Annotated in this window: 50 protein-coding genes (2 of these 50 running past the window's edge); 28 read left to right on the top strand and 22 right to left on the bottom strand. The window is 36.5% G+C overall.

Annotation, left to right across the window (positions count from 1 at the left end):
- Nucleotides 1–528, top strand: the 3' end of a protein-coding gene (locus tag AN34_RS11550) for a M1 family metallopeptidase (protein ID WP_029285509.1). 1332 nt of this gene lie to the left of the window's left edge; 528 of the gene's 1860 nt are visible here — the last part of the coding sequence; the start codon falls outside the window, past its left edge; it ends in the stop codon at nucleotides 526–528.
- 62 nt (nucleotides 529–590) lie between these two features.
- Here AN34_RS11550 and queG read toward each other — a convergent pair whose 3' ends face one another.
- Nucleotides 591–1526, bottom strand: a complete 936-nt coding sequence (queG, locus tag AN34_RS11545; protein ID WP_029285507.1) for a tRNA epoxyqueuosine(34) reductase QueG — start codon at nucleotides 1524–1526, stop codon at nucleotides 591–593.
- Between the two features lie 134 nt (nucleotides 1527–1660).
- Here queG and AN34_RS11540 point away from each other — a divergent pair, with 134 nt between their 5' ends.
- Nucleotides 1661–1867, top strand: a complete 207-nt coding sequence (locus AN34_RS11540; RefSeq protein ID WP_029285505.1) for a hypothetical protein — start codon at nucleotides 1661–1663, stop codon at nucleotides 1865–1867.
- A 56-nt stretch (nucleotides 1868–1923) separates the two neighbouring features.
- Here AN34_RS11540 and AN34_RS11535 read toward each other — a convergent pair whose 3' ends face one another.
- The 3 genes from AN34_RS11535 to AN34_RS11525 all read right to left on the bottom strand — a co-directional run bounded on the left by AN34_RS11535 (nucleotide 1924) and on the right by AN34_RS11525 (nucleotide 6028).
- Nucleotides 1924–3432 carry a carbon-nitrogen hydrolase family protein gene (locus AN34_RS11535; RefSeq protein ID WP_029285503.1) on the bottom strand — a complete coding sequence of 503 codons (1509 nt, stop codon included), beginning with the start codon at nucleotides 3430–3432 and terminating at the stop codon, nucleotides 1924–1926.
- A 645-nt stretch (nucleotides 3433–4077) separates the two neighbouring features.
- On the bottom strand, nucleotides 4078–5100 hold the full coding sequence (gene ruvB / locus AN34_RS11530) for a Holliday junction branch migration DNA helicase RuvB (RefSeq protein WP_029285501.1): 1023 nt from the start codon (nucleotides 5098–5100) through the stop codon (nucleotides 4078–4080).
- A 31-nt stretch (nucleotides 5101–5131) separates the two neighbouring features.
- Entirely contained in the window at nucleotides 5132–6028 is an 897-nt protein-coding gene (locus tag AN34_RS11525) for a 3-hydroxyacyl-CoA dehydrogenase family protein (protein ID WP_029285499.1), read from the bottom strand.
- Between the two features lie 420 nt (nucleotides 6029–6448).
- Between AN34_RS11525 and AN34_RS11520 the strand changes: the two genes are divergently transcribed.
- Both AN34_RS11520 and AN34_RS11515 read left to right on the top strand, forming a co-directional pair.
- Nucleotides 6449–9577, top strand: coding sequence for a TonB-dependent receptor (locus tag AN34_RS11520; RefSeq protein WP_029285497.1), 3129 nt, complete (start codon nucleotides 6449–6451; stop codon nucleotides 9575–9577).
- A gap of 12 nt (nucleotides 9578–9589) precedes the next feature.
- Entirely contained in the window at nucleotides 9590–11197 is a 1608-nt protein-coding gene (locus AN34_RS11515) for a RagB/SusD family nutrient uptake outer membrane protein (protein WP_029285495.1), read from the top strand.
- A 407-nt stretch (nucleotides 11198–11604) separates the two neighbouring features.
- Here AN34_RS11515 and pdxH read toward each other — a convergent pair whose 3' ends face one another.
- Nucleotides 11605–12255 (bottom strand): pyridoxamine 5'-phosphate oxidase, encoded by a 651-nt coding sequence (gene pdxH / locus AN34_RS11510; protein WP_029285493.1) that lies wholly within the window; start codon nucleotides 12253–12255, stop codon nucleotides 11605–11607.
- 46 nt (nucleotides 12256–12301) lie between these two features.
- On the opposite strand from pdxH, the gene AN34_RS11505 reads away from it, so the two are divergent.
- Nucleotides 12302–12865 carry a YqgE/AlgH family protein gene (locus AN34_RS11505; protein ID WP_029285491.1) on the top strand — a complete coding sequence of 188 codons (564 nt, stop codon included), beginning with the start codon at nucleotides 12302–12304 and terminating at the stop codon, nucleotides 12863–12865.
- Here the strand turns inward: AN34_RS11505 and AN34_RS11500 are convergent.
- From AN34_RS11500 to AN34_RS11490, 3 genes are all read right to left on the bottom strand, one after another.
- Nucleotides 12862–13995, bottom strand: coding sequence for an acyltransferase (locus tag AN34_RS11500; RefSeq protein ID WP_029285489.1), 1134 nt, complete (start codon nucleotides 13993–13995; stop codon nucleotides 12862–12864). The genes AN34_RS11505 and AN34_RS11500 overlap by 4 nt on opposite strands.
- Before the next feature lie 18 nt (nucleotides 13996–14013).
- A complete protein-coding gene (gene purE, locus AN34_RS11495) occupies nucleotides 14014–14532 on the bottom strand; it encodes a 5-(carboxyamino)imidazole ribonucleotide mutase (protein WP_051666464.1) in 519 nt (172 codons plus the stop codon).
- Nucleotides 14533–14622: 90 nt separating this feature from the next.
- Nucleotides 14623–15762 (bottom strand): 5-(carboxyamino)imidazole ribonucleotide synthase, encoded by a 1140-nt coding sequence (locus tag AN34_RS11490; RefSeq protein ID WP_029285485.1) that lies wholly within the window; start codon nucleotides 15760–15762, stop codon nucleotides 14623–14625.
- Nucleotides 15763–15818: 56 nt separating this feature from the next.
- On the opposite strand from AN34_RS11490, the gene AN34_RS11485 reads away from it, so the two are divergent.
- Nucleotides 15819–17009 (top strand): aminoacetone oxidase family FAD-binding enzyme, encoded by a 1191-nt coding sequence (locus AN34_RS11485; protein WP_029285483.1) that lies wholly within the window; start codon nucleotides 15819–15821, stop codon nucleotides 17007–17009.
- Nucleotides 17010–17032: 23 nt separating this feature from the next.
- Here the strand turns inward: AN34_RS11485 and AN34_RS11480 are convergent, their stop codons facing one another.
- Nucleotides 17033–17722, bottom strand: a complete 690-nt coding sequence (locus AN34_RS11480) for a hypothetical protein (protein WP_051666463.1) — start codon at nucleotides 17720–17722, stop codon at nucleotides 17033–17035.
- Nucleotides 17723–17885: 163 nt separating this feature from the next.
- Between AN34_RS11480 and AN34_RS11475 the strand changes: the two genes are divergently transcribed.
- Nucleotides 17886–20081, top strand: coding sequence for a radical SAM protein (locus AN34_RS11475; RefSeq protein ID WP_029285480.1), 2196 nt, complete (start codon nucleotides 17886–17888; stop codon nucleotides 20079–20081).
- A gap of 334 nt (nucleotides 20082–20415) precedes the next feature.
- Here the strand turns inward: AN34_RS11475 and AN34_RS11470 are convergent, their stop codons facing one another.
- Both AN34_RS11470 and AN34_RS11465 read right to left on the bottom strand, forming a co-directional pair.
- Nucleotides 20416–23643: an amidohydrolase family protein gene (locus AN34_RS11470; RefSeq protein WP_029285478.1), complete on the bottom strand. Its 3228-nt coding sequence runs from the start codon at nucleotides 23641–23643 to the stop codon at nucleotides 20416–20418.
- A gap of 1 nt (nucleotide 23644) precedes the next feature.
- On the bottom strand, nucleotides 23645–23893 hold the full coding sequence (locus AN34_RS11465) for a hypothetical protein (protein ID WP_029285476.1): 249 nt from the start codon (nucleotides 23891–23893) through the stop codon (nucleotides 23645–23647).
- Between the two features lie 110 nt (nucleotides 23894–24003).
- Here AN34_RS11465 and AN34_RS11460 point away from each other — a divergent pair, with 110 nt between their 5' ends.
- The 8 genes from AN34_RS11460 to rplT all read left to right on the top strand — a co-directional run bounded on the left by AN34_RS11460 (nucleotide 24004) and on the right by rplT (nucleotide 32890).
- On the top strand, nucleotides 24004–25902 hold the full coding sequence (locus tag AN34_RS11460) for an ATP-dependent DNA helicase RecQ (RefSeq protein WP_029285474.1): 1899 nt from the start codon (nucleotides 24004–24006) through the stop codon (nucleotides 25900–25902).
- A 108-nt stretch (nucleotides 25903–26010) separates the two neighbouring features.
- The gene (locus AN34_RS11455; protein ID WP_029285472.1) at nucleotides 26011–27318 is read left to right on the top strand and encodes an MFS transporter; all 1308 of its coding nucleotides are present in this window, start codon (nucleotides 26011–26013) and stop codon (nucleotides 27316–27318) included.
- A gap of 19 nt (nucleotides 27319–27337) precedes the next feature.
- Nucleotides 27338–28075 carry a (Fe-S)-binding protein gene (locus AN34_RS11450; protein WP_029285471.1) on the top strand — a complete coding sequence of 246 codons (738 nt, stop codon included), beginning with the start codon at nucleotides 27338–27340 and terminating at the stop codon, nucleotides 28073–28075.
- 91 nt (nucleotides 28076–28166) lie between these two features.
- Nucleotides 28167–29060, top strand: a complete 894-nt coding sequence (locus tag AN34_RS11445; RefSeq protein ID WP_157263294.1) for a hypothetical protein — start codon at nucleotides 28167–28169, stop codon at nucleotides 29058–29060.
- 666 nt (nucleotides 29061–29726) lie between these two features.
- Nucleotides 29727–31652 (top strand): threonine--tRNA ligase, encoded by a 1926-nt coding sequence (thrS, locus tag AN34_RS11435; RefSeq protein ID WP_029285465.1) that lies wholly within the window; start codon nucleotides 29727–29729, stop codon nucleotides 31650–31652.
- A gap of 18 nt (nucleotides 31653–31670) precedes the next feature.
- Nucleotides 31671–32240, top strand: coding sequence for a translation initiation factor IF-3 (gene infC, locus AN34_RS11430; RefSeq protein ID WP_051666461.1), 570 nt, complete (start codon nucleotides 31671–31673; stop codon nucleotides 32238–32240).
- A gap of 29 nt (nucleotides 32241–32269) precedes the next feature.
- Complete coding sequence (gene rpmI / locus AN34_RS11425; RefSeq protein ID WP_010600880.1) at nucleotides 32270–32470, top strand: 50S ribosomal protein L35; 201 nt, start codon at nucleotides 32270–32272, stop codon at nucleotides 32468–32470.
- 75 nt (nucleotides 32471–32545) lie between these two features.
- On the top strand, nucleotides 32546–32890 hold the full coding sequence (gene rplT / locus AN34_RS11420; protein ID WP_029285460.1) for a 50S ribosomal protein L20: 345 nt from the start codon (nucleotides 32546–32548) through the stop codon (nucleotides 32888–32890).
- Nucleotides 32891–33539: 649 nt separating this feature from the next.
- Here the strand turns inward: rplT and AN34_RS11415 are convergent.
- The 5 genes from AN34_RS11415 to AN34_RS11395 form a co-directional block, all read right to left on the bottom strand.
- On the bottom strand, nucleotides 33540–34991 hold the full coding sequence (locus tag AN34_RS11415) for a DUF294 nucleotidyltransferase-like domain-containing protein (protein WP_051666459.1): 1452 nt from the start codon (nucleotides 34989–34991) through the stop codon (nucleotides 33540–33542).
- A complete protein-coding gene (locus tag AN34_RS11410; protein ID WP_051666457.1) occupies nucleotides 34976–35656 on the bottom strand; it encodes a 3'-5' exonuclease in 681 nt (226 codons plus the stop codon). The genes AN34_RS11415 and AN34_RS11410 overlap by 16 nt, the downstream gene beginning before the upstream one ends.
- Before the next feature lie 138 nt (nucleotides 35657–35794).
- On the bottom strand, nucleotides 35795–36526 hold the full coding sequence (locus tag AN34_RS11405) for an MIP/aquaporin family protein (protein WP_029285455.1): 732 nt from the start codon (nucleotides 36524–36526) through the stop codon (nucleotides 35795–35797).
- 29 nt (nucleotides 36527–36555) lie between these two features.
- Nucleotides 36556–38046: a glycerol kinase GlpK gene (gene glpK / locus AN34_RS11400; RefSeq protein WP_029285454.1), complete on the bottom strand. Its 1491-nt coding sequence runs from the start codon at nucleotides 38044–38046 to the stop codon at nucleotides 36556–36558.
- A 48-nt stretch (nucleotides 38047–38094) separates the two neighbouring features.
- A complete protein-coding gene (locus AN34_RS11395; protein ID WP_082468376.1) occupies nucleotides 38095–39732 on the bottom strand; it encodes a glycerol-3-phosphate dehydrogenase/oxidase in 1638 nt (545 codons plus the stop codon).
- 85 nt (nucleotides 39733–39817) lie between these two features.
- Between AN34_RS11395 and AN34_RS11390 the strand changes: the two genes are divergently transcribed.
- A complete protein-coding gene (locus AN34_RS11390; protein WP_029285452.1) occupies nucleotides 39818–40582 on the top strand; it encodes a DeoR/GlpR family DNA-binding transcription regulator in 765 nt (254 codons plus the stop codon).
- 43 nt (nucleotides 40583–40625) lie between these two features.
- The gene (locus tag AN34_RS11385; RefSeq protein WP_036677030.1) at nucleotides 40626–41018 is read left to right on the top strand and encodes a response regulator transcription factor; all 393 of its coding nucleotides are present in this window, start codon (nucleotides 40626–40628) and stop codon (nucleotides 41016–41018) included.
- A gap of 178 nt (nucleotides 41019–41196) precedes the next feature.
- Here AN34_RS11385 and AN34_RS11380 read toward each other — a convergent pair whose 3' ends face one another.
- The gene (locus AN34_RS11380) at nucleotides 41197–41700 is read right to left on the bottom strand and encodes a hypothetical protein (RefSeq protein ID WP_051666455.1); all 504 of its coding nucleotides are present in this window, start codon (nucleotides 41698–41700) and stop codon (nucleotides 41197–41199) included.
- A 253-nt stretch (nucleotides 41701–41953) separates the two neighbouring features.
- Here AN34_RS11380 and AN34_RS11375 point away from each other — a divergent pair, with 253 nt between their 5' ends.
- The 3 genes from AN34_RS11375 to AN34_RS11365 all read left to right on the top strand — a co-directional run bounded on the left by AN34_RS11375 (nucleotide 41954) and on the right by AN34_RS11365 (nucleotide 44657).
- On the top strand, nucleotides 41954–42439 hold the full coding sequence (locus AN34_RS11375; RefSeq protein WP_029285449.1) for a hypothetical protein: 486 nt from the start codon (nucleotides 41954–41956) through the stop codon (nucleotides 42437–42439).
- 74 nt (nucleotides 42440–42513) lie between these two features.
- The gene (locus AN34_RS11370) at nucleotides 42514–43215 is read left to right on the top strand and encodes a DUF421 domain-containing protein (RefSeq protein ID WP_051666453.1); all 702 of its coding nucleotides are present in this window, start codon (nucleotides 42514–42516) and stop codon (nucleotides 43213–43215) included.
- A 365-nt stretch (nucleotides 43216–43580) separates the two neighbouring features.
- Nucleotides 43581–44657, top strand: coding sequence for a calcium:proton antiporter (locus AN34_RS11365; protein WP_029285445.1), 1077 nt, complete (start codon nucleotides 43581–43583; stop codon nucleotides 44655–44657).
- Between the two features lie 54 nt (nucleotides 44658–44711).
- On the opposite strand, the gene AN34_RS11360 is transcribed toward AN34_RS11365, so the two are convergent.
- The gene (locus AN34_RS11360; protein WP_157263293.1) at nucleotides 44712–45398 is read right to left on the bottom strand and encodes a hypothetical protein; all 687 of its coding nucleotides are present in this window, start codon (nucleotides 45396–45398) and stop codon (nucleotides 44712–44714) included.
- A 345-nt stretch (nucleotides 45399–45743) separates the two neighbouring features.
- Between AN34_RS11360 and AN34_RS11355 the strand changes: the two genes are divergently transcribed.
- Nucleotides 45744–46262 (top strand): DinB family protein, encoded by a 519-nt coding sequence (locus AN34_RS11355; protein ID WP_029285441.1) that lies wholly within the window; start codon nucleotides 45744–45746, stop codon nucleotides 46260–46262.
- Nucleotides 46263–46283: 21 nt separating this feature from the next.
- Here AN34_RS11355 and AN34_RS21650 read toward each other — a convergent pair whose 3' ends face one another.
- Both AN34_RS21650 and AN34_RS11350 read right to left on the bottom strand, forming a co-directional pair.
- Nucleotides 46284–46454 carry a hypothetical protein gene (locus AN34_RS21650; RefSeq protein ID WP_157263292.1) on the bottom strand — a complete coding sequence of 57 codons (171 nt, stop codon included), beginning with the start codon at nucleotides 46452–46454 and terminating at the stop codon, nucleotides 46284–46286.
- A gap of 543 nt (nucleotides 46455–46997) precedes the next feature.
- The gene (locus tag AN34_RS11350) at nucleotides 46998–47291 is read right to left on the bottom strand and encodes a hypothetical protein (RefSeq protein ID WP_157263291.1); all 294 of its coding nucleotides are present in this window, start codon (nucleotides 47289–47291) and stop codon (nucleotides 46998–47000) included.
- Nucleotides 47292–47681: 390 nt separating this feature from the next.
- Between AN34_RS11350 and AN34_RS11345 the strand changes: the two genes are divergently transcribed.
- The 6 genes from AN34_RS11345 (at nucleotide 47682) to AN34_RS11320 (ending at nucleotide 52232) form a co-directional block, all read left to right on the top strand.
- The gene (locus AN34_RS11345; protein WP_029285437.1) at nucleotides 47682–48050 is read left to right on the top strand and encodes a PleD family two-component system response regulator; all 369 of its coding nucleotides are present in this window, start codon (nucleotides 47682–47684) and stop codon (nucleotides 48048–48050) included.
- A 76-nt stretch (nucleotides 48051–48126) separates the two neighbouring features.
- Nucleotides 48127–49224 carry a PAS domain-containing sensor histidine kinase gene (locus AN34_RS11340; RefSeq protein ID WP_036677027.1) on the top strand — a complete coding sequence of 366 codons (1098 nt, stop codon included), beginning with the start codon at nucleotides 48127–48129 and terminating at the stop codon, nucleotides 49222–49224.
- Nucleotides 49225–49280: 56 nt separating this feature from the next.
- Nucleotides 49281–49931: a response regulator transcription factor gene (locus tag AN34_RS11335; RefSeq protein ID WP_029285433.1), complete on the top strand. Its 651-nt coding sequence runs from the start codon at nucleotides 49281–49283 to the stop codon at nucleotides 49929–49931.
- Nucleotides 49932–50070: 139 nt separating this feature from the next.
- Nucleotides 50071–50286 carry a hypothetical protein gene (locus tag AN34_RS11330; RefSeq protein WP_029285431.1) on the top strand — a complete coding sequence of 72 codons (216 nt, stop codon included), beginning with the start codon at nucleotides 50071–50073 and terminating at the stop codon, nucleotides 50284–50286.
- 60 nt (nucleotides 50287–50346) lie between these two features.
- Complete coding sequence (locus AN34_RS11325; protein WP_029285430.1) at nucleotides 50347–51432, top strand: AI-2E family transporter; 1086 nt, start codon at nucleotides 50347–50349, stop codon at nucleotides 51430–51432.
- Between the two features lie 29 nt (nucleotides 51433–51461).
- Nucleotides 51462–52232 (top strand): SDR family NAD(P)-dependent oxidoreductase, encoded by a 771-nt coding sequence (locus AN34_RS11320; RefSeq protein ID WP_029285428.1) that lies wholly within the window; start codon nucleotides 51462–51464, stop codon nucleotides 52230–52232.
- Between the two features lie 11 nt (nucleotides 52233–52243).
- On the opposite strand, the gene AN34_RS11315 is transcribed toward AN34_RS11320, so the two are convergent.
- Both AN34_RS11315 and mnmA read right to left on the bottom strand, forming a co-directional pair.
- A complete protein-coding gene (locus AN34_RS11315) occupies nucleotides 52244–54061 on the bottom strand; it encodes a glycoside hydrolase family 15 protein (RefSeq protein ID WP_029285426.1) in 1818 nt (605 codons plus the stop codon).
- A gap of 144 nt (nucleotides 54062–54205) precedes the next feature.
- Nucleotides 54206–55297: a tRNA 2-thiouridine(34) synthase MnmA gene (mnmA, locus tag AN34_RS11310; protein ID WP_029285424.1), complete on the bottom strand. Its 1092-nt coding sequence runs from the start codon at nucleotides 55295–55297 to the stop codon at nucleotides 54206–54208.
- 312 nt (nucleotides 55298–55609) lie between these two features.
- On the opposite strand from mnmA, the gene AN34_RS11305 reads away from it, so the two are divergent.
- Nucleotides 55610–57671, top strand: partial view of a GH92 family glycosyl hydrolase gene (locus AN34_RS11305; RefSeq protein ID WP_029285422.1) — the 5' portion only. Its footprint extends 224 nt past the window's final position; 2062 of the gene's 2286 nt are visible here — the first part of the coding sequence; the start codon lies at nucleotides 55610–55612; the stop codon falls past the right edge of the window.

Genomic DNA, 57671 nt, shown 5'->3' with positions numbered 1-57671 from the left:
ACGCCGATTATGACATTAACTCCTGATTTAAAAGGCTCAGGCTCATTTACAAATTCGTACCCTAAGCCGGGCTTAGCTTATTTGTTTATTAAAGATTATTTAGGTGATGAAGTGTTTACGAAAGCCCTGCACACCTATATTAAAAACTGGAATGGAAAACATCCTATGCCATACGATTTTTTCAATAGTATCAATGAAGGAAGTGGTAAAAACTTAGACTGGTTTTGGAAACCATGGTTTTTTGAAGGTGGGGTTTTAGATTTAGGTATCAAGGCTGTGGATAAGACCAATAGCGGATATGCTGTTTCCATTGAAAATAAAGGGATAAAGCCTTTACCAATTGACCTGACTTTAACCTATGATGATGGTTCTACAGAGCAAAATCACAGTTCTATAGGGGTTTGGGAAAACGGAGATAAAGTAGTATTGGTAAATATAAAAACAACCAAAAAATTAAATAAAGTGGTGATGGGAAGTAGCCATGTTCCCGATAAATCAAAAGGTGATAATACCTTTAATGTGAAATAAGCAATTAAATGATTTGATTAATAAAGGGCCTTTAATGATCAATGGCCCTTTGTTTTTTAAAGCTATTGTGGCTTAAGAAAATCTATATTTCGCTTTAATCCATTGTATTTAGTGCGTTTAACGGCAGAACCCTTAAATACCTTTTTGAACACATCATCTGTAATTTCAGTTATGTCTTTAGCGCTGAGATCTAAAAGTCCATTTTCTGGTTTAAAAGCTTCCTCATTGTGGGCTTTTGAAAATCTGTTCCATGGGCAAACATCCTGACAAATATCACAGCCAAACATCCAGTTGCTCATTTTATCTTTGAATTCTGTTGGTATTTCATTTTTCAATTCGATGGTGAGGTAAGAAATACATTTTGTTCCGTCTACCACCTGTGGAGCAATAATCGCATCTGTAGGGCAGGCATCTAAACACCTGGTACAGGTTCCGCAATGGTCGGTTTGAAATGGATGATCATAATCTAAGGCTAAATCAACAATCAGTTCAGCCAGAAAGAAGAAGGAACCTTCTGTTTTACTGATTAAATTTGAATTTTTACCAATCCAGCCAATACCTGATTTTTTGGCCCATGCACGGTCAAGAACTGGTGCTGAGTCTACAAATGCTCTTCCCGATACTTCACCAATATTTTCTTCAATGAAATGCGTTAGGGCTTTAAGCTTATCTTTAATTACGGTATGATAATCCTGGCCATATGCATATTTGGAAATTTTTGGAGCATTAGAATCCAGTTGTTTTTCTTCAGTGTAATAATTTAAGGATAAGGAGATAACAGATTTTGCACCATCTACCAGTAGCCTGGGGTCAAGGCGTTTATCAAAATAATTCTCCATGTACTTCATCTCGCCGTGATGATTTTGTTGAAGCCAGTTTTCTAGCCTGGGCGCTTCACTTTCCAAAAACTCTGCTTTTGAAATACCCACATCTAAAAATCCAAGACGTTTGGCTTCATCTTTAATTAGCTGGCTATATTTTGTTGCATTGTTGTACACAGAACTGCAAAGATAAGGCTTAGGATTTAAAACATTTTGATTAATCAAGTGTTCTTCCTTCAGAAACTAAATTATTTATAATGCCTCTTAATCATTAAGAAATGATGATTAAGGAATTTACCAATAACTAAAATATGGAAAATATAGATCCACAACATACGGAATCAGGAGCAGCTCCTCAACCGATTGAAAAAGATTATGAAAGTCATAAAGATGCACCAGGGCCAGCAAAACCAGCCGTAACCGAAAAAGATGAAAATGGTGCAGGATCTGTTTTAAAATGGATTTTACCTGTAGCAGTCCTCATTGGACTAATCGTATGGTTTGTATTAAGAAAATAATTAGCTTTAGATTAGATTGAATGCCGGTTGTTGATGCAACCGGCATTTTTTTTAACTTATTTTAGCAATTTCGTTTGATATAAATCTGTTCTTCTGTCTTTTAGAACTTTAACTGTTCCATAATGGTGCAACTCGTCTAAAAGATGTAAATCAACATCAACCACCAATACCATTTCTGTATTTGGTGTAGCTTCTGCCTTAACGGCATTCGTTGGAAAAGCAAAATCTGAAGGAGTAAACACTGCTGATTGCGCAAATTGTATATCCATATTATTAACCTTCGGTAGATTGCCTACACAACCTGCAATGGCAACATAACATTCGTTTTCTATCGCCCTGGCCTGTGCACAATGTCTCACACGTGTGTAACCGTTTTGTGTATCTGTTAAGAATGGAACAAACAGAATTTGCATCCCCTGGTCAGCATAAATTCTGCTCAATTCAGGAAACTCGACATCATAGCAAATCAAAATTCCAATTTTCCCACAATCCGTATCAAAAACCTGAACTTTATCACCGCCAATCATTCCATAGTATTTCTGCTCATTTGGGGTGATGTGGATTTTTCTATATTCATCTATCTTACCAGTTCTGTGGCATAAATAAGTGGCATTATAGAGTTTACCATTTTCCAATAACGGCATACTGCCAGTTATGATATTTACATTGTAGCTCAATGCATATTCGTGCATTCTGTCTACAATTTCCTGGGTTTTCTCTGCCAGTTTACGCATGGCTTCAATTTCAGGAAGATGGTTGTATGGCTGAAGGAGTGGTGTGTTGAATAACTCTGGAAACATGATGAAATCAGATTTGTAACCACTCAATGCATCAACAAAAAATTCAACCTGTTCATAAAACACGTCCATATCTGGAAACAAGCGCATTTCCCATTGAACTAAGCCTAGCCTAATGGTCATGGCAGAACGTGCTGAAGCATCAACACCTTGGTAATAGATATTATTCCATTCTATTAAGGTGGCAAATTCTTTTGATTCTTTATCGCCTGGTAAGTAGTTTTTCAGAACTTTTCTTACGTGGAAATCATTGGAGATTTGAAAGGTTAATGTAGGGTCATAAATTTCTTTGGCTTTAACCTTATCTATATATTGTCTTGGTGTTAAGGTTTGTGAATAGGTATGGTAACCTGGGATTCTTCCACCGGCAATGATACTTTTCAGGTTTAAACTTTCACAAAGTTCCTTTCTGGCTTCGTAAAGTCTCCTTCCAAGTCTTAATCCGCGAAAATCAGGATGTACAAAGATTTCGATGCCATATAGTGTGTCGCCATTTGCATCATGTGTAGAGAAAGAATAATCTCCGGTTATTAATTTATATGTATGTCGATCTCCATATTCATCATATTCAACAATGATGGCAAGCGAACAGGCCACTACTTTATTATCAACAGCAATACAAAGTTGTCCTTCAGGAAATATATTTAAGAGTTTAGCAATGCTGGCTTTTGGCCAAATGGATCCACCCATGCTATCATAGGCTTGTAACATAGACTCTTTTAAATCAGCATAATCTTCGAGCGTCAGCTTACGTAATTCAATATTCATAAATTTGTTGGTTTTACCCTTAGTGAACGGATGTGGGCATTAAATGTTTGATTAAATAATAATAATCATTTAATAGATTCTAAAAGTACAGTTTATATTCTTTTTAGGAATATTTTATTATTTTAGATTATGACAGAAAATGAAGTTTCATACATTGTTAGAGGTTCCATATTTGGGGTTTATAATACTTTAGGACCAGGTTTATGGATTAGACGAATAGTAATGAATTATAAATAAAATATATTCCAACATATCGTCAATATAGTATCTAAATCTATTATAATATTTAAGCTTTGTTTTGATCTTCATTAATTTTTCCCGCAGATTGCTGAGGATAATAAACACAGATTTAAGGAAGTTATAAAATATAGGCTATTTAAAAATCTATTGTAATCAGCGTTTATAATCTATTTAGATCTGCGGGCCTAATTATTTTTAGCATCTATGATTACCGCTATTTTCAAGTTGCATTAATTTTCCCCGCAGATTGCTGAAGATAAGAAACGCAGATTTAAGGAAATTATGAAATATAGGATGTTTAAAAATCTATTGTAATCAGCGTTTATAATCTTTTTAAATTGGCGGGCCTAATTACCTTTAGCATCTATAATTACTGTAAATCTTAATTTTGTTGCAAACATAATGCTAAAATAATTTCCCGGTTTGTGCCGGATAATTTTTCTTCAAGTGCTTGTATGCAGCTTCCGTAACTTCACGGCCACGGGAGGTTCGCATAATGAAGCCTTCCTGAATTAAAAAGGGTTCATAAACTTCTTCGATAGTACCTTCGTCTTCTCCAACAGCAGTAGCAATGGTTTTTAAGCCCACTGGTCCACCTTTAAATTTATCAATAATGGTTGTCAGGATTTTATTGTCCATTTCATCTAAACCATGTTCATCTACATTAAGTGCATTTAAAGCATAGTTAGCAATATCAGGATCAATGCTTCCGGTACCTTTTATCTGAGCAAAATCTCTGGTACGTCGCAAAAGTGCGTTGGCAATACGTGGCGTACCTCTACTACGGCGGGCAATTTCAAATGCGCCTTCATCACTGATTGGTGTATTTAAAATGTCTGATGATCGCAGTACAATAGTCGTTAATAATTTAGCATCATAATAAGCTAAACGACAGTTGATTCCAAATCTGGCTCTTAGTGGAGCAGTAAGTAAGCCAGATCGGGTAGTAGCACCAACCAGCGTAAAAGGGTTAAGTGAGATTTGAACTGACCGTGCATTCGGACCACTCTCCAGCATGATATCGATTTTGAAATCTTCCATTGCAGAATAAAGATATTCTTCAACTAATGGCGATAAACGATGAATTTCATCAATGAAAAGAATATCACCTTCATCCAAACCTGTTAGAAGACCGGCCAAATCACCTGGTTTATCTAATACGGGGCCTGAAGTTACTTTTATTCCGGCGCCCATTTCATTGGCTATAATGTAAGATAGTGTCGTTTTACCTAAACCCGGAGGGCCATGCAATAAAACATGATCTAATGCTTCACCACGAAGTTTCGCTGCCTGAACGAAAATCCGTAGATTTTCCATCACCTTCTCCTGTCCGGTAAAATCTTCAAAGGCTTGTGGTCTGAGTACCCTTTCAATATCACGGTCAGTTGGCGAGAGGTGGTTAGCATCCGGATCAAGATTTTCGTTCATAATGCAAATATAAAATAAAATGCTAAAAAAATTAGGATTTCTTAAATTTATCTGAAACCACCAACTCTTTGGATCCAGGGGTATATTTGTAGAATCCTTCTCCTGATTTTGTTCCTTTTTTTCCTGCAGCTACCATGTTAATTAATAGCGGGCAAGGTGCATATTTAGGGTTTCCAAATCCCTCTTGCAATACTTTCAGAATAGCCAGGCAAACATCAAGCCCGATAAAATCAGCAAGTTGAAGTGGGCCCATTGGATGTGCCATGCCAAGTTTCATTACGGTATCAATTTCATACACCCCGGCAATACCTTCATATAAAGTATAAATGGCTTCATTAATCATGGGCATCAAAATCCGGTTAGCTACAAATCCAGGATAATCGTTCACCTCAACAGGTACTTTTCCAAGATTTTCGGAAAGAGACATGATCGCTTTGGTCGTTTCATCGCTCGTTTGGTATCCCCGAATCACTTCAACCAGTTTCATCACGGGTACAGGATTCATGAAGTGCATGCCAATGACCTTATCTCCACGATTGGTAACTGCCGCAATTTGCGTAATCGAAATAGATGATGTATTAGAAGCCAGAATGGCATCAGCAGGGGCATAAACATCTAAATCCTTAAATATTTTTAACTTCAATTCTACATTTTCTGTTGCAGCTTCAACAATTAAATCTGCTTTGGCCACTCCTTCACTAATCGATGTAAGGGTGGTGATATTTTTAAGTGTAGCAGTCCTCTGCTCTTCGGTGAGTAATCCCTTACTTACTTGTCTGTCCAGGTTTTTGGCAATCGTTGTCATAGCCTGATCAAGTACGGTTTGTTGAATATCAATAAGATTTACTTTGTAATCATATTGTGCAAACAGATGTGCAATGCCATTTCCCATTGTTCCTGAGCCAATGACAGATATATTTTTTATCATTTTGGTTATTTCTTTTATTTATAGTGATTATTATTTTGGTAATTCTTTGTGAATTTTTATTAATGCTTGAAATTATTAATCTTTTGTTCTGGTAAATTCCATTAATAGCAAAATTTGTTCAAAATTCTATCAAAATTGTATTATTTAACATTCAAATATGCTTCATCGATACAAATAATGCATTCGTCGTCACTTAACATTTTATATTTTTTAAATATACTTTATTAGCTACCGAATTATTAATCATCGCAATTGTTCGTAAGAACTGGAAAACCTCTCAAGTTTTCCTAAAGATGAAAAATGTCAAACTGATCATTTTTAATGGTGCACTTAGCAGAACTCAAACCAGTTCTAAAAGGGCTATGCTTTGATTAATTCTTCAAATATATTATTAACTATTTAAACTAAAATTAAATGTAAATGAAAAGAAACCTACTCAAGTTTTTGTTGTTCTTTATGGTTTTGTTGGTTACAAAAGTTTCCGCACAAGAAAGAACTGTTACCGGTGTAGTCACATCAAAAGATGATGGTTTACCAATCCCGGGGGTAAGTGTGAAGGTTGTTAACAGTAAACTCGGCGTTTCTACTGGCGCAGATGGAACTTATTCAATCCGAGTTAGTGCTGCATCAGCAGTGCTGCAGTTCTCCTCTATAGGCTATTCAACACAAAACATTCCTGCCGGAAGATCTATGAAAATTAACGTATCATTAGTTTCTGACGCGAATGCCCTAACAGATGTGGTAGTAATTGGATATGGTACCGCTAAAAGAAAGGATGTTACGGGTTCTGTTGCCAGCATTAAAGGCGAAGATTTAGCTGGTAAGCCAGTTGCCAGTTTTGATCAGGCCCTTGCAGGTAAAATCACAGGCGTTCAGGTAACCAATTCAAGTGGTATTTTGGGCGCTGCTCCACGTATTCGCATTCGTGGTACAAATAGTATCTCATCTGGTGCAGATCCATTGTATGTGGTTGATGGAATGGTGATTATGTCTGGTGGTTCAAGCAGCGTTGCATCAATCAATCCGTTGGGAGACATTAATCCAAATGACATTCAAAGTGTTGATGTGTTAAAGGATGGTGCGGCTACAGCCATTTATGGATCAAGAGGTGCCAATGGTGTAATCATTATCACCACCAAAAAGGGCGTTAAAGGAAAAACACAGGTGAATTACAATTCTTGGTTTGCCTCGGCAAATGTTGCCAAACGTTTTGATTTGCTAAATGCTCAAGAATTTGTAACCATTGCCAATGAGAAACTTTTCAACGCCGGTACCACTACACCGCAAGCAGTTTTAGCTAATGATGCATCGGGTAATGTAATTGATACCGACTGGCAGGATTTAGTTTTTAACAAGAATGCATTCCAGCAAAATCACAATATATCTTTTAGTGGAGCAACTGATGTATCAAACTATTATTTTTCTTTGGGTTATGCTAATTTAAAAGGCACAACTGTTGGAAATAATCAAACGAAATATCAGTTTTCAGGGAAATTTGAGCAAAAAGCGTTAAACAATTATTTAACCTTTGGTGCAAGTTTAACCGGATCGTATGTTAAAAATACCGGCCTAAATTCTGGAACCAGTTCTCTATCAGGTAATATTGGAAATGCAATCAGGGCCTTACCTAATGTTGGAGCATTTAATGCAAATGGTTCTTACAATTTAAGTTCAGATAATGCTCGCTTGGGCAAAGGTGCTAACTTAAAGGAAATTGATGATAACTATACCAATATCAAGTATGTGTTAGATCATAATATATTCAGCAATCAAACCTTTACATTATTGGGGAATGCCTTTGCCGATATTAAAATTATTGAAGGATTAAACCTGCGTTCACAAATTTCTACACAAAATGTTTTTGGCGAAGATTATCAATATCTAGATCCATTACATGGTGATGGTGGCAGTGCAACAAAAGGCTATGAATTTCAACAATACATTCCGAGATTTAGATACAGCTGGACAAACACAGCAACCTACAATAAGGTAATTGGCGATCATTCATTTGGGGCTACCGTTGGTATTGAGTACCAAAAATCAAAAGAAAGATCGTTTTATGCGAGTGGATCTCAATTATCAAGTACTTTTTTTAGTGGAGAGAATATTATCAGCAATTCCTTAACACAATCTACATATGGTATAGGTGGTGGTGTAACTGAAAATGCTTATAAATCATATTTCGCAAGGGCTAATTATGCTTTCAAAGATCGCTATTTAGTATCTGGAACTTACCGTATTGATGCCATCTCCTCACTTCCATTAGGCAATCAAAGCGCAAAACTTCCTGGCGTATCGCTAGGGTGGAGAATTTCTCAGGAAGATTTCTTTAAGGATAATGTAAAGTTTATTAACGATTTGAAAATTCGTGGTGGTTATGCAAAAACAGGAAATACCGACATTGGTAATTATCCTTTTGCAGGGACCTTTGGTGCAGCAACTTATGGCGTTCAGAGTGGCTTGGCTTATACCCAGGTTGGCAATAGCTCACTAAAATTTGAAACCAGTGGAAAATATGATGTTGGTATAGATGCGACCCTGTTTGACAGCCGCATTACTTTAACAGCAGATTATTTTAAAAATAATGTAGATAATCTGATTCTTGCCGCACCAACTGCGCCATCTTTAGGTGTTCCAGGGAATTCCATTAATCAGAACGTTGGTAAAATGTATAATAAAGGTTATGAATTTGCAATAAGCGCTGATATTTTGAGAGATAGTCCATTCAAATGGAATGCCGCTTTTAATATCACTTTTGTGAAGAATAAAATTACACAGCTTTCAAACAATAATTCGGATATCACCTACACATATAATGTTAACCGGGTTGGTGAATCCATTGGTTCTTTATACGGTTATGAATATGCTGGTGTAAATGCTGCAAATGGTAATCCTTTATATGTTAAGGCAAACGGACAAGTTATTCAGGGTAATATTGCTAATCAAACATATTATAACTATGATCCTGCAAATCCAACAGCATTAACTACTGCAACAACTTTGGCTGCTACAGACAAGAAAATACTAGGGCAGTCTAACCCAACTTACTATGGTGGTTTGGTAAATAACTTTAGCTATAAAGGTTTTGATTTAAACATTAATATGGTATTCTCTGGCGGAAACAAAGTGATGAATATCACGCGTCAGGAAAGTCTTTTAAATCAAAAATTCTTAAACAATGGTACCGAAATTTTAGAGCGGTGGACTACTCCAGGCCAAGAGACAAGTGTGCCTAAGCTTTATTATGGCAGAGATGCTTTTACCAATTTAACCTCAAGTGCTTCATCTCGTTTTGTTGAGGATGGTAAATTTATCAGGGCCCAGGATATTATATTAGGCTATTCATTTCCTAAATTATTCACTGATAAAATAAAACTTAATCGATTAAGAATTTACGCACAAGTACAAAATGCTTTTGTAATAACCCCGTATTCTGGTTTAGATCCTGAATTAAATTATAGTACAACCACTAACAGTCAGGCAGGTTTGGATTACAATACCAACCCGAAAGCTAGAACATTTTTAGTGGGTTTAAATGTTGGATTTTAAGAATATACAGATATGAAGAATTTTAAAATAAAAAATAAATATACTTACGTAGCCTTACTTTCAATCATATTATCAGTAAGTTCTTGCGAGAAATACACAGAATTAAATCCTATTAATTCGCTATCAGAAGCTACAGCTTTTGATACACCTGCAAATATAGAATTAGTTGCCGCAGGTGTGTATAGTACCGCAGCAGTAGGTACTTATAATGGGAGTACAGGCCGTGGTTATCCATTTGGAGCCGCAGCAATTGAGCAAGGCGAAATGAGAGGAGAGGACATGGTCAATCTGGCTACGTTTTATCAAATCACCTATGAATCAACCTATACTGCTACAACGGCTAATAACATTAACCTTTGGAGCAATTTATACGCACTAATTAATCAATGTAATATCTTAATTGCTGGTGTAGAATCTGCTGCAGCAAAAGGAACCATAACTACAGCTGTATCTACACAGTATGCTGCAGAAGCTCGCTTTTTAAGGGCTTTGGCACATCATGAACTGGTAATTAATTTTGCACGTCCATATGTGGATGCAAATGGAAGCAATGTTGGAGTACCTTACCGTACCATTGCAGTAAATTCAACCGATGCGGTAACTTCACAAGTTCTTGTACCAAGGGGAACAGTTGCTGAAGATTATACTAAAATTTTAGCAGATCTGGATTATGCGGAAACAAATTTACCAGCAACAAGATCTACTTATGCCATCACAAGAGCTACAAAAGGTGCGGCAATCGCTTTAAAAACACGTGTTAAATTGCACATGAATGATTTTGCTGGTGTAATAACAGAAGGAGCGAAGTTGGGTACTTCAGCAGCCACCGGTCCATATACCAGTGCTATTGGCAATTATGCCTTAACGGCATCAGCCGATGGCCCCTTTACCGGCTTTGCTAACAATACCGAATCTATTTTTTCTATTGAAAATAGTGCAGCAGCAAATGGTGGTACAAATGGAGCATTGCCTAATATGTTTGGCCCGGCCAGTTTAGGAGGAAGGGGATTGGTGGCAACAAGCCCTAATTTGTATAATGCCTCATTTTGGGTAACAGGCGATACCAGAAGAACGCTTTTACAAGTTCAGCAAACGACTACAGGAGCAAAATATTTCTTCAATTATAAGTATAGAGATTACACCAACAAAACAGATTATGCGCCAATTATTAGATATGCAGAGGTTTTATTAAATGTGGCTGAGGCTTATTCCAGAACCACAGCTTTAGATACCAGGGCCTTAAATCTTTTAAATGCAGTAAGAAATAGGGCTGTTCCGGTGGCCAGTCAATACGTTATGGCGAATTTTGCTTCTCAAACGGCACTTACTCAAGCCATATTAAATGAGCGAAGAATTGAGTTTGCTGGTGAGGGAAGAAGATGGCCAGATATTACCAGGCTTTCTAAAGATGCTAATTTTCAGGTAGCCGGTGGTGGAATTCCAGCGAAGATTCTGGTTACCGCATTAAGTGGAACAGGTTCTAACTGGGATGTAACCTCGAGGCCAACTACCGCTGCGGCCAAGGCTGCAATTGCTTATAGCGACTATAGATATGTTTGGCCGATTCCAACGGATGAATTGAATGCCAATCCAAATATATCTCAAAACCCAGGTTACTAAAATTTAAATAGTTATTAAACACAAATGCCATCCTAATTCAGGATGGCATTTGTGTTTAAAGATAATGTTAGTTAAATATATTGATCTTCATTACGGTATAATGTGTTGAATAACAAAACTATAAAGTTAAAATTTGTTAAGAAAAAGTTAAATATCTGAGTTGATTTTCTTTAATCGACAAATATCAATTGTTCACCGATACATGTTTTATATAAACTTAATTTCTGATGATATTTGATCTATCAAGTAAACGAAATGAATGACTTGTTAAATGAAATAGAGATTAATCGGCGAAAAATTAAGTTCGACGTTTTTATAAAAGTACTTCCTTGAAAATTAGGTTAGTTAATGATTAGTTAGAAATAGAGATCTTGCTGGATAGCAGATCTCTATTTGTTTTAAATATCTTATGGTGCTAATCTACTTTTAACCCATTCATTTTTAATCCATTCAAAGTTTACACGATCATGTAAGCGGCTTCTTCTTCCTTGCCAGAATTCGATTCGTGTAGGCTTTACAATGTAACCACCCCAATGTGCAGGCTTTACAATATTTTTATCCTCACTTTTAGATTTTAATGCTTCAAATTTTTCTTCTAAAAAAGACCGGTTTGGGATGACCTGGCTTTGTGGAGATGCAATGGCACCGATCTGACTTGCCACCGGACGGGTATTAAAATAGGCTTCTGAAGTTTCTTTATCCAACTTTTCTACTGTCCCTTCGATTCTTACTTGTCGTTCCAGCTCCGGCCAGAAGAAAACCAGTGCAGCATAAGGGTTTCTTTTTAATTCTTTACCCTTTGCACTTAAATAATTGGTGAAAAACCTGAACCCGTCATCATCCACACCTTTTAAAAGCACAATTCGGGCATCTGGTCGGCCAGATTTATCAGCGGTTGCCAATGTCATTACATTAGGTTCATAAATCTGAGCTTCAACAGCATGATCAAACCATTTTTTAAATTGGGTAATAGGATTGTTATCTACGTCAGACTCATCTAACGTGGCGCTTTTATATTCTTGGCGCAGGTTTTGTAGATATTCATTAGTAACTTGCATAAAACAAAAATAGGCATCTTTTATGGTGCTACAAATGATTATCATCATGCTTAACAATATAAAACCAAAAACAGGCCGTTTATTAATCTCCGAACCCTTTATGTCTGATCCTAATTTCAAAAGATCTGTTGTAATATTATCCGATCATGGAAATGATGGTTCTGTGGGTTATATCTTAAATCAGGTAGCTAATGTGGTTTTAAAAGATGTAATTCAGGATTTATGGGAGGCACAAAACCACATTTATTTTGGCGGACCTGTGGCTGCTGATACCTTGCATTTTATTCATCGTGCTTATGATAAACTACAAAGTGGTGAACCTATTGGCAATGGCTTATACTGGGGCGGTAATTTTGAAACCCTTAAAATTTTAATCAATACTAACGCTATCGACGAGAGTGAAGTTAAGTTTTTTATGGGATATTCCGGCTGGGACAATGGGCAGTTAGATAGAGAATTGGAACAAAATGCCTGGATGGTAAGTGAGGTTTCTGATCTCGACCTCATTTTCGGCAATGATGATGAAAAACTCTGGCGAGATGTAATTGTAAATCTGGGGCCAAAATATGCACATGTAAGCAACTTTCCAATTGATCCGAGTTTGAATTAAGCTTTAATTTTTTTCAGAAATTTCTTTTGCAACCAATTTCGAACAGGCTCATCATAATATCTCAAACTTAAGTAGGCAATACCAACACTTCCTGCAAATAATAACAAGCCGATTGGAAATCCCTTTTCAAAAGTAATTTTATTGTCGATAACCCATGCGGTGTAAACGTAAATAAGAGGATAATGGGTGATGTAAATCGGGTAGGAGATCTCACCTAAAAATTTACATATGCGCTGACTTTTTTTTCCAACAATGTGACTTCCTGCTCCTATGGAAACGATTAGTGGGAAAATGAAAATAATTACAATTGATTCATAGATTCCATTCATCCAAAGGTTTTCTAAACCGCCAAATCTCGGAATGGATAATACAGTAAGTAATAACAGTGCACACACCCAAAAACCGCCTTTAATATTAATCAGTTTACCAAATCTAGCCAACAAAATTCCAGCAAAAAAAGGAAATAGTAACCGAGTGAAGCCGATTGTAAGTTGTTCAAGAGTAATAGACCAGCCGCCAATTACATCGCCCTGCTTACCAAATATGGTATGATAAATTAATAAGCAGCCAGCCGATAAAACCAACATGGATAGAGCCGTCTTAGAAAATTTCCTTACCAGTAATGCATACATGATATTGCCAATGTATTCGAAAAATAATGACCATGTCGGACCATTTAAAGGGTGCATTTCCTGCCAGCCTCTGATGTCCATTGATGGTAAGACAGGAATGACGGTAAAACCAATGAGCATAATCAATATCAGTTGCCAAACAGGAGTTTGTGCAATGGGCGGAAATGTTGGCCCTAAACCCTGATAAAATAACACCGCTCCAATAATCGTCCCGATAATGACCATCGGCTGTAACCTAATCAGTCTTCGTTTAAGAAACTCCCATTTGGTTAATTTTCCCCATCGGTCATCATAAGCGTAAGCGATTACAAAACCAGATAACAAGAAGAAAAAATCAACAGCCAGGTAACCGTGGTTTAATAGTTGTTGAAAACGGTTGCCCATGGAGAATGCCTCCATTATATGGAACATTACCACAAAAAATGCAGCTACACCACGTAAACCATCAAGAATCTGATAATGGTTTTTAGTATTGAGTACTTCAGTTTGAGCGTTCATTAAATGAGGATAGGAGGGTTACATGCTTTCAGCGCTTTCTTCCACTTTTCTTCTCAACTCATCTTTATATGCCTGCATTTTTATCCTTAAAGATTCATCTGCTGTTGCCAAAATTTGAGCAGCCAACAAGCCCGCATTTTTAGCAGCATTAAGCGCAACAGTAGCTACCGGAATACCATTAGGCATTTGCAGAATGGATAAAATACTATCCCAGCCATCAATAGAGTTAGAAGATTTTACAGGAACGCCAATTACAGGTAATGTGGTAATAGAAGCCACCATTCCAGGTAAATGAGCCGCACCGCCAGCACCTGCAATAATAACTTTTAAACCTCTGGCATGGGCTTCCTTAGCATAATTAAACATACGTTCGGGTGTTCTATGCGCAGATACTACTGTGATTTCATAATCAATCCCAAATTCTTTTAATATATCAGCAGCGTCTTGCATTACGGGCAAATCAGATTTGCTACCCATAATTATTCCTACTAAGAACCCTTCTGTCCCTAAAAAGGAACCTGAATTTCCATCGTTCATATCTATATGTTTATATCTTATCTAAAAATTTATTTGATGTTTTGCTATTTCCACACCGCCTTTAAACTCCTCCTTTAGGAGGCTGGGGGCTTACGCAATTACTTTAAGTGTCTTTTGTACATACCTTGCTTTTTCAATGGCCTTATCCCTGTCAATATCAACAATGGTAACATGACCCATTTTACGAAAAGGTTTGGTATATTTTTTACCATAGAGGTGAACAAATACACCATCAATGGCCAATATTTTCTCCAGGTTTTCATATTTAGCTACACCTTCTGAACCCTTTTCGCCTAAGAGGTTAATCATAACCGCATTGGTAATGCTCGTTGTATCGCCTAAAGGCAAATTATAGATAGATCTTAAATGTTGCTCAAATTGAGAAACATAGTTTCCTTCAATAGTGTGGTGGCCGCTATTATGTGGTCTTGGGGCCACTTCGTTTACTAAAATCTCACCATCCCTTGAAACAAACATTTCTACCGCTAAAATACCTGTAATATTCATAGCTGATGCAATATTTTTGGCTATATTTTCTGCCTTTTGTTGCAGGCTTTCTGCATAGGTAGAAGGCGAGATCAGAAATTCAACCAGGTTAGCTTCCGGGTTAAATTCCATTTCAACCATCGGGAAGGTTTTCATATCACCTTTTGCATTTCTGGCCACGATTACGGCAACTTCTTTTTCAAAATCAACCAGTTTTTCAATAATACAAGGTGCGTCGAATGCATCATTTAAATCATCAGCACTATTTATTCTCATTACTCCTTTACCATCATATCCATCTTTACGCAATTTTAAAATGTATGGGAAAGGAATCTGGCTATTTTCGATATCTTCTTTAGTATTTACAATTTGAAAGGGAGAGGTTGGTATATCATTCTCTTTAAAAAATTGCTTTTGAACCCCTTTATCCTGAATCAAACGAATCACTCTCGATTGCGGAAATACTTGTTTTCCTTCTTTTTCCAGTTGTTCTAAAGCTTCAATATTTACCTTCTCAATTTCGATGGTGATTATATCTGCCTTCTTGCCAAAATTGTAAACTGTGTCAAAATCTGTTATCGAACCATTTTCAAAATAATTTGCCAGGTGTTTACATGGTGCATCCGGATCAGGATCTAAAACCAAAGAAGTTACATTATAATTGATTGCTTGCTGAATAAGCATTCTGCCTAGTTGTCCACCACCTAAAATACCTAATTTTAATTCGCTTATCTGTTTTGCCATGAGGGGTTGAAAATTATGCTAATTTTGTACAAAAGTAACAATTTAGGTTTTAAATGATGGATGCAGATGCGATTATTATTGGTGCAGGTGCTTGTGGTTTAATGTGCGCCGTACAGGCGGGCTATCTGGGTAAAAAGGTTATCGTGCTGGAAAAGAATGAAAAACCCGGAGCTAAAATTTTAATCTCTGGTGGTGGGCGCTGCAATTATACCAATCAGTTTGCATCTGCAGAGCAGTTTATTTCTGCTAATACTCATTTTATCAAATCCGCTTTTAATCAATGGACGGTTGATGATACCATCAGTTTTTTCGAAACTTATGGTATTCAGGGGAAAGAAAAAACATTGGGTCAATTGTTTCCTGATGGTAAGAATGCAAGAGATGTGGTGGAAGTTTTTACTTCTATTAGTGCAGATTTGGGGCAAGAAATCAGAACTAAAGCTGATGTTAAGGAAATTGAAGTTTTGCCTGATGGCTTTAAAGTAGTTTATGAGAAACTTGGAAAAACTATTTCCCTCTGTGCGGAGAAATTAGTGATTGCCACAGGAGGCTTACCCATACCAAAAATGGGTGCCACCGATTTTGCCTTGCGTTTTGCCAGGAAACACCAATTAAAAATTATAGAAACCGCTCCGGCTTTAGTTCCTTTAACCATCACCGGAAAAGATGAAGAATGGTTCTCACAGCTTTCTGGTAATTCGGTTTTTTGTGAAGTAAGTAACAACGAGATTTCTTTTGAAGAAAATATCCTTTTCACGCATTGGGGATTAAGCGGTCCGGCAATTTTGCAGATTTCCTCCTTCTGGCGTAGGGGTGAGGCCATTAATTTAAATCTTCTTCCCGGAGAAAACATACTTCTATTACTAGATGAGGAACGTAAAATGAACGGAAGAACCTTAGTTTCTACCTTACTGAACCGTTTTTATACAAAAAAGCTGACAGATGCTTTGGGTAAGTTTTTACCTTTAAGTAAGCCTGTAGCTTCATTAACCAAAATTGAAATTGAGCTAATTGATCAAACCATACACCGCTTTAAAGTGAAGCCTGCTGGTGATAAGGGTTATGATAAAGCAGAGGTTATGCGTGGCGGAATTGATACCAATGAAATTTCTTCCAAAACCCTGGAGTGCAAAAAAATGCCTAATCTATTCTTCGGTGGCGAATGTTTGGATGTAACAGGCTGGCTTGGTGGTTATAATTTCCAATGGGCCTGGGCAAGTGGTTTTGTAATTGCACAGCAAATTTAACCAATAAAAATAGGCTTATCATATTACAAATAAACATTAGGCATAATTTCCCAGGCCCAAGGTTTTTTAAAGGTTTTAAATGTTCGCAGCTGACTAAAAAATAAGACCTCACTGGTTTTTTGATTGGCAATATCCCTGCGGTGTAAATTGCCAACAGTGGTAAAGAGTTGTCGCGAAGTAAAATCGTAAATTCTTTCTGTCATATCACCAGTGTTCTGGTTAAAATAAAGGTTAATTGCATTGGTAAGGAACCAATCTTTATTTTGGAACTTAAAAGTATAGCCCAATTCCCATCGCCATTCACTTCCTCCTCTAAAGCGTAAAAATAGTTGTTGATCTTTTATCTCAACTTGTTGTAATGGATCTCCAAGTTTTCCACCTTCTTCAGAACGTAAGATAAAATCGTTATTCTGGGTAGATAAGTGATATGCACTACCATTTTTATCTTTGAAATAAATCGCTAAAATGCGTGGTTTCTGTGTTTCCTTGATGATTTCAGAATTGTTGTCGCCATATGTTCGGGTTTCATCAATTGTCTGATTTGATTCAAAAATCAAAGCCAGGTCTTCTGTCTGATCATTATTTAAGTCGCCTTGAACCATTTCGATTACCTTCCAGTTATTTAAGGTAAGTTGCGCTATTGATGAACCTTGCTGCTTTACTTTAGGGAAAATAAATGATTTTTGAGCAAAGCTGATTTGCACAGATAGCATTATTAATAGAAAATAGAAAACTTTCATTCAGGTAGTAATGGTGTTGATGTAATTTTTAAACGTTTAGATAATGGTTTTAGTTTAGTTCATTTAATGACAAGCTGAATGATTTGTCGACAAGAAGTCTTAAAATTCACTTACTTTTGTCTAAAATAATATCCTTTTGAGAACAGAAATTTTTGCCATTACGCCGCCTTTTACACAACTGAATACACCTTATCCAGCGACGGCGTATATTAAAGGTTTTTTAAATACAAAAGGGATCAGAGCTACGCAAGCAGATTTAGGCATTGAAGTCATCCTTGTTTTATTTTCTAAGAAAGGCCTAACTGCGCTCTTAAATAAGCCAACAACAAAACCTTTAAGTGCTAATGCCAAACGAATTTTGGCATTAAAAAATGAATATTTAAAAACAATAGATGCCGTTATTCATTTCCTGCAAGGAAAGAATCCAACTTTAGCTTTACAGATTTGTGGAGATGATTTTTTACCTCAGGCATCACGGTTTGCACAATTGGAAGAATTGGACTGGGCTTTTGGTGCCATGGGCACGCAGGATAAAGCCAAACATCTTGCCACGCTTTATCTGGAAGATATTTCCGATTATATTGTTGAATGCGTAGATGATAATTTTGGTTTCAGTAGGTATGCAGAGCGATTAGGTAGAAGCGCAAGTTCTTTTAATGAGCTATACAGTGCTTTAAAGCAGGCGCCCAGTTATATTGATCAGATTCTGATTTCCATTTTAAAGGAATACATTGAAACTGTTCAACCTTCTTTATTTCTGATTTCAGTTCCTTTTCCCGGTAACTTATACAGTGCATTTCGTTGTGCACAATGGATTAAAGAACATCATCCTGAAATAAAAATCTCTATGGGAGGTGGTTTCCCTAACACTGAGCTTCGTTCTCTTTCTGACCCCCGGGTTTTCGAATTTTTCGATTTTATAACCCTTGATGATGGTGAGCTGCCAATAGAACTACTTATTCAAAATATTAATGGAAAGGTGCCCGCAGAAATGCAGATGTTTAAGCGAACTTTCTTGCTCGAAAATGGAACTGTAACTTATAAAAACGATTCATTTAGGAAAGATTACAAGCAAGCTGATGTTGGGACACCTGATTATTCGGGTTTACTTCTCGACAAATATATATCTGTAATTGAAATCGTGAACCCAATGCACCGCATGTGGAGCGATGGCAGGTGGAATAAATTAACCATGGCTCATGGTTGTTATTGGGGTAAATGTACATTCTGCGATATCTCCTTAGATTATATCAAAGTTTATGAACCTGTTCAGGCGAAACAAATTGTAGATCGTATTGAAGAATTATCGCTAAAAACCGGGCAAAATGGATTTCATTTTGTAGATGAGGCTGCACCACCAGCATTAATGCGTGAGGTGGCTTTAGAGATTCTTCGTCGGAAGTTAGCGGTAACCTGGTGGACTAATATTCGTTTTGAGAAAAGCTTTACCGCTGATTTATGCTTGCTTTTAAAAGCATCTGGTTGCATTGCTGTTTCGGGCGGCTTAGAAGTTGCTTCAGATCGTCTATTGAAATTAATTGAAAAAGGCGTAACCGTTGAGCAGGTTGCAAGGGTAACACGGAATTTTACTGCAGCTGGCATTATGGTTCATGCTTATTTAATGTATGGTTATCCTACGCAAACCGTTCAGGAAACTGTTGATAGCCTCGAAATGGTTAGACAGTTATTCGAAGCTGGCATTTTGCAATCGGGCTTCTGGCACCAGTTCGCCATGACTGCTCATAGTCCGGTGGGTTTATATCCAGAAAAATTTGGCGTAGTTAAAGAAACAGAAACAATTGGCACATTTGCAAATAATGATATTAATTACATCGATAAAACAGGTATTGACCATAACAAATTTAGCTTTGGATTAAAAAAATCATTGTTCAATTTTATGCATGGAATTTGCTTTGATTATGAACTTCAGGACTGGTTTGATTTTAAAATTCCGAGAACAAAAATACCTGCCGATTTCATTGAGGGGGCATTAAATGAAGATCATCATTTCAGCACCAAGCCTACAGCAAAAGTGGTATGGTTAGGCACAAAGCCTGAAATTGATTTTTTTACTAAAACCAAAAAAGGTAATTCATGGGAAATGGCTTCACTTACTTTTCACGATAAGAAGGAAACTTTTACCATTCAAACCAATAAGAATGAAGGCATATGGCTGAGCACTATTCTGGATAAAGTTTCAATAGACAGCGAAGAGGTAATCACCTTTCATGAAGTAAAGAATGATTATGAAATGGAAATGGAAAATTTCGAATTGTTCTGGTATGCTAAACCAATTAACACCTTGCGGGAATTTGGTTTGTTGGTGTTATAATTTGCTTACGCTCTTTACATATGAGCACAAAGCTCAGGAGATAAATCTGATAAATTTTACGTTATTAACCATATAAGGCATATAAGCTCATTAGTCTTACATTTCTTACGTTCCTTATATGGTTAAATATCAATTAGTTTTACTTTATTGACCATATAGGCATATATTTTCATATAAGCTCATTAGTCTTACATTTCTTATGTTCCTTATATGGTTAAATATCAATTGGTTTTACGTTATTGACCTTGTAAGGCATATAAGTTTCATGTAAGCTCATTAGCCTTAAATTATCTTACATTCCTTATATGGTAAAGCATCAATATTTGGTGAAATATCAATCGCAATGAGGAACGGTAAACGTCCAGGTTTCTGATTCGCCGTTTGGAATTACATATCCATTTCCTCTTGCGTTTTCGAACCATAATTTACTCCGAAGTTTTTCTCTCGTTCCTACCTCATTCATTGTTGCACTGTCATAAAGACGGCCGTTAATCATCACGTATTTTATTTTTTCAGAATTGCGGATATCATCTAAAGGATTAGCATCCATAATTACCAAATCGGCTAGCTTTCCAACTTCTAATGAACCGATTTCTTTACTCATTCCTAAATAACTCGCCCCATTTAAAGTCGCATTTCTAATAGCTTGCAGTGGTGTAAAACCGCCCTGAACAAACATCCATAATTCCCAGTGCGCACCTAAACCTTGAATTTGCCCATGTGCGCCTAAATTAACTTTAGTGCCACCATCTGCAATTTGTTTGGCTGCCTTAGCAATATCTATGTGGTTGTAGTCACTATATTCTGAAGTCGTTCGGCGTCTGGCCCTTGCATCAATAATCGAACGTGGCGTATAGGCCATTAACTTTTCATTTTCCCAAACATTGGTTCTGTCATACCAATAATTTTCGCCCCATTGTCCGCCGTAAGCCACAATTAAAGTAGGGGTATAGCCTACTTCAGTATTGTTCCACAGTGTGGTTACATCTTTGTAAACGGGAAGAACTGGAATGCTATGCTCAATCCCGGTATGTCCGTCGGCAATCATATTCATATTATGAAAGAAAGTAGAACCACCTTCCGGTACCACTTCCATTTTTAATTGTCTAGCTGCTTCCAAAATTTGCTGGCGTTGCTCTCTGCGGGGTTGGTTATATGATTTTACCGAAAATGCACCAACAGCTTTTAATCGCTTAAGGTTTGCCAGGGCATCATCCAAACTATTTATGACCACCTTAAAATCACCATCAGCACCATATAAAATAGAACCAGTAGAATAAACTCTTGGGCCAATCATTCTGCCGGCCTTCAACATTTCACTCTGACTAAAAACCATTTCTGTGTTACTGGATGGATCATGCGAAGTGGTAACGCCGAAAGCAAGATTAGCCAGGTAACTCCAATCGCTTTGCGGCGAAATTCCATCAGGGCTAGTACGTAAATGTGCATGTACATCAATGATTCCAGGCATAATAGTTTTCCCATTTACATCAATCACTTTAGCCTTGGATGGAATAGTTATCTCATCTGCTTTCCCAATAGCTGTGATTTTATTGCCATCAGTTAAAATAGTACCGTTCTCAATTACTTCATCACCCTTCATGGAGATAATTCTCGCACCTTTTAGCGCTACAATGCCGCTGGGTGCGTCAGATTTTAAAACAAGATTAATATCTACAGATGTCGCCTGAGCTTTTGGCGTGCTGCCATCAAAATTAAAGGCACTGTTCACATCCACAGTAAAATATTTTGGCCCTAAAGTCCAATGCAAGTTCTTACTGTCGGCACTCCATTGAATATAGGTTCCACCATCCGTTGTCACTTTTGTAACAGGAATGGCCTTATTTCCGGCAGATGCATCCTGAGCAACTCCAACATTGATCATTGGGGTGATATAAACGTTAAAGAGTTCATTAAAAGCAAGCCATTTGTTATCAGGACTGATGACAAACTGATTCGCATATTGAGAAGTGAAGTGTGTTCTTTCGTTTCCGCCATTTAAATCAATACTTTTTAAAGCCTTTTTCCCATCAGCATAACTTTGGAAATAAATCCGGGTATCGGTATTGTTAAATTGTGGGCGGATTCCATTCTCAGAAACAAGTGTTTTGGTACCACCATTGGAGGCCATGATATAAATCCCGGTTCCACGGCCATAATTGTAACCTAAAACATCATTTCCAATTCCTTTTCTAAATACAATCTTATCGCCCTTACTAGAATATTGTGGAGAATAATAAAAGCCTTTCTCATCACTTAAAGTAATTGTTTTACCTGATTTTAAGTCTGTTCTTTTGATTGCGCCCCGTAGTTCGTCACTCCAGGTGGTATAAATGATAAACTTCCCATCTGGACTAAACGCTGGTTCAAATTCGAAATCCTGGCCATTAGTTAAACGTTCTGGCGTTCCACCAGGTAGGTCTTGTTTGTAAAGATAACCTGCTGCATTAAAAACAATTGTTTTACCATCGGGTGATGTGGTTACTTGTCTCAGCATTTTAGCTGTAAATTCGTTATTAAATACCTGCTGTTCGAAATGTAAGGCTTGCTGTACGGTTTGCACAGTATTGGCCTGAAAAGGAATGGTTGTATTGATTAACGATAAGATCTCTGTTTTTCTGATTTTTCCTTTAGCGTAAAATATCAAGCTTTTACTATCTGGTGTCCAGGCAAAATTTGGATAAACACCAAAAATAGCCCAGGTTTCTTGCTGATCGTGAGATAAATCCTCATTTACAGGCCACTCTTCACCTGTTTTAATATTCTGAACGTAAAGTGTAGATTTTAAACGAACACGTTTAACAAAGGCAATTAGATTTCCATCTGGTGAAACCTGTGGACGACAGGCACCACCTTGCTCATTAATCAATGTGGTTAGTTTTCCTGTGGTTAAATCCAGTTGGCGAATGGCATAGATTGTTCCATTCGGGTCTTTACTGTATTCAAAATTTGGCCCCGGGCTTACATCTTCACTAAAGTAGACATATCTTCCATCAGGCGAAACATTCGGTTCTCCGGCATCTTGCTGATCATTTTTTCTTTTGGTTAGCTGAACACCTTCTCCACCATTTATATTGTACATCCACATTTCGCCAGCACCCAGAGAGCGCCCTGCGGTAAAGTGTTTACGCGCTACCAGATATTCACTATTCGGCATCCAGGTGGCATTATTTAATAACCTGAAAGTTTCTTTGGTCACCTGTTTTTTGTTTGAACCATCTCGGCTCATAATCCAGATATTATCACCTCCGCTTCGATCACTCGTGTAAGAAATATATTTGCCATTAGGACTAAACCTTGGCTGTACATCATAGGCTATGCCGCCACTAATTAATTTTGCCTGGCCTCCTGAAATTGACATCGTGTAAATATCACCTAACAGATCAAATACGATCTCCTGTCCATCCGGACTCACATCCAGATTCATCCAGGTACCTTCATCTGTATTTAAAGTGAAGTTTTTGGTTGTGCCTTGATATTTTTCTACATCCCATTTCTTTTCCTGGGCATTTGACGTGAAAAATAGGAGAGTAAGCGTAGAGAGAAAGTAAAGGTTTTTCATTTTATATTACCGGAATAGTTCGTGTATTTTTTGTTGTGGTATCTTTTTTGGGAGTTATGTTTTGAATTTCTTGAAGCATTTCTCTCAGCACTGCCGAGAGTTTTATATTTTCTGTAATGGAACGCTCAAAAAAACTACTGCTAATAGGATTATTTCTTGATAAAAATTCAGCCAACTCTTTTACAACAGATTGTCTGCATTTGGCATTTCTAATTAAGCTTATAATTTTTGTGAGCTGACTTTCCAGCATTTATTTAGGTATTGAACAAAGTTAATAATCTTTTGCAAAATGGTTTTGCGCCAATTGTAAATATACTACTGCTTTACATATAAATTTTATAGTTTTGATACCGCCGATTTATGACAGCAATAGAGATTTTACAAAAATATTGGGGTTACTCCGCTTTCCGACCATTACAGCAAGATATTATCAATTCCGTTTTAGAAGGAAAAGACAGTTTAGCGCTTTTGCCCACTGGTGGTGGCAAGTCTGTTTGCTTTCAGATTCCTGCATTGGTAAAAGAAGGTATTTGCATTGTGGTTTCGCCATTAATTGCTTTGATGAAAGATCAGGTTGAGAATCTAAAATCAAAAGGTATAGAGGCGATTGCCATTTACGCAGGAATGGGGAAACGCGAAATCGATATTTTACTGGATAACTGCATTTACGGAAAAATCAAATTTTTATACCTGTCTCCGGAAAGGTTACTTTCTGAATTGGTGAGGGTAAGGATTTCTTATATGAACGTGAATCTGATTGCGGTTGATGAAGCGCATTGTATCTCCCAATGGGGATACGATTTTCGCCCGCCCTATCAGCAAATTTCCAAACTCCGGGAAATTTTACCCGATGTACCGGTTTTAGCACTTACTGCTACCGCTACAAATTTCGTAAGGCAGGATATTATTGAAAAGCTGGAGATGAAAGATGCACAGGTTTTTGTTAAAAGCTTTGCCCGCGATAACCTCAGTTATGTAGTTTTTAATAAGGAAGATAAATATAAAAAACTGCTGGATATTTGCAGAAATGTAAATGGAACAGGTTTAGTATATGTCCGCAATCGACGGGAAACGGCGGAAGTATCGAACTTCTTAAACCGCAATCACATTAAAGCTGATTTTTATCATGCTGGTTTAGAAAGGGATGTCCGTTTTCAAAAACAGGAAGATTGGAAATTGAATAAGACCCGTATTATGGTGGCCACAAATGCTTTTGGAATGGGCATTGATAAGGCTGATGTGCGAATAGTGGTACATTTAGATTTACCCGAAAGCTTGGAGGCATACTATCAAGAGGCTGGGAGGGCCGGGCGTGACGAAAAAAGAAGCTATGCCGTTTTACTTGCCAATCAGTCTGATATGATGAATCTTGAATCACGCTATATTGATAGTTTCCCTTCTCCGGATGAAATTCGTAAAATTTACCATTATTTAGGCAGTTACTTTCAATTGGCTTTTGGTGCAGGCGAAGGTTTAACCTTTACTTTTGATCTTGCTGATTTTTGTAAGCGATTTAATATCAGTGTTTTAAAAACAATATCTACCTTAAAATTTTTGGAACATGATGGCTATCTAACCTTATCAGAAAGTGTTTTTCTACCCTCAAGAATGATGTTTATTGCCAGTCACGAAGATGTTTATCGGTTTCAGATTGAAAATAGAGCTTATGATAGCATGATCAAAACCATTCTCAGATCACACGGTGGCGCTTTTGATGGTTTTATTAATATTAAAGAAGCAGATTTAGCCAAGAGAACTGGTCTATCATATCAGGATATTATTGCCTTACTAAATAAGTTACAATCACTAGAATTGCTCACTTATATTCAGCAAACGGATCAACCACAGCTACAGTATATTCGGCCTCGTGTAGATATGGATCATTTTGATTTAGATATAAAATACCTTGAACTGCGTAAAGAAATTCTACTTAAGCAAGTTAATGCGGTGATTGGTTATGCATCTACAAATATTTGTCGCAGCATTCAATTACTGGCCTATTTTGATGAACACCATGCTTCAAAATGTGGCGTTTGTGATGTTTGTCTGGCCGAAAAAAAAGCAGAAATTGACCATCAGAAAGATGATGAGATTGACTTTGAAATCGTTTCCCTATTGCAGCAGCAACCTTTAAATTTAGATGATCTGGTAACCGGGATAAAGAATGGTTCAGAGCATGAACGCATCAATGCCATCCGCGAATTATTAGATGCGGGCAAGATTAAAACTGACGGGAAGAAGTATTATCTTGAGATGTGAGATTTAGGAATTGAAAACTGTTAAAAGAGCTAGCTAAAATGATCGATAAAATATTAGTTTTGTAATCAGAAATCAATCTCTGTAATCATCCGCGAAGCGAAAATATAAATGATAGAAAAAAATAATAAGAAAACCATCCGCTCATGGGCTTTCTTCGATTGGGCAAACTCCGCCTATAATCTGGTGATTACATCAACTATTTTTCCGGCTTATTATACCATTATTACCACCACAAAAGAACATGGTGATCAGGTTACCTTTTTTGGAAGAACCTTTGTTAATACATCACTTTCTAATTATGCGCTATCTTTTGCGTATTTAATTATGGCTTTAGCCTTACCTATACTTTCCTCTATTGCTGATAGAAGGGGAAACAAAAAATCTTTTATGAAATTTTTCACTTACATGGGTGGTTTGGCATGTATGGCACTATATTTCTTTAAGCTGGATACACTCGAAATGAGCATCATATTTTTCGCACTGGCGGCAATGGGCTATATTGGTGGTGTTTTATTTAGTAATTCTTATTTACCAGAAATTGCAACAGAGGAACATCAGGATCGCGTAAGTGCACAAGGCTTTTCTTACGGATATATAGGGTCTGTTTTGCTTCAGTTGATTTGTTTCTTATTTGTATTAAAACCAGAATGGTTCGGCATTACAGATGCATCTTTTCCCCCAAGATTATCATTTCTACTGGTGGGTGTATGGTGGATTGCCTTTTCACAAATTCCATTTAACGTTTTTCCAAATGGAACGCCACAAGTATTAAAAATAAAGACCAATATTATTAAAGATGGTTTTAGTGAATTAACAAAGGTTTGGATGCAATTGAAAAAGATTAAAAGATTAAAAGGCTTTCTCTTCTCCTTCTTCTTTTATTCCATGGGCGTACAAACCATTATGTTGGCGGCAGCCGGTTTTGCTGAGAAAACATTAAAATTAGGCACAGCAAAACTGATTGCAGTGATTTTGATTATTCAGTTGGTTGCCATTCCTGGTGCGTTACTAATGTCTTATTTGGCCAAAAAAATAGGCAATATAAACATTTTGATTATGGTGGTTCTGGTTTGGATTGGCTGTTGTGTTTATGGTTATTACATTATCAATGAATATCAGTTTTATTCACTGGCTGCAATTGTGGGTTTAATTATGGGTGGAATTCAATCATTATCGCGTTCTACCTACTCTAAATACTTGCCATTAAATACACCAGATACCACATCATTTTTTAGCTTTTATGATGTTACAGAGAAACTGGCTATCGTAATTGGCTTATTCAGCTTTGCCTATATTGAAGATTTAACAGGAAACATCCGTTATTCTATTATTGCTTTAGCATCATTTTTTATCATTGGTTTAATCTTTTTGCTAATCTTAAGGAAAAACGAAAGCAAAGAAATAGTAAAACCGTAAGTTTGCCCTTAAGAATATGATGAAAGTAGAATTATTTGTGCCTTGTTTTGTAGATCAGCTCTATCCTGAAACCGCTTTTAACACGTTAAGGTTATTGGAAAAATCAGGGTGCGAAGTTAGCTACAATTCAAAACAAACCTGTTGTGGGCAACCTGCTTATAATGCTGGTTACTGGGATGAAGCAAAAGAAGTGGGAACTAAATTCTTAAATGATTTTTCAGAAAATACTTATGTAGTTGCACCATCAGCTTCCTGTGTGGGCATGGTAAAAGGTGGATATAATGATTTATTTACCAATACTATAGTGCACAACAAATGCAGGAATTTACAATCTAATATATGGGAACTATCAGACTTTTTAATCAATGTAGCGAAGAAAGATTATTTCGGAGCAGAGTTAGAGGGTAAGGCCGTTTATCACGATTCATGCAGTGCGCTTCGTGAATGTAAAATTAAAGACGAACCCCGTCAGTTGCTTTCGAAAGTTCACGGTTTGGAAATGTTAGAAATGCAGGATACTGATATGTGCTGTGGTTTTGGAGGGACTTTTGCAGTAAAGTTTGATGCCATTTCTTCCGCCATGGCCGAACAAAAAGTAAATCACGCCATGGCACAAAATGCCGATTATATTATTTCTACAGATTTATCGTGCTTATTACACCTTCAAGGTTATATCGAAAAAAATAACCTGCCAATCAAAACGATGCATATTGCAGATGTATTATGTAATGGCTGGCTGGAAAGCACAGAATATTAAATTTTATACTAATTTTAAATTCCAATAAATCTGCCACCCCTTCATTAAACCTTTTTAGTATAACTGCCTCTAAAATCTAAAAGAACAAAACATGAAAAAAATAATTTGCGTATTGATGAGCGTTTTTGCGATGGTATCTGTAGCAGATGCGCAAAAGAAAACCGCTGGCGCTATTCAGTTTGAAACAACTATTGATCCGGCCGCCATGGCAGCTGCAAGTGGGATGCAAATTCCAGATCAGATGAAGGCAAGAATGCCTTCATCCAGTAAAAGCAATTTCGAGTTATTATTTAATGCTACAAACGCAAGTTATATGCCAGTTGAGGACATAGAAGATAGTAACGGAGCAGGTGGCGGCGGTGGTGGCATAGGTAGAATGATGATGCGTTTTGGCGGGGGCGGAGGCAACCGCGAATACTATTATAGCTTTGCTGATCAAAAACTAACAGAAGTTTTCGATTTAAATGATACTACTTATTATATGCCTAGTAAATTATCTTTATCTACTTCTGGCCCGATAGGATCATTTAGAATGGGTGGAGGAAACGCTGATACTGCTAAAGCTAAACCAGTTGTACCTCCTAAAATTGAAGTGCTGAAAACAGATGCAACCAAAAAGATAATCGGTTTTGATTGTAAAGAAGTAATTGTAAAATCAACCCGATCAGTTAAAATTCTCGACATGGATAAAGATGTAACTGAAGAAACACACATATGGTACACGAATGATCTGGGATTTAATTTTTCTCCAAATCCTAAAATGTGGACGGAAGGTACTGTTTTAGCGATTGAAGGCAGAGGCAGCTCAACCATCGCTAAAAGCATTGAATACAGAGGAGTGAGTGCCAAAGATGTTACCCCTCCAAAAAAAGCCAAATTAATTACTGAAGAGGAATATAAGATTAAAATGGACAATATGATGAAACGTTTCAGACAAAACAGACCGGGTGGTGGTGTTCAGCGAATCGTTGTTCCAGGGAATTAATTTAACACAATATTATGGAAGCCTTTCGGATTTATTTTCGAAAGGCTTTTTTTGTATAAGAGCAGTTTTTGTGGTGTACATGAGCTTGATTCAGGATCTGTTTCAATTATTATCATTTTATCCCGTAAATTGTATAGATCCCGCAGATTTAAGACAGGCAAGAAGAATAATGCAGTTAACATAAAAGCTTGCAGATACTTCTTGCATCAGCATCAAATTGTTGTTTATTGCAATCGCTAACCTTCCAGCAAGGCCAGATAACTGTTCCTTCGTTCTGCTTTTAGACCTGCATGGTCAATTTTTCGGAATGGCAGAGTCTACGCCTACTCACTAACTTGAACAGAAAAATTGTGAGCCGGCAACTTTGCTTCTTTGGTTGCCCAAAGAAGAAGGCCTGTCTGGCCAGGACGAGATGAGTAAATTAATTGTGCGAAGTAAGGATAGAATACTGTCTTATTTGAGTGTTTTTTAACTTGATTCAGGATCTGTCTATTGTAATCAACCATCTCAAATTCTCAAAAATATTTTTCGACCTAAAATAACGTTGAAATAAATTTACTTATCTTCGCAATCACAAAAATCACTTGGTATGTGATTTAGAATTCACCATATTTTTAAACCGTTCCGAAACTTCAATACTGGATAAGGAACAAATCATAGTTGTAGATGATTAATATTACTTTACCTGACGGCTCCGTTCGTCAGTATGAACAGGGCACATCTGCCCATCAAATTGCATTATCAATTTCTGAGGGTTTAGCCCGTAATGTTTTAGCTGCCGAAGTGAATGGCGAAGTTTGGGATTCAACACGCCCAATAGAAGCTGACTCTTCTGTAAAACTGCTAACCTGGAATGATGCGGCTGGTAAATCAACTTTCTGGCATTCATCAGCCCACTTAATGGCCGAAGCTTTAGAAGCTTTATATCCTGGAACAAAGTTTGGTATTGGTCCGGCGATTGAAACTGGCTTTTATTATGATGTAGATTTTGGTGAAAAGGAATTTTCTTCGGATGATTTCAAAGCCATCGAAACCAAGATGATTGAATTAGCCAAGCAAAAAGAAACTTTCACCCGTGAAAGTGTAAGCAAGGCTGATGCAATTAAATATTTCACTGAAAAAGGTGATGAATATAAACTGGATCTGATTGACGGTTTGGAAGATGGAAAAATTACTTTCTATTCTCAAGGTCAGTTTACTGATTTATGTCGTGGTCCACATATTCCAAATACAGGTTTTGTTAAAGCTGTAAAGCTAATGAACGTTGCTGGCGCTTACTGGCGAGGTGATGAAACTAAAAAGCAATTAACCCGTATTTATGGTGTAACTTTTCCAAAGGCAAGCGAGCTTACCGAATATCTTGCCATGATTGAGGAGGCTAAGAAACGCGACCACCGTAAACTTGGAAAAGAACTAGAGCTTTTTATGTTCTCAGAAAAGGTAGGAATGGGCTTACCAATGTGGTTACCAAAAGGAACTGCTTTAAGAGAACGATTAGTACAGTTTCTAACAAAAGCACAAGCAAAACATGGTTATGAACAGGTAGTTACACCACATATAGGGAATAAGAATTTATATATCACATCTGGTCATTACGAAAAATACGGTAAAGACAGTTTTCAGCCAATAAAGACTCCACAAGAAGGAGAGGAGTTTTTATTAAAGCCGATGAATTGTCCGCATCACTGTGAAATGTACAAATTTAAGCCGCGATCTTACAAGGATCTGCCTGTTCGTTTTGCAGAATTTGGTACGGTATATCGTTATGAACAAAGTGGTGAGTTACATGGTTTAACACGTGTAAGAGGCTTTACTCAAGATGATGCACACTTATTTTGTCGTCCTGATCAGGTAAAAGAAGAATTTAAAAAAGTGATCGATTTAGTACTTTATGTATTTAAATCATTAGGTTTTGATAATTATATAGCTCAGGTATCTCTTCGTGATCCGGATAATAAATCAAAGTATATCGGTAATGATGAAAACTGGAAACTGGCAGAAGAATCGATTATCGAGGCTGCTGCTGAAAAAGGATTAAATACGGTTGTAGAATATGGCGAAGCAGCTTTTTATGGCCCTAAGCTAGATTTTATGGTGAAAGATGCTTTAGGTAGAAAGTGGCAACTGGGAACCATTCAGGTTGATTATAACTTACCAGAGCGTTTTGAACTAGAGTACACTGGTAGCGATAACCAGAAACACAGACCAGTAATGATTCACCGTGCGCCATTTGGTTCGCTGGAAAGATTCATTGCTGTTTTAATAGAACACTGTGCAGGTAATTTTCCTTTATGGTTGAGTCCTGAACAATTTATTATTCTTCCGATTTCAGAAAAATATGAAGAATATGCAAAAAAAGTTTTAGATGAACTAAATAATTCCGATATTCGCGGGCTGATTGACTTCCGAGATGAGAAAATCGGACGAAAAATCCGTGATGCCGAAGTTAAAAAGATCCCTTATATGCTTATTATTGGCGATAAAGAGATGGCTGAAGGAAAAGTTTCAGTACGTAAGCATGGTGAAGGAGATTTAGGAGAAATGACGTTGGAAGAGTTCAGCGATTTATTAAAAAAAGAAATAACAGTTTAAATTAAAATAGTTACACGTTTGGCATTAGGAAGACCAGGATTTAACAGGGGACCACGTCCACCTTTTAAGAAAAAAGAAGCAGAGCATAACATTAATCAGTACATTAAATCGCCTGAAGTGCGTTTGGCTGGCGATAATGTTGAACCTGGGATTTATCCTTTGGCAAAAGCTTTGGCGCTTGCTGATGATTTGGAATTGGATTTGGTAGAAATCTCTCCAAATGCTGTACCGCCAGTTTGTAGAATTATTGATTACAGTAAGTTTGTTTATGAACAAAAGAAAAAGCAAAAAGAGATTAAATCTAATGCTAAACAAACGGTAATCAAGGAAATTCGTTTTGGTCCTAATACAAATGATCACGATTTCCAGTTTAAATTGAAACATGCAGTAAGCTTTTTAGAGAACGGTGAAAAAGTTCGGGCTTATGTGCATTTTAAAGGTAGGGCAATTGTATACAAGGAACAGGGTGAAATTTTATTATTGAAATTTGCTCAGGCTTTGGAAGATGTAGGTAAAGTAGAATTATTGCCTAAGTTAGAAGGTAAGAGAATGTTCTTAACAGTTGCGCCTAAAGTTGCAAAAAAATAAAAATAGGTTTATAAATTAAAAAACAGGTTATGCCAAAAATGAAAACCAATTCCAGTGCTAAAAAGCGTTTTTCGCTTACTGGAACAGGTAAAATCAAAAGAAACAAAGCATACAAAAGTCACATCTTAACCAAGATGAGTACTAAACGTAAACGTGCTCTTGGAAATGCAGGAATTGTAACAGATGCAGATTCAGGTAACGTTAAACGTATGCTTTGCATCGGAAAGTAATTTATTAATTCACCAGGTATCAGGCCTTAAGTTTCCGAGAAAAAGGAACGCCGCTTACCAAAAAACAACAACAACATGCCACGTTCGGTAAACGCAGTAGCTTCGAGAAGAAGACGGAAAAAAGTCCTTAATATGGCCAAAGGCTATTGGGGCGCAAGAAGTAAAGTTTTTACAGTTGCTAAAAACACAGTAGAAAAAGGTTTGCAATATGCATACCGTGACCGTAAAGTTAAGAAAAGAGAATTCCGCGGATTGTGGATCCAACGTATTAATGCAGGTGCTCGTCAGCACGGTATTTCTTACTCTCAATTAATTGGTAAACTAGCTTCAAAAGAAATTGGTTTAAACCGTAAAGTATTGGCTGATTTAGCAATGAATCACCCAGAAGCTTTCAAAGCTGTAATTGATGCAGTAAAATAGAAATTTCGCATTAGCGATAATCATATTTTAAAAAGAGTTTCGGTTTTCCGAAACTCTTTTTTTATTCAAGACAATGTCTGTTCATCTGAAAACATACTTCTCTTGGCTTTTCTATCAGTTTATGTCTCACCAACCGAAAAAACTCATGAGTATAAATTCAATGGTGTGAACAGATTGAGAGATAAAACTTAAGATGGTTGGTGAGACACCAACCAGTAGTTTAAATTATAAAATGCTCGATTTTCGAGCATTTTATAATTTGTCAATAAGGTTCATTTCCCTTATCGGTTGGTGTCTCACCAACCGAAAAAACTCATGAGTATAAATTCAATGGTTTAGATAGATTGATGAGACAAAAACTTAATCGGGACTTTTTTTGTTTTAAGACCAGACCATATTGATGGATTAAGCAATTAATTAGATAAACCTAGGATGGTTGGTGTCTCACCAACCATCCTAGGTTAATATTTTAAAAAGTTCCGATGTAAATCTGGACTTTTTTTTGTTTTAAGACCAGACTATATTGATGGATTAAGGAATTGATGAGATAAACTTAGGACGGTTGGTGAGACACCAACCAGTAGATGTAGATTAAAGAAATAAAACAGCAGGAGGATGACATTATAACTTTCAGAAAAGTCGACCTTAATTAACTTAAGCTGTTCGTAAATTTCATTCTGATTCCACTCTGAAAATCTAATATAATCTTAAAAATTTCTATTAAAGTTACTTTCTCAATCTTGCTTAGCGAATCAATATCAATAAAGTTATTAGGAGTTGCCTGATCATTGATAATCAAATTTGCCTGATGTTTCAATCTTAAGCCCATCAAATAGTAATAAGCATGAGACAACTCATTAAATTGCTTTTCACTAAATATTCCAAGTTCTTTAAGGGCTTTTAAACGCTCACCGGTATTTTCTTTTTGAAAAATTCTATTTTGTAAAGCATAAACCCTCGCCAAATCTACAATAGGTGTCATTGCTGTTTTAATATCAAAAACTTCACGCTTTGCGATCTTCTGAGTTCTGATGTTTCTGAAATAAGTTAGTGGTGGCTCATATAGCAAGGCATTTTTTGCCAAATAAACATAAAACTTTTCAATGGGCTTTTGAAGTTCTTCATCCACAAATAATCTTAATCCAGTCATTAAGGAAAGGTCTCCATAAATGGCTCTACAATCAAAAAAAGCGGCAAACTTTACAGCTGTTTCCGGAAGCGCTTCTTCAATCCAGTTTTTATAATTGTATTTCCAGTGCTCCAGTGAATGCGTCCAGTTCGGATTTGTTGCCATATAATCGCCATCGCAATACACGAAACCTACATAATTTAATTTATCTGAAACCTGAGTAGCAAAGTCAAGAAAATAGGAGCGTACCGCTGGTCTTTGATCCTCCGGAGTATCTTCATAAATAATGGCATTATCCTGATCGGTTTTTAGGCTCAATTCCTTCCGGCCCTCACTACCTAAAACCATAAAAACAAATTTAGCCGGAGGTTGACCAAGCTTATCAATTACCTCTTCTATAATTTTAAGTGAAATCGTATCCGCAATAGTAGTTACCACTTCATTTACAATTTTAGCATGCACACCCCGATCTAAAAGCTGTGCTACAATATGAGGGACTTTCTGCCATTTGGATTTTAAATCGGAAGTGTTTACTGCAGATTTTACCGACTGGATAAATACTAAAGGTGATTCTGCCTGCTCACTTAAAAGCCTGTTTCGACTTAAAAAACCCACGTAATTACCATTATCATTTACCAGTAAATACCTTGATTTTTTGCTAAACATCATCAGTATTGCTTCATAAACAAATGCTTCAGGTGCAATGGTTACTATATTTAGATCCATTACCTCACTAATTGCGATTTGTGGATCCATCCGTTTAGCAATGACTTCATCACGAAGAATAATGTCTGTTACAAAGCCTTTGAATGAACCATTACCATCTTCAATAAATAGGCAACTGGTTTTATGATCAGCCATTTTAATAGCAGCTTCAAAAACAGGTGTATCCGGAGCACAACTCACTATTTTTTTAAACGTAATATCACCAATTCTTGAGGTATATATTTTATCTGCTAGCTTATTATCCATGGAAATATTTTCTGTAAAATACGTCTAAATAATGAACGTTCTACTTCTTCTACTTTAATGAAGGTGTGTTCCTGTTTATAAATGGAAGATATGCTTATTTTTTTATCCTGAAGCAAATGGAAGAAAATTTTTGAGGTATTTAGTGCATCATTAAGTGCATTATGACTTTCTTCGGGTTCTTCATTAAATAAAATAGTGTAAAATTTATCTAGTTTAAGGTGACTGATAATCGAATTGGTTACATAATCTGCACTGGTTTTCATGGTGCAATAAAAGGTTGATGATTTAAAAATGCTTTCCAAACCTAATCTGTTCAGTTCAACATTAACCATATGAAAATCCAGTTCTATAAAGTGCCCGATAACCAATGGATTAAACCGATTCATATCTTCACATAAAGATAACATGATGGGCTCAATTGGTTCACCGTTAATTTTTAAAAAATCATCGCTTATATGATGAATTTTTTGTGCTGCCTTATCGATGATAAAACCATCATTTTTGATGTAATGATTGGCTCGTTTGATCTCAACGTAGTTTTTATCAAAAATAATCCATGCAATTTGCAATATATGCGGCCAGTTGTTTTCTTTAGAATAAGGTGCACGCCAGTTTTTTGGTAAGCCGGATGTTTCGGTATCTATAAAAAGAAAAAAGTCGTGCAATTCGTTATATTTAGGTTAGGGACAGCAAATATATCATATCTGTTCTCTTTTCAAAGATAATAAAATTATGACTCAGACAGCCTGCAGTAGTTATGATTGTTTCTATAATGATGATAGAATACAGATATGGTAATCTTTTTAAATTTGTAAAGCCAGATAGAGTAGGGCAGCGAGTACTGCGCCAATAATTGGTCCAGCAATTGGCACCCAGGCGTAAGGCCAGTCACTACTTCCTTTTCCTTTCATTGGAATGAGGGTATGAATAATTCGAGGTCCTAAATCTCTTACGGGGTTAATGGCATAACCTGTAGTACCACCAAGCCCTAAACCAATTACCCAGACTAAGAATGCTACTGGTAAAGCACCAAGTGAACCTAAACCAACGGGTGTTTTATCACTCCCCATTTCTGCATTGGTAAAATAAAATATGACGAAGATTAGCACAAAAGTTCCAATAATTTCTGAGAAAAGATTAGATCTCAGATTTCTAATGGCTGGTGAAGTAGCAAATGGTGCGGCTTTTAAATTTTGATCATCTGTCGCATCAAAATGATCTTTATACATTACCCAAACTAAAAATGAGCCCAACATTGCCCCGCATAGCTGAGCGAGAATATAGTAGGGCACTTTAATCCAGTCGAATTTTTGAGCGATGGCCAAGGCAATGGTAACGGCCGGATTCAGGTGTGCGCCACTGTAAGGTGCTGAGATAACAACACCTACAAAAACAGCTAAACCCCAAGCTGTTGTGATGACCATCCATCCGCTATTATTTCCCTTTGTACCTTTAAGCACTACGTTAGCTACTACACCGTTACCCAATAGAATGAGCAAGGCTGTTCCTATTAATTCTGCAACAAATTCCGTCATCAGCTAATGTATTATAAACTTAATATTATTTAATCTGCAGCACTAACTCTTGCAGCTTTTATTGAACGGTTCCAGCCTTTAATTCTATCAGTATTATCTATACCTTCCTCTGCTTTAAACGTTTGGTCTATCTTCCATTGAGACCTGATTTGTTCAATACTATCCCAATAACCTGTCGCTAAGCCTGCTAGATAAGCGGCACCAAGTGCGGTAACCTCTGTAACTTCTGGTCGCACGACTACACTTTTTAAAAGATCAGCCTGAAATTGCATCAGGAGATTATTTTTGGTTGCACCACCATCAACCCGTAGTTCTGTGATCTCAATTCCAGCATCTGCTTCCATGGCCTTCAGTACATCCATTGTTTGGTAGGCAATACTTTCTAATGCAGCTCTGGCAATATGTGATTTATTGGTGCCACGCGTTAGACCTGTAATGGTTCCCCTTGCATGTTGATCCCAATGGGGGGCACCTAAACCCGCAAATGCAGGAACAATATAAACACCATTGGTATCTTTTACTTGCTTTGCCAGTGTTTCCACATCAGCTGATTTGGAAATTAGGCCTAATTCATCTCTCAGCCATTGTACCACTGCGCCGCCAATAAATATACTTCCTTCCAAAGCATAATTAACCTGACCATTTATTTTCCAGGCAATTGTGGTTAACAAATTATTAGAAGATATTTTGGGAGTTTCTCCAGTATTCATCAGCATAAAACAACCTGTGCCATAGGTATTTTTAACCATTCCGATTTCAGTGCACATTTGTCCGAAAAGTGCCGACTGCTGATCACCTGCAATGCCTGCAATTGGTATTTTTGCAGCCAGAATTTTACCTGCAGTTTCGCCATATACCTCACTTGATGATTTGACTTCTGGTAACATGCCTTTAGGGATTCCAAACAACTCTGTAAGCTCATCGTCCCATTCCAGGGTATGAATATTGTAAAGCATCGTTCTTGATGCATTGGTGACATCTGTAATAAAGGTTTTACCAGCAGTTAGCTTCCAGATTAGCCAGGTATCTATTGTACCAAAGGCAAGTTTGCCATCTTCAGCCTTTTCCCTCGCACCATCTACATGTTCAAGAATCCATTTTGCCTTTGTTGCTGAAAAATATGAATCTATGATTAAGCCGGTTTTACGCTGAATGAGATCAGAAAGCCCTTGTGCTTTAATGTCATCACAATATTGAGAAGTACGTCTGTCTTGCCAAACAATGGCATTATATATAGGTTTTCCGGTTTCCTTATCCCAAACTACAGTAGTTTCCCTTTGATTGGTGATGCCTATTGAATCAATATCAAATACAGATAAACCTGCCTTAATAATAGCTTCTGTAGCAACGGTTAATTGTGTTGACCAGATTTCTAAAGGATCATGTTCTACCCAACCTGCCTGAGGATAAAGCTGTGTAAATTCCTTTTGTGCAATAGCTACAATTTCGCCATTGTGATTAAAGATAATGGCTCTTGAACTTGTCGTTCCCTGGTCTAAAGATAAAATATACTTATTCATCATGATTTGGTTAGTTGCTGTTTGGCTTAATATGGAATATACATTGTATTAAGATGTATAAATGTAACCATCAGCCAGTTGATTAAAATCTATAACCTGTTCGTGTTCCCAGGTTTGATCTTTGTTAAGTTCAGATGCAAGAATGGCGGCTACTCTTGGTGCCATTGTTTTTGCAGCTTTGGCATCAACAAATAAAATACGTAATCTCCTGCTTAATACATCTTCTACAGTTTTGGCCATTTCATACCTCGCCGCCCAAACTATTTGTATCTCCGTATCCAGAAATGCAGGGTGAAGCTTCTGATTATATTCAGGCAATTCATTAGCCAGTTTTTCAATTTCTTTACGATCTGAACCATAAATATCCAGGTAGTGATCTGCTTTGAAAGCACTACAGCCATGAATTTTCAAATCTTGAGTCCTGCAATTCTCTGCTTTTAATTGTGCGTGGCTAATGGCTAAATCAACGGTTTCTTCAGCCATGTTTCTATAAGTAGTCCATTTGCCTCCGGTTATCGTTATTAATCCTTTTGCAGAGACGATAAGTTTATGGTCACGACTAATTTCTTTAGTGCTATCTTTATCGCCATTGGTTGGGGCAGCAAGCGGACGTAAGCCTGAAAATACACTTAATATATCTTTTTTAAGTGGTGACCTTTCAAAATAAGCACCAGCTGTGTTCAAGATGAAATCAACTTCTTGTTTCAAAGCTCTTGGTTCTAAATCATGGGCGTCCAATGGTGTATCAGTAGTACCGACAAGGAGGTGATTATGCCAGGGCACCGCAAAAAGTACTCTTCCATCAGATGTTTTCGGAATCATCAACGCTGAATTTGTATTTAGAAATGCTTGATCAATAACAATATGTACGCCCTGACTCGGTCTGACTATTTTTTTCGATAGCGGATTATTCATTTGTAAAATATCATCTACAAATACCCCAGTAGCATTAATGATCACTTTTCCCTGTGCTTCTGCTATTTTTTCGCTAAGTGTATCTAAAATCCTTACACCAGTTACTTCATCGCTATTATTTTTAATTAAGCCGATTACTTTCGTATAATTACAAAGTTTTGCACCTTGTTCTACAGCTGTTTGAGCAATATTTATCGCTAATCTGGCATCATCAAATTTCCCGTCATAGTACCTTACTCCACCTTTTAAACCTTTTGATTTGATGCCTGGCATTAAACTAAGGACTTCTTTTTTAGAAAGTAATTTGGATTTGCCAAATGAAAATTTACCAGCCAACCAATCATAAAGTGTTAAACCCGTTAAATATTTAATAACGGAGAACCAATCATAACAGGGAATAATAAATGCTTCTTTATTAACCAGATGGTTGGCATTTAACTGTAAAAGTCCACGCTCTTTTAATGCACGCCTAACCAAGCCAATATCACCCTGCGCCAGGTACCTAACACCACCATGTACCAGTTTTGTACTGCGACTGGATGTCCCTTTTGCAAAGTCTGATTGTTCTACAAGTAGTGTTTTTAAGCCACGTGTTACGGCATCAAGTGCTGTACCTAAACCGGTAGCGCCTCCTCCAATAATAATAATATCCCATTCAGAACTTGCTGGCAAAATATAATCGTGTGGTCTCTTCACCTGGATAAATAAAAAATAAAACGAAACAATACGCAAGTATAAATAATCAAATTCGAAATCATTGATGATCAACATTAAAAAAATATTAAATATTTCAACAAATCCAATTTTATAGAGATTATTATTTGCTATTTTGCAAAATACTTAACTAATAAAGTTTATGATGAATTTGGCTGAGAGGCACCAGTTTATTTTAAGTCGCTTACAAAAAGATCAATATATTAATGTTGTAGATTTATGTAAGGAGTTGAAAGTGTCTTCTGTTACGATAAGAAAGGACTTAAAACTCCTGGAAGATAAGAGTTTACTTTTTAGAACACACGGTGGCGCTACCATTAATAATCCATACACAGTGGATCGCCCGGTGAATGAAAAAGAGAAAATCCAGTCAACAGAAAAAAATAGGATAGGTATTGCAGCAGCTGCGTTATTAAATGAAAATGATTCTATTGTAATTGCTTCTGGAACAACGGTTTATTATTTCGCTAAAAATATTACCCCATCCAGTCAGCTTACAGTAGTTACATCTGCTCTAAATGTGGCCTTAGAATTAATGCGTGAGCCTAATATTGAAGTCATTCAGCTTGGTGGCATTTTAAGAAAAAGTTCTTCATCTGTAATGGGTGCCTATGCCGAACAGGTTTTACAGGATTTTTATTTTAACAAGCTTTTTTTAGGAGTTGATGGTATTGATTTAGATTTCGGTCTAACCACTACCAATGCAATGGAGGCGCACCTAAATAGGAAAATGATCAATGCATCGCAAAAGACAATTGTACTTGCCGATTCTACTAAATTTGGAAAAAGAGGATTTGGTAAAATATGTGGATTGGAGGAAATTGATCATATCATCACAGATAAGGGAATTTCTGAACAAATTGTAAAACATTTAGAAAGTTTAGGTGTTACTGTAACTATCGTATAAAATTTATCTTTTATGCAATGAACCAAAACAATATAATTTGAATATGGAAACTAAACGAATACACATTTTAGAAGACGATCAGGAAATTAGAAATGTAATTGAAATTCTTTTAAAAGAGGAGGGGTTTGAATTACAGTTGTCATCTTCTTTCGCCGAATTGAAAAAAAATATCCAGGATGCTATGCCAGATTTGTTTTTACTTGATGTAATGCTTCCTGATGGCAATGGTGCCGAAATATGCGAAGATTTAAAAACTGATATGTTCACTAAGCACATTCCAATTATCGTAATGTCTGCACAAAATAATAGTGAACAAAAAGCAATTGCAGCCTTTGCAAATGATTACATCAGCAAGCCTTTTGATATTTATGACGTTTTAGACCGCATTAATGCACAATTAAAAATCAGTAAAGAAAATAGTCCGGCAAAAGCCTAATTTAACTTAGTAGGTTAATTAAAGTTTTTAAATAGAAAACAGAAGCGGTTGGAAGAAATTCCAACCGCTTCTGTTTAAGGGGATTTATTAAATTGATCTGCTTTTATCCATCAAAAGCGTATAAATAAAAAGCCGGAAGATTTTCTCCCGGCTATGTGATGTGTTATTTTAAACTAATTTAATGTCTTCCATGCCTTCCTCTAGGGCCATGAGGTGCAAATCTTGGATGTTCAGGTCCGCGATGGTGCCTTTTATCCATTTTAAATGGTCTATGACTATTTCTACCAGGACCATAATTTACACGATTTCCACCGCCATATGCTGATCTGTAAACATTAGATCTATTGGAATACTTCACTTGATGAGTGTGATAACTGCGATAAGGTTGGTTTCCGTAAACAACTACCTTTCTTCCCCTATGTAAATCATAACCACGGTATCTGCTTGGTAAACTTCGTGATCTGATCCAGCGGTTTCCATTCAGATAAACAAATTGCCTTTGTGGTACATAATAATAGGAGTTAACTTCTGGTAAATAATAGTAGTTTACATTTTGATAGCCTGCAGGCACCCAAGCAGGTTGCGAACCGATATTTACATTTAAACTTACCTGAGCGTTAGATTGATTGGATGTTAAAGCCACGATTCCTGCAATCGCGGAGATGATTAATAGCTTTTTCATAATAATCTAAATTTAATTTGTGTGTATTATTTAAAATTCAAATGCTGTGCCAAAATTGATATTGTAACAGAGATATGAGAATAGAGGCCAATATACCAGTATAAATTTAGACTAACATTTTTAGTTATTGATAGTAAGGTGCTAATGGGGCTATGAAAAAGTTAATTTTTAGCTAAAATTATTTAAAAATTGCTATTTAATTTAGTATTTAAGTTTACATTTGATGGTTATTAAATAAATTTTCTCCCTACTTATGATTGAATTAACATGTTTCTTTACAAAAGCTGATACCGAAATTCTTGTTTATCAGGTAATCCAGTTTTCTCCTGAAGACTCCTGGCGGGTAGTTCTTGATGGTGAATTAATGGGTAGTATTGACAAATTTAATGGTCACTGGAAACAATTAAGTGGAGATGATTTTCCTGGCGAATTGTTTTATGAAATTGTTGCTCTGATAGAGAAACAATATTTTAATCAACTTCCATCGGCACTAATGTCCAGATGGAATAATATCATTAACGAAGTAGTTGCCAGGTCTGATCAGGAATATTTAGTGGTTTGCAGATCAGGCGTTAGTTTTAAAAGTTTTGAAGGTATATTTTCAAAATTTGTATCTGGTTTATTGAAAGATGAGTGGCCTGTAAGTTTTCAGGTTTTTAATCATGATTTTTCTGATGATTTTACCGTGCTTGCTTACCCCGTTATTCATCAAGATCGTGCCTTAGCATGGAATAAATAGAGAAGGTTGTTCATCTATATTCATGATTATTGAGCAAAACAGTAACAATTGAGCATAAAGCATGTTGTTTTAAAATGGGAATAAATATTTTGCTTGAAATCGACTGGAAAAATCTATGGTTAAAAGATCTTGATTTTTCAATGGTTTTGGAAATTGGCATCCGCACCTTAATTATGTTCACCTTCGTATTGGTGTTTCTGCGGTCGTCGGGTAAAAAGGGAGTTCGGCAACTCAGTATTTTTGAGGTAGCCATCATTATTGCATTGGGCTCTGCAGCTGGAGATCCGATGGTGAGTACAGAATCAGCTATTTTACCCTCCTTGCTGGTTTTTATCGTTATTCTTCTGCTCTATCGGTTGATCACTTATCTCACTGCAAAAAGTCAGAAAATGGAAATGATCCTGGAAGGAGACCCCATGTATATTGTTGAGGATGGGTTATTTACCTTAGAAAAAGATGGTGATGCTAATTTTGCAAAGGATGAATTCTTTGCTGAAATGAGGGTTCAGAATATTGAACATCTGGGGCAGGTAAGGGCAGCGGTACTGGAAACCAACGGACAGGTTAGTTTTTTATTCTATCCTGAAAACCAGGTAGATTATGGACTTCCGATATTTCCGAAACCCTATCATCAAAAAACAGAAAATATTGTTCGGCAAGGCCATTATGCCTGTACCCATTGTGCTAAAGTGGTTGAAATAGCTTCATCACACATATGCGAACGTTGTGGAAAACAAGAATGGGTACCTGCAATTAATAGCATTAGATATGCATAATTGCGATTTTTAATAATTGGTCGTTATGTTATGCAATTGATATGAGTACAATAGCGAACCAGATCATACTGAAGATGCTACCGAAATATACCAAGGGTAAATGATGCCTCAAATTTTTCTTAATCAATCCTGCGTAAAGTAACCAGCCTATAAATGTTGTGAAATATAATGGAACTGCGAAAAACAGCATAATTTAATGTTGGTTTTATTTCGTAATTCAATCATTACGGATGTGTTCTCTAAAGGTATAACTTTTTTCAGAAGTATAAAAATAGTATGCTAAGTGTTGATGGAATTTTTATTGATTGTGATTAATAAAAACCCTCTAGATAGTTTTTTGTTAGTTAAGCAACTCAATTATGCCTATGAAAAATATTAATCTACCCAAATGGACCATTTTAATTCCAGTATTAGGAATTGTAGCTTACTTTTTAACAGGAATAGAATCTAGTGCTTGGTTTAGGATATTATTGGCTGGCTTACTGGTTGGTAGCATTTTGGCATCAGTACATCATGCAGAGGTTATTGCACATAGGGTAGGAGAACCATTTGGTACAATTATTCTAGCCCTGGCCATCACTACGATAGAGGTAGGTCTCATCGTATCTTTAATGCTCGCCGGGGGCGAAGCAACAAAAGCATTAGCCAGAGATACTGTTTTTGCAGCAGTAATGATTATTCTCACCGCCATTGTAGGAATTTGTTTATTGCGTGGCGGCATTAAATTTAAAGAGCAGCTCTATAAACTTCAGGGGGTTAATGCTGCTTTAATAACACTTGCTTCTATCTTAGTACTTACCCTTATCTTACCTAATTATACCATTAGTGGTGCCATGGGAGAATATACCACCAGTCAGCTGATCTTTGTATCTATCGTATCATTGGTTTTATATGGGGGCTTTATTTTTATGCAAACCGTTAGACATAGGGATTATTTTCTTCCAAAAGATTCTACATCCGAAGAAGAACATGAACATGCCCCTAATAATGCCACTACCTTTAGCAGTTTAACGCTTTTAATTATTAGTTTAATTACTGTTGTATTGCTGGCAAAATATTTATCTAATGATATTGAAGTGATGGTTCTGTCGATGGGTGCACCTCAATCAGTTGTTGGTGTAATCATTGCAGCTATTGTACTGTTACCAGAGGGATTAGCTGCATATCGTGCAGTTAAGGCAGATAGGCTTCAAACCAGTTTAAATCTTGCACTTGGATCTGCGCTAGCCAGTATTGGATTAACCATTCCGGCAGTTGCAGCAGTTTCTATCGCTTTTAACATGCCAATTATGTTAGGAATTGACATGAGTTCTACTGTATTGCTGTTACTTTCTATGATTACGATTATGTTCTCTCTGGCCACTGGAAAAACAAATGTACAGCAAGGCGTAGTGCTATTGGTGATCTTTGCTTCCTACTTGTTTTATACCGTTGTGCCTTAATTTATGATTTCTACTGATAGTATGGTGCAATAAAGACCATAATATGAAGTAAATTTAGTGTCTATTAACATTCAGCTTGCGCTTGGCTTTTTCAATATTATCCAGCGAAGCTGAAATTTCGCTTAAAAAAGATTTACACTGTTTTTTTGCAAGGAAAGTTGAAACGATGTTTTTAATTTTCTCTGCAAAGAAAAACTCTATTACAATAAATGCAATAAGAAAAACGTAATGTGAAAAAATCAATCTCGTATCTGTTTTGCCATTAAGTCCTAACAAATAAGCTATATAATCTAAAATTATTGGGATAAGTAAGATAACTACTATAGACAATATGTTGGTGCGAAAGGTATTTTGCTTCTGTGCCAGCGCAACTTGCGAAAGTTGTCTGTCTAATTTAGATTTTAAAGGTAGCTCCCGATTTGATTTAGATTGATCAAGTGCAGCTAATTTCTTACCGTAACTAATATCACTCTGACTCATTTTTTCTAAAAGCGCAAGCTCATTTTCATTAAGCTCTTCCTGATCAGCAACAATGGCTTCCTGTTCCGCTATCAACCGATCCATTTCCGCCAAATCATCCGGAAGACCGAGATAGAGCTTTTGTTCTACAATTAAAATCCGTTCATCAATTGCCTTTCGAACGCCTTTTAATACTTGATGCTCACTTCTGAAAGACTCTTTCTGAAGGTCGTATTGCGCCTGAATTTCGGTTGACAAAGAATCAAATTGTAGTGCCTCCAATTCTTGCTCATTTATGGCCAGGCGTTGATGAAGGTCTATTATTGAAGTAAAGATTTTTTTTGCACTGGTAGATGTGGAAAGTGCTTCCTGATATTGAGAAAAATTTTGTGATGACAGTGAACTAACGGACATGCTACTTTATAGTATTAGGCTTTAAAATTAGAAAATTATATCAAGACAGCATTAATTCTTTTTTGCAATAAATGTATGATGCTATCTTAAAATTTAAATGTTGTTGAACTTACGCATATTTAAACGGAAGGAAACTAATAAAGTTTGAAATGATCATAACTATTCCCTTTAAGTATCCGTTTTTAATTTAATTTTGAGTAAGAATCATTTAATATGACCCAAAAGACAGAAGTTTGGCAAAGAGGACCATTACCTGATATTGCCCCATTGCTTCAGCCGGTAGCCCATGCCTTGCTACAGGCAAAAGAAGAAGTTAACGAATACTTAGATCAATTTCCTGATGACCTGCTTTGGATTCGCCCTGCAGGCATGGCATCTGCCGGATTTCATTTGCAACACTTAAGCGGTGTACTAGATCGTGTATTTACATACGCCCGTGCGGAAGGTCTTTCTGAATTGCAGTTTGAGCAGCTCTATCAGGAAGGGCATTGCGATCAGGAGCAATGTTCAGTTAATGATTTAGTGGCGCGGTTTAACCTTCAGGTAAATCAATCGCTAAACCAATTAAAGCAAACCAATGAAGCGAGTTTAACAGATTACAGGGGGATTGGAAGAGCGGGCTTGCCTTCTACAGTAATTGGCCTGCTTTTTCATGCTGCAGAACATACCATGCGTCATTTAGGACAATTGATGGTTACGGTAGCAGTAGTGAAAAATAAAGGGATTGAATAATTAATCTTATAATGAAATTGATTATTCGTTCTCAATCGTTCTGTTCTGGCGATTGAAAAAATACCAGGTGGCCATACCCCATACCAATAGCACCGTAGAAATACCTAATTCCGGAGCGGCTAATGTTTTAGAAAAGAAGGCTGAGCCTGTAGATATCAGACAAGCTATAATGAAAATGGCTATATTTTTCATAACATTCTGATTAATGGGTAACTAATACTGTGAATATAAGGAAATTATCTTTTAAATTCCAAGAAAGTTTAAAAAAAATCTATTAATATTTTAGAAATTGTTTTTAATCATAACTAAGTCTGATATTAATGTGGTAGATAGAAAGATATTTTGATTTTAAAATTAAATATAAACAAAAAAGCTCTGGCGAGCAGAGCTTTTTTGTTGTAATCTTGGGATGTGCCTTTGCTAACTATAAAATAGGGCTCTTATAATCAGTGGATTTCTATTATCTGATCATTGCCATGAATAGTAACATCAAAATTCCTGTTAAAATAGTAATTGCAACTATTTTATTAGAATCTTCAATTCTTTTATGATCTCTACCTTGGTCCATTGTAATATTTAAACATCTAAACATTCATTGGCGAAGAAATGTTTCTTCAATTAACGATTATTTAATCATTTCTTAAAAATAGAAGTTTTGAAATGGCCTGGTGCACCAATAACTTAAATAGCTAACAATGAATGGTATTAAGATTTAAATATGAAAACTGGATAACCTTACGGTTGTTTTAAGTAGTTCTTGATGATATCATGAATATCCTCCCTTACTGAATTAACCGGGTAATTAATTAGTTTGTGTTGTGCCGAATTATACTTTTCGATAAAGGTAGCTTCTCTGGTATTAAACTTTAGATAACCCTGTTCAAAAAAGCGTTCCTCAATATCAGCAGATGAATCCAATGACCTAAACCATAACTTAATTAATGATTGGGATTGTTTCTCAAGATAAAGCCAATGGAAAATTTCAGCTAAGTCTGCACCCTGATGCATATCATTTCGCTTAAGTTCCATGATAATTAATCCTTCCCCTTCAAAAAAATATAAAATTTGGTATTGTGACAACATTCCCGCAAATGTAGCTTGCTTATTTTAGAAAATAGGCTTTTATTTTTAATATTTATTCAAATTTTAAAACTTAAAAAGCTAGTGCCTGTAAGTCAATAGTTTGTATGGTGTCTTAATGCATTTTGTTTAAAACTTTATTTTTAACAAGTTCATTAATATGGTGATTTATTTTAAAACTAACAGATCAAAATGTTGCTTTAATGTAGCTATCTTAAACAAATAAAGCTAGTTTTATATTTTACACGTATGCACAATTTCATACCTCTTTTCAGTAAATTCGCGTAAATATACTTATTTGGCAATAGTGATTTATCTATAGATTTGAGCTTTTAAATTATGCACTTTCCAAAGAAACTATTGCTTATTGATGATGATGAAAGTATCAGAGAGATGATTCCATTTATCTTTGATCAACGGCTTTATCAAATTGAGACTATTGCTGATATTACAGGTATTGAAAATTTAATGAAAAGGTTTAAACCTGATCTGATTATGCTCGATATTATGCTTGGTAGTGTTGATGGGAGAGCAATTTGTAAAAACTTAAAGCAAATGCCCTCTACCGCTGGTGTACCCATTATACTGCTTTCAGCTGCCATTATCAAAGAAGAAACACTTGATTGCGGACATGATCTGCTCATTCAAAAACCATTTGATATCTCCTATCTGGAAAGCATGGTTGAAAAATTAATTCAGAAAAGCTAATACATCTGACTAGCCTGGTAAACATTTTGTGAAACCTATTGTTTGGGTTATGCCTGCTCTTATAAATAATAGCTATATGATTGATCAACAAAATAATAATGTAATGCAACAAGATCTTTTTTATCAACTTGGGGAAAAATCCTCTGATGGATATTTTGTTTATGATATTATTGATTGTAAATTTTTATACTTCAATGCTGCATTAGCGGAAATATGGTGTTTAAAACCAGATGATATCAAGAATTCGCCAACCATTTTATTCGATCTGGTACATCCTGATGACCAGGAATTGGTGGGTTATTGTTTTCAGGAAATTTCTTCAGACAAGATATTTAAAAAGTACGAATTCAGACTGTTGCTAGACGGTGAAGAAGAAAAGTGTTTGAAGGTGAGTATAAGTCCGGTAACAGGAAGTGGAAATGAAGCCTTATGTGGGATTGTAGAAGATATTACCATTGAAACGCGTAACAGAATCCACATTGAACAAATTAATAATAGAAAAAATATAGCGCTTGAAGTACTTTCTCATGATTTGAAAGAGCCTTTTGGCATGATGAAGCTTGCGGCCTCCTCAATGGCTAACGGAATTGAAGTAAAAAGCGACGAATATTTATCGGAGGGACTATCTTTCATCATAGAAATGTGCGAAAGAAATATGAAGATGGTGAGAAGCCTGATTAATAAAGAATTCTTAAAATCTGCAGAAGTAGAAATAAAAAAAGAACGTACCGATCTGGTATGGGAATTTCGGGATCTGATTCGCTTTTACAGAAGATCACGTTTAAAAGAGAATAAAAATTTTTCATTTAATTGTAAATCTGAGCGTATCTACATTCGCATGGATAGCATGAAGTTTCTTCAGGTATTAAATAATCTCATCTCCAATGCCATTAAGTTTACTGGCGATCAGGGTGAGATTACGCTCACCGCACAAGAAATGGACGAAACAGTATTGATTTCTGTTGCCGATAATGGATGTGGAATTCCGGAGGAAATTAGATCGTCACTTTTTAACAGAGCCGAGCAGGGACTTAAACGTGGATTAAAAGGTGAAGAATCACACGGACTTGGTATGGGAATTATTAAGGCTATTGTTGATTTACATGGTGGAAAAATTTGGTTCGACACAGAAATAAATAAAGGAACAGTGTTTTATATTATGCTTCCAAAATAGCATTTAGGTGAATGGTAGGAGGCCTGGACGTACACCAGGTCACTCAAATAAATTATATGATTAAGATTATATTAGTAGAAGACCATCAAATCGTAAGGAAATCTTTACAGGCGTTGTTGAAGCAACATGTTGATTTAGAGGTAGTAGAAGCGGTGGGTGGCGCAAATGCAGTTTTAGAACTTTTAAAAAATGGAACAAAGGCGGATCTCGTGCTAACAGACGTATCCATGCCTGATATGGATGGAATTCAGATGATTTCTGAAATTCACTTAATTAATCCACAGATTCATGTGGTGATGCTTTCTATTCTTGAAGATGAAAAATATGCTGCAAAATCTTTTGTGGCAGGTGCAAGGGCATACCTATCTAAAGATGTGGATGAAACCGAACTACTTTTTGCCTTACGGCAGGTGGTGAATGGAAAAAGATATTTATCATCTGAATTAAGTATTGGCGTGCTCGAACGTTTCAATCATCAGCTTACTAACATGCCCGAAAAGGGAATGCCACGGCTGGCGCTGTCGGAACGTGAGCAACTGGTTTTAGCATTAATTGCTAATGGAATGACCAATCAGGAAATTGCAGAACAGGTTTTTTTAAGCAGAAGAACGGTTGAAGGTATTCGGCAGGCATTGATTGACAGAACAGGTGCTAAAAATTCTGCGGCATTAATCCGCTATGCGGTATTAAATGGTTACGTAAGCTAAGGTATTAGAAATCAGTTTTGCTGGCAATTTAATATCACATTGACAAAAAGAAAAATCCTGAAGCAGTTCAGGATTTTTTGTTTAGAGATAAAATAACCGTTATCATCAAACATTAATTTAAAATACTGGTTTCTTCAGTATGGAATTTACACAGGAGCTTAGAGCGCTTTATCCAAATGAAATTATTGAGGTGAGGGGTAATGCTAATGCACTTGCAATTACTTTGGTTAGGGAAACCAATTCGAAAAGCTTTATTGCCAAACTCAAAAACCGATTTAAAAATTTAAATCAACCAAGAGTGCTCTTTATTCGATGTGAGGGTATTGAGGCTGTTGAAAAGATTGTACTGGTATAATATTCATTAAACTCCTGATTTCAATTTGACCGTAGTATTCAATCAAAAACCAACAGCCAAATGAGCTTATCAAAAAACAATAACCTTTTTGAAACGATTAAATCAACCATTCTTTACATCACAGGATTAACTTTACTGCTTTTCTTTACGTTTAAAATTATTTCCATCGTATTGCTGGTTATTTTTGCTTTAGTATTGGGAATTATCATTAGTGCGCCTGTGAGTAAGTTTGAACGAATGGGAATGAAACGCTGGTTGGCAAGCTTAATTATTTTCATTATAATTTTTGGTGTAAGTATCGGATTGGGTTGGTTAATTGTGCCGCACATTACCAACCAGCTGGATGTATTAATCAGTAATTTGCCAGGTTATTATACTTCAGCATCCAAACATATTGCTTCAACTTTAAAGAACTATCCAGAGTTTAATCGCGAAATTCAGGATAGTGGTGTGTCCATTGGCTCCGCTATTCCATCAGTAGGTAAAACGATTATTGGACTAGGCAACTTTTCTTTCGGTATCATAGGTGGAATATTTCTATTTATTGTATTTGTTTGTCTCGTTGTTTTTTATGTAAGTCATCCTAAACCAATAGTTGAATTATATTTATCTGTTTTTCAGCCCCGAAAAAGAGAAAGTGCAAAAAATGCTTTGCAACATACTACAACTATGTTAGTGGGTTGGATGAAATCTAATTTAATTGGTGGTGCCATACAATCTGTTTTGGTTTATGCTTTTTTAAGTATTGTAAGTGTGCCCGGTGCCTTGGTTTGGGCGGCCCTCGCTTTCTTTTCTGAACTGATTCCAAAACTAGGATTTTATATTATGGCCATTCCACCAACCTTGGTTGCACTCTCTATAAGTCCGTTAACCGCATTATGGTGTCTGTTATTTTTTCTTTTACTAAATGAGCTGGTGTCTGATTTTCTTATGCCTAAGCTTCGTTCGTCTACCATGAATATCCATCCAGTATCATCATTAGTTATGTTATTGGCCATGGGCGCTGCCTTTGGCCTTACCGGAGCACTTTTAGCTACGCCAATGGCGGCAATAATAAAAGCATATTATGAAGAATTTTATCTTAAAAATCTTCCGGAAGACCTAGAAATGGATCATAGGATCGATGAGATTGTTTATCACAAATAGTTTATTTAACATCATAAAATATAGTTAGCATGAAGCGTTTTAAAAATAAAATTGCACTAATTACGGGGAGTAGTCAGGGTATAGGTGAGGCATGTGCCTTACGCTTAGCGAAAGAAGGAGCAGACATCATTTTAAATGGCAGAACATTTGACGAACGTGGGGAAGAATTAATTGCTGAGATTAAAGCAATGGGCGGAAGGGCCGAATTTTTAGCTGCAGATGTCAGCAATACTAAAGATGTAATTAAGCTTGTTAAAGATGCTATTGATGTATTTGGATCTCTTGATATTTTAATTAATAATGCTGGTTTAGAAACCAAGGCAGATTTTTGGGAAGTTACAGAAGAAGATTATGACCTGGTAATGGATACCAACTTAAAAGGGGTTTTCTTTGGGATTCAGACTTTTGTAAATTACTGCAGGAAAGCAAAAAGACCTGGTAACATTATTAATATGAGCTCTGTACATGAAGAAATTGTTTTCCCACATTTTGCTGCCTATTGTGCCAGTAAGGGTGGTTTGAAAATGCTAAGCCGCAATCTGGCTACAGAGCTTGCACCTTTTAACATCAGGGTAAATAACGTAGCACCTGGTGCCATATCCACTCCAATTAATCAAGATCTGTTGAATGACAAAAAGCAGTTAGAAAAAGTAATCAGTAACATTCCTTTAAAAAGAATGGGTACAGTTGATGATGTTGCTGCAGTTGTAGCATTTTTGGCATCAGATGAAGCTGCTTATGTTACAGGTTCAACCTATTATGTTGATGGTGGATTAACTTATCACTACGAAGAACAATAAGGTGTTAATTACTAGCCTTTAACAACCTGTCTATTGAGTTGTTTATTTAATTCAACAGCAGCGCTAATTAATGCCAGATGTGTAAATGCCTGAGGGAAATTGCCTAAATGCTCTCCCTTTCTACCCAGTTCTTCACTAAACAAAAGAAGATGATTGGAATAGCTAATCATCTTCTCAAAATATTCTACTGCCTTATCCAGCTCTCCGCTTTTTGCCAGAGATTCAATAAACCAGAATGAACACATATTAAAGGTGCCTTCTTCGCCTTCCAAGCCATCAAAATTATCATCGCCGTTTTTGTATCTGTAAACTAATACATCTAACAACAGTTCTTGATCAATGACTTTCATAGTGGATAGCCACCTAGGTTCAAGTGGAGAAATAAAATGAGTTAAGGGCATCAAAAGCGCACTGGCATCTACTTGTTCAGCGCCTTTGTATTGTACCCAGGCACCCAGTTTTTCATTCCAAAAATTATGGTAAATATCTTTATATATTTCACTTCTGATTTCGTGCCACTCTTGCTCTGGATAAGGAAACGAACGATCGTCTGCAATTTTGATTGCCCTGTCCATCGCCACCCAACACATTAACCGGGTATGTAAGAATTCTTTCTCTGTATTTCTGATTTCCCAAATACCATGATCAGGATTTTTCCAGTTTTTGATTACCTGTTCAACTTGTTTTTCTATAATTGTCCAGAACTGATAAGTGATGGGTTTATATGATTTGTTGTAAATGTAGATGGTATCAATCAGTTCACCATAAATATCAATTTGAACCTGATTTGCAGCTTCGTTTCCAATTCTGACAGGTTTTGATTTACGATAGCCTTCGAAATGTTTAAGTTCGTGCTCTTCAATATTTGGGTTGCCATCTATCTGATAAATAAGTTGTAGATCTATTTTTTGGCAAAGGTTAAAAATCCAGTCTATAAAGGCTGTGGCTTCATCATAATAACCTAATGATAAAAAGGCATACATGGTAAAAGCCGCATCTCTAATCCAGGTGAAACGGTAATCCCAATTCCTGTTGCCACCAAGTGTTTCGGGCAAACCAAAAGTTGGGGCTGCCACAACAGAACCAAATTCTGCTGAAGTAAGTAACTTCAGTGTGATCGCTGATCGCCTGATTAATTCGCTATAATGGCCCTTGTAACTGGTTTTATTGATCCATTTTACCCAAAACTCTTTAGTTTCATGGTAGGCCTCATCAATATAATAAGAGAGTTGCAGACCATCTTCTTCCTGCTTTAAAAACTCCAGTACAAGGGTAGCCGTTTCTGCTTCTTCTAATGTAAATTCTGCATAGCCATTTTGCTTTCTTATGGTTAATGGTACATCTGCAGAGACCTTAATTTTTAACTCTTCTTTTGGGCAGTCAAAAATGATATAATCTTTCTTATGGGTAATTTCATAGTCACTCTCCGAATAGCCAAACCTTGGCAAACAACTAAATTTAAATTTAATGCTGCCTCTAATGGTTTTAATTTGTCTCACGATGGCACTCGTCGAAAAATTGTGCCTGCTTGATATTGGCATAAAATCCGTTAACTCGGCAATTCCGGTATCAGAAAAAAAGCGGGTCAGTAAAATTGCCGTTCCGGGGAAATAAAGCTGTTTGGTTGTAAAATCCTTCAGGTCAGGCTCTACTGCACAAAAACCTCCTTTTTGCCTATCCAGCATGGTAGCAAATACCGAAGGAGAATCAAACTTTGGTGCACACATAAAATCAATCGAACCATTTAAAGAAACCAGCGCAACGGTTTTTAAATTTCCAATGATGCCATAGTTTTCTATTGGTTGAAATGGTCTTTTGATGTGATTCATATGGTAACGGGAATGATGAATAATAAGTTTATCTTAAGAAAGCAAATTCTATACTTTTTGTTTGGTTGTAAATTGGAATTAAAAATAAAGTCAAAAAAAAATCCCGACTGGCTAGCCGGGATTCGTATGTATGAAAGGGGGAATTTAAATTAAAAATCCACCGCCTAACAAATCATTTCCTTCATAAAATACTGCAGATTGACCGGGTGCAATTGCAGAAACATTATGGTCAAATACTACACGCATATTATCTTTTTCCTGTACAATGGTGCTTAGCATTCCTGCATCCTTATAGCGGATTTTGGTAATGACATCATTCATAGGTTCTTCAATGCTTGCATATTTAATCAGGTTGATATTCCGAACCATGGCTTCTTTACGTTCCAGTTCATCAGCCTTGCCCAACACAACGGTATTACTTTCAGGTAAAATCTGCGTCACAAACATTGGTTCGCCAAATGCCACACCTAATCCCTTACGCTGGCCAATGGTGTAGAATGGATAACCCTTATGCTGCCCAACGATCATTCCATTACTTAAAATGAAATTACCACCCGCAACACGATCTTCTAAATCTTCTACTTTGTGTTTTAAAAATGCACGGTAATCATTATCAGGAACAAAACAGATCTCATAGCTTTCTGATTTTTTAGCCAGTTCTTCCTGCCCCATATCCAAAGCCATCTGCCTGATTTCTGATTTAGCAAAACTTCCTAATGGAAACTTCGTTCTGGAAAGATTTTCTTGCGAAACCCCCCAAAGCACATAAGACTGGTCTTTATTTTCATCTTTACCTTTAGAAATTACATATCTTCCACTGTCTTGCTGGCGAATATTAGCGTAATGTCCAGTGGCGATAAATTCGCAATCCAGTTTATTGGCACGTTTTAATAATGCTTCCCATTTGATATGGGTATTACACAAAACGCAAGGATTGGGTGTTCTTCCGGCAAGGTACTCATCTACGAAATTATCAATCACATAATCGCCAAATTCATCGCGGATATCCAGAATATAATGTGGAAAACCATAATTTACGGCAAGTGTGCGGGCATCATTAATGCTATCTAAAGAACAACAACCTGTTTCCTTACTGCTTCCGCCTGAACTGGCATAATCCCAGGTCTTCATGGTTAATCCAATTACCTCATAACCTTGCTCATGCAACATTACAGCTGCAACCGAACTATCCACACCGCCACTCATGGCCACCAGAATTCTACCGTGTTTACTCATTTCTAAATTATAGGCTGCAAAAATAGGGTTTATTTACCTGAAATTTTTTAAAGCAAGTCAGTTCGTTGTAAAAAGCCATAGGAGTGGAGGTAGACAATATATAGGTATCATACTCATTCTATGCTGGCCAAATTTATAAGGTTAGTTCATCACATATTACTCGTTGGATGTAATGGGGCATATATTTTTCTACCGCCTTTTCAAGAATCGTTTTTTTAATTAAGTTAAACGTTTTAGTAATAACATTAAATAGATTTCAATTTTAATTTATACCTTAGAATTTTCGTTGACAATGTTCAATTTTAATAATCCATGATCAAAAAAATTATCCTCCCTTGTTTGCTGTTTTCGGCATTTTTAGCACGTGCACAGCAGAATTTAGTACAATACGTTAAACCCATTATTGGTACCTCTAAAATGGGGCATACTTATCCGGGTGCAACTGTTCCTTTTGGAGCAGTACAGTTAAGTCCTGAAACCGATACTTTGTCTTATGAAGTGAATGGAAAGTATAACGGTGATGTATATAAGTATTGCGCAGGTTATAAGTATGAAGATAAAACCATAGTCGGCTTTAGCCATACGCATTTTAGTGGCACAGGTCATTCTGATCTGGGTGATTTCTTAATTATGCCTACTCAAGGCAAACTGCAATTAAATCCGGGTACGGCAGATCAACCCAAAAGTGGTTATCGTTCAGCTTATGCTCATGCCAATGAAACTGCGGAGGCTGGCTATTATAAAGTGAAACTGGATGACCATAACATCACTGCTGAATTAACGGCGACAACTCGTGTAGGAATGCACCAATATACTTTTCCAAAATCAGATCAGTCGCATATTATTCTGGATCTTATGGCGGGCATCTATAATTATGAAGATAAAACAGTCTGGACTTACGTTCGGGTGGTTAACGATACATTGATTACGGGTTATCGCCAAACAAATGGCTGGGCACGTACCCGTACGGTTTATTTTGCCATGAGTTTTTCTAAACCCTTTAAAAGTTACGGAAGAAAGAGCTATGATGCTAAACAGGCTTACCGGGGCTTCTGGGGTAAATTCAACCAGGAGCAGAATTTCCCTGAAATAGCAGGTAAAAAAATTAAAATGTACTTTGATTTTGATACCAAAGAAAGAGAGCAGGTAAAAATTAAATTTGCATTATCTCCGGTAAGTCAGGAAAATGCCTTGCAGAATATGCGTGCAGAAATTTCGGGATGGGATTTTGAAAAAGTAAAAGCACAGGCACAAACCACCTGGAATAAAGAGCTTAATAAAATTCAAGTGACAACTTCTAATACAAATAAAATCAATTTTTATACTGCATTATACCATGCCTTTATTAATCCTACTACATATACAGATGTAAATGGTGAGTATAAGGGTTTAGATCAAGGCATTCATAAAGCGGAAGGTTTTACCAATTACACCACATTTTCTTTGTGGGATACTTACAGGGCATTGCATCCATTTTTTAATCTGGTTCAACCAGGTCGCAGCAATGACATGGTGAAATCGATGTTGGCGCATTATGATCAGAGTAGCTTACACATGTTGCCCATTTGGTCTCATTATGCAAATGATAACTGGTGTATGAGCGGATACCATAGCGTTTCAGTAATTGCTGATGCCATTATTAAAGGTACTTACAATGGAGATCCAAATCAAGCACTTGATGCCTGCGTAGTAACAGCAAAACACCGCGATTATGAAGGAATAGGTTATTATATGGATAAGGGCTACATCCCTGCGGAAAAAAGTGGCGTATCTGTTTCCAACAATTTAGAATATGCTTATGATGATTGGGCAATAGCACAATTAGCTAAAAAATTAAATCGTACGGATATTTATAATGAGTTTATCAAACGTTCAGAAAACTGGAGAAACAATTATGATCAGGCATCTGGCTTTATGCGACCTAAATTAGCTGACGGAACATTTAAACAGAAATTTGATCCAAAAGATACCGAGGGACAAGGTTTTATTGAAGGAAATAGCTGGAATTACAGTTTTTTTGTTCCTCATGATCCCACTTCGCTGATTGAGGTAATGGGAGGCAAAAAGAAATTTGCCGCTCGATTGGATTCACTGTTCAGTATGCATTTACCAGATGAGTTTTTTGCACACACCGAAGATATTACCCGGGAAGGTATTATTGGGGGATATGTACATGGAAACGAACCCGCCCATCACGTAGCGTATTTATACAACTGGACCGATGAGTTGTATAAAGGTCAGGCGCAAATTCGTCACATCTTAAATATGCAGTATAAACCTACTGCTGATGGTTTAGGCGGAAATGATGATTGCGGGCAAATGAGTGCCTGGTACATGTTTTCGGCTATGGGTTTTTATCCTGTGGCTCCGGGTT

This window comes from Pedobacter sp. R20-19, assembly GCF_000708265.2.
Classification (GTDB): Bacteria; Bacteroidota; Bacteroidia; order Sphingobacteriales; family Sphingobacteriaceae; genus Pedobacter.
This window is presented reverse-complemented; position numbering and strand designations above follow the sequence as displayed.

What these genes read in the sequence shown, in the direction of transcription:
- AN34_RS11365 (WP_029285445.1), top strand. Translation starts at nt 43,581, where the DNA reads ATGAAAAATATTAATCTACCCAAATGGACCATTTTAATTCCAGTATTA.
- pdxH (WP_029285493.1), bottom strand. Translation starts at nt 12,255, where the DNA reads ATGCAAGTTACTAATGAATATCTACAAAACCTGCGCCAAGAATATAAA.
- AN34_RS11450 (WP_029285471.1), top strand. Translation starts at nt 27,338, where the DNA reads ATGAAAGTAGAATTATTTGTGCCTTGTTTTGTAGATCAGCTCTATCCT.
- AN34_RS11520 (WP_029285497.1), top strand. Translation starts at nt 6,449, where the DNA reads ATGAAAAGAAACCTACTCAAGTTTTTGTTGTTCTTTATGGTTTTGTTG.
- AN34_RS11370 (WP_051666453.1), top strand. Translation starts at nt 42,514, where the DNA reads ATGGGAATAAATATTTTGCTTGAAATCGACTGGAAAAATCTATGGTTA.
- purE (WP_051666464.1), bottom strand. Translation starts at nt 14,532, where the DNA reads ATGAACGATGGAAATTCAGGTTCCTTTTTAGGGACAGAAGGGTTCTTA.
- AN34_RS11405 (WP_029285455.1), bottom strand. Translation starts at nt 36,526, where the DNA reads ATGACGGAATTTGTTGCAGAATTAATAGGAACAGCCTTGCTCATTCTA.
- AN34_RS11465 (WP_029285476.1), bottom strand. Translation starts at nt 23,893, where the DNA reads ATGCTGGAAAGTCAGCTCACAAAAATTATAAGCTTAATTAGAAATGCC.
- AN34_RS11325 (WP_029285430.1), top strand. Translation starts at nt 50,347, where the DNA reads ATGAGCTTATCAAAAAACAATAACCTTTTTGAAACGATTAAATCAACC.
- AN34_RS11480 (WP_051666463.1), bottom strand. Translation starts at nt 17,722, where the DNA reads ATGCTATCTGTGCAAATCAGCTTTGCTCAAAAATCATTTATTTTCCCT.
- AN34_RS11355 (WP_029285441.1), top strand. Translation starts at nt 45,744, where the DNA reads ATGACCCAAAAGACAGAAGTTTGGCAAAGAGGACCATTACCTGATATT.
- AN34_RS11515 (WP_029285495.1), top strand. Translation starts at nt 9,590, where the DNA reads ATGAAGAATTTTAAAATAAAAAATAAATATACTTACGTAGCCTTACTT.
- AN34_RS11490 (WP_029285485.1), bottom strand. Translation starts at nt 15,762, where the DNA reads ATGGCAAAACAGATAAGCGAATTAAAATTAGGTATTTTAGGTGGTGGA.
- AN34_RS11485 (WP_029285483.1), top strand. Translation starts at nt 15,819, where the DNA reads ATGGATGCAGATGCGATTATTATTGGTGCAGGTGCTTGTGGTTTAATG.
- AN34_RS11380 (WP_051666455.1), bottom strand. Translation starts at nt 41,700, where the DNA reads ATGAAAAAGCTATTAATCATCTCCGCGATTGCAGGAATCGTGGCTTTA.
- mnmA (WP_029285424.1), bottom strand. Translation starts at nt 55,297, where the DNA reads ATGAGTAAACACGGTAGAATTCTGGTGGCCATGAGTGGCGGTGTGGAT.
- AN34_RS11455 (WP_029285472.1), top strand. Translation starts at nt 26,011, where the DNA reads ATGATAGAAAAAAATAATAAGAAAACCATCCGCTCATGGGCTTTCTTC.
- AN34_RS11415 (WP_051666459.1), bottom strand. Translation starts at nt 34,991, where the DNA reads ATGGATAATAAGCTAGCAGATAAAATATATACCTCAAGAATTGGTGAT.
- AN34_RS11470 (WP_029285478.1), bottom strand. Translation starts at nt 23,643, where the DNA reads ATGAAAAACCTTTACTTTCTCTCTACGCTTACTCTCCTATTTTTCACG.
- AN34_RS11445 (WP_157263294.1), top strand. Translation starts at nt 28,167, where the DNA reads ATGAAAAAAATAATTTGCGTATTGATGAGCGTTTTTGCGATGGTATCT.
- AN34_RS11330 (WP_029285431.1), top strand. Translation starts at nt 50,071, where the DNA reads ATGGAATTTACACAGGAGCTTAGAGCGCTTTATCCAAATGAAATTATT.
- AN34_RS11540 (WP_029285505.1), top strand. Translation starts at nt 1,661, where the DNA reads ATGGAAAATATAGATCCACAACATACGGAATCAGGAGCAGCTCCTCAA.
- AN34_RS11460 (WP_029285474.1), top strand. Translation starts at nt 24,004, where the DNA reads ATGACAGCAATAGAGATTTTACAAAAATATTGGGGTTACTCCGCTTTC.
- AN34_RS11335 (WP_029285433.1), top strand. Translation starts at nt 49,281, where the DNA reads ATGATTAAGATTATATTAGTAGAAGACCATCAAATCGTAAGGAAATCT.
- AN34_RS11390 (WP_029285452.1), top strand. Translation starts at nt 39,818, where the DNA reads ATGATGAATTTGGCTGAGAGGCACCAGTTTATTTTAAGTCGCTTACAA.
- ruvB (WP_029285501.1), bottom strand. Translation starts at nt 5,100, where the DNA reads ATGAACGAAAATCTTGATCCGGATGCTAACCACCTCTCGCCAACTGAC.
- thrS (WP_029285465.1), top strand. Translation starts at nt 29,727, where the DNA reads ATGATTAATATTACTTTACCTGACGGCTCCGTTCGTCAGTATGAACAG.
- AN34_RS11395 (WP_082468376.1), bottom strand. Translation starts at nt 39,732, where the DNA reads ATGTTGATCATCAATGATTTCGAATTTGATTATTTATACTTGCGTATT.
- AN34_RS11340 (WP_036677027.1), top strand. Translation starts at nt 48,127, where the DNA reads ATGATTGATCAACAAAATAATAATGTAATGCAACAAGATCTTTTTTAT.
- AN34_RS11350 (WP_157263291.1), bottom strand. Translation starts at nt 47,291, where the DNA reads ATGGAACTTAAGCGAAATGATATGCATCAGGGTGCAGACTTAGCTGAA.
- AN34_RS11525 (WP_029285499.1), bottom strand. Translation starts at nt 6,028, where the DNA reads ATGATAAAAAATATATCTGTCATTGGCTCAGGAACAATGGGAAATGGC.
- AN34_RS11535 (WP_029285503.1), bottom strand. Translation starts at nt 3,432, where the DNA reads ATGAATATTGAATTACGTAAGCTGACGCTCGAAGATTATGCTGATTTA.
- rpmI (WP_010600880.1), top strand. Translation starts at nt 32,270, where the DNA reads ATGCCAAAAATGAAAACCAATTCCAGTGCTAAAAAGCGTTTTTCGCTT.
- AN34_RS11500 (WP_029285489.1), bottom strand. Translation starts at nt 13,995, where the DNA reads ATGAACGCTCAAACTGAAGTACTCAATACTAAAAACCATTATCAGATT.
- AN34_RS11385 (WP_036677030.1), top strand. Translation starts at nt 40,626, where the DNA reads ATGGAAACTAAACGAATACACATTTTAGAAGACGATCAGGAAATTAGA.
- rplT (WP_029285460.1), top strand. Translation starts at nt 32,546, where the DNA reads ATGCCACGTTCGGTAAACGCAGTAGCTTCGAGAAGAAGACGGAAAAAA.
- AN34_RS11315 (WP_029285426.1), bottom strand. Translation starts at nt 54,061, where the DNA reads ATGAATCACATCAAAAGACCATTTCAACCAATAGAAAACTATGGCATC.
- AN34_RS11320 (WP_029285428.1), top strand. Translation starts at nt 51,462, where the DNA reads ATGAAGCGTTTTAAAAATAAAATTGCACTAATTACGGGGAGTAGTCAG.
- glpK (WP_029285454.1), bottom strand. Translation starts at nt 38,046, where the DNA reads ATGAATAAGTATATTTTATCTTTAGACCAGGGAACGACAAGTTCAAGA.
- AN34_RS11345 (WP_029285437.1), top strand. Translation starts at nt 47,682, where the DNA reads ATGCACTTTCCAAAGAAACTATTGCTTATTGATGATGATGAAAGTATC.
- AN34_RS11375 (WP_029285449.1), top strand. Translation starts at nt 41,954, where the DNA reads ATGATTGAATTAACATGTTTCTTTACAAAAGCTGATACCGAAATTCTT.
- AN34_RS21650 (WP_157263292.1), bottom strand. Translation starts at nt 46,454, where the DNA reads ATGAAAAATATAGCCATTTTCATTATAGCTTGTCTGATATCTACAGGC.
- AN34_RS11505 (WP_029285491.1), top strand. Translation starts at nt 12,302, where the DNA reads ATGCTTAACAATATAAAACCAAAAACAGGCCGTTTATTAATCTCCGAA.